Source organism: Halioxenophilus sp. WMMB6 (assembly GCF_033283405.1).
Lineage (GTDB): Bacteria > Pseudomonadota > Gammaproteobacteria > Pseudomonadales > Cellvibrionaceae > Halioxenophilus.
On the sequence record NZ_JAWMQR010000002.1, the window covers coordinates 519,044 to 576,714 of the forward strand.

47 protein-coding genes and 1 tRNA gene (2 of these 48 running past the window's edge) are annotated in these 57,671 nt (G+C 55.5%); 25 read left to right on the top strand and 23 right to left on the bottom strand.

Annotation, left to right across the window (positions count from 1 at the left end):
• A protein-coding gene (gene mrcB / locus SBL51_RS07960) for a penicillin-binding protein 1B (RefSeq protein WP_317930367.1) crosses the window boundary here: on the bottom strand, positions 1–1,048 show its start. It extends 1,289 nt beyond the left edge of the window; the window shows 1,048 of its 2,337 coding nt (coding positions 1–1,048); the start codon lies at positions 1,046–1,048; its stop codon lies beyond the left edge, outside the window.
• A gap of 174 nt (positions 1,049–1,222) precedes the next feature.
• Between mrcB and SBL51_RS07965 the strand changes: the two genes are divergently transcribed.
• From SBL51_RS07965 to SBL51_RS07975, 3 genes are all read left to right on the top strand, one after another.
• Positions 1,223–2,224: an adenosine kinase gene (locus SBL51_RS07965; protein ID WP_317930368.1), complete on the top strand. Its 1,002-nt coding sequence runs from the start codon at positions 1,223–1,225 to the stop codon at positions 2,222–2,224.
• 335 nt (positions 2,225–2,559) lie between these two features.
• On the top strand, positions 2,560–2,766 hold the full coding sequence (locus SBL51_RS07970; protein ID WP_317930369.1) for a cold-shock protein: 207 nt from the start codon (positions 2,560–2,562) through the stop codon (positions 2,764–2,766).
• 212 nt (positions 2,767–2,978) lie between these two features.
• The gene (locus tag SBL51_RS07975; RefSeq protein WP_317930370.1) at positions 2,979–3,791 is read left to right on the top strand and encodes a ParA family protein; all 813 of its coding nucleotides are present in this window, start codon (positions 2,979–2,981) and stop codon (positions 3,789–3,791) included.
• 9 nt (positions 3,792–3,800) lie between these two features.
• On the opposite strand, the gene hemB is transcribed toward SBL51_RS07975, so the two are convergent.
• The 7 genes from hemB to rpe all read right to left on the bottom strand — a co-directional run bounded on the left by hemB (position 3,801) and on the right by rpe (position 11,380).
• On the bottom strand, positions 3,801–4,796 hold the full coding sequence (gene hemB, locus SBL51_RS07980; RefSeq protein ID WP_317930371.1) for a porphobilinogen synthase: 996 nt from the start codon (positions 4,794–4,796) through the stop codon (positions 3,801–3,803).
• Positions 4,797–5,731: 935 nt separating this feature from the next.
• On the bottom strand, positions 5,732–6,529 hold the full coding sequence (gene trpC, locus SBL51_RS07985) for an indole-3-glycerol phosphate synthase TrpC (RefSeq protein WP_317930372.1): 798 nt from the start codon (positions 6,527–6,529) through the stop codon (positions 5,732–5,734).
• Positions 6,530–6,594: 65 nt separating this feature from the next.
• A complete protein-coding gene (gene trpD / locus SBL51_RS07990; RefSeq protein WP_317930373.1) occupies positions 6,595–7,629 on the bottom strand; it encodes an anthranilate phosphoribosyltransferase in 1,035 nt (344 codons plus the stop codon).
• A gap of 12 nt (positions 7,630–7,641) precedes the next feature.
• Positions 7,642–8,220, bottom strand: coding sequence for an aminodeoxychorismate/anthranilate synthase component II (locus SBL51_RS07995; protein ID WP_317930374.1), 579 nt, complete (start codon positions 8,218–8,220; stop codon positions 7,642–7,644).
• 13 nt (positions 8,221–8,233) lie between these two features.
• Positions 8,234–9,700 carry an anthranilate synthase component I gene (gene trpE / locus SBL51_RS08000; protein WP_317930375.1) on the bottom strand — a complete coding sequence of 489 codons (1,467 nt, stop codon included), beginning with the start codon at positions 9,698–9,700 and terminating at the stop codon, positions 8,234–8,236.
• A 313-nt stretch (positions 9,701–10,013) separates the two neighbouring features.
• Entirely contained in the window at positions 10,014–10,697 is a 684-nt protein-coding gene (gene gph / locus SBL51_RS08005) for a phosphoglycolate phosphatase (RefSeq protein WP_317930376.1), read from the bottom strand.
• The gene (gene rpe / locus SBL51_RS08010; RefSeq protein ID WP_317930377.1) at positions 10,697–11,380 is read right to left on the bottom strand and encodes a ribulose-phosphate 3-epimerase; all 684 of its coding nucleotides are present in this window, start codon (positions 11,378–11,380) and stop codon (positions 10,697–10,699) included. The genes gph and rpe overlap by 1 nt, the downstream gene beginning before the upstream one ends.
• Positions 11,381–11,407: 27 nt before the next feature.
• Here rpe and SBL51_RS08015 point away from each other — a divergent pair, with 27 nt between their 5' ends.
• Positions 11,408–12,592, top strand: coding sequence for a DUF3530 family protein (locus tag SBL51_RS08015; RefSeq protein ID WP_317930378.1), 1,185 nt, complete (start codon positions 11,408–11,410; stop codon positions 12,590–12,592).
• On the opposite strand, the gene murU is transcribed toward SBL51_RS08015, so the two are convergent.
• Positions 12,589–13,260: an N-acetylmuramate alpha-1-phosphate uridylyltransferase MurU gene (murU, locus tag SBL51_RS08020; protein ID WP_317930580.1), complete on the bottom strand. Its 672-nt coding sequence runs from the start codon at positions 13,258–13,260 to the stop codon at positions 12,589–12,591. The two genes, SBL51_RS08015 and murU, sit on opposite strands and share 4 nt — an antisense overlap.
• 5 nt (positions 13,261–13,265) lie before the next feature.
• Entirely contained in the window at positions 13,266–14,306 is a 1,041-nt protein-coding gene (locus SBL51_RS08025; RefSeq protein WP_317930379.1) for an aminoglycoside phosphotransferase family protein, read from the bottom strand.
• 216 nt (positions 14,307–14,522) lie between these two features.
• On the opposite strand from SBL51_RS08025, the gene SBL51_RS08030 reads away from it, so the two are divergent.
• From SBL51_RS08030 to SBL51_RS08055, 6 genes are all read left to right on the top strand, one after another.
• Positions 14,523–16,997 (top strand): LPS-assembly protein LptD, encoded by a 2,475-nt coding sequence (locus tag SBL51_RS08030; RefSeq protein ID WP_317930380.1) that lies wholly within the window; start codon positions 14,523–14,525, stop codon positions 16,995–16,997.
• Between the two features lie 14 nt (positions 16,998–17,011).
• Positions 17,012–18,355 carry a peptidylprolyl isomerase gene (locus SBL51_RS08035; protein WP_317930381.1) on the top strand — a complete coding sequence of 448 codons (1,344 nt, stop codon included), beginning with the start codon at positions 17,012–17,014 and terminating at the stop codon, positions 18,353–18,355.
• Positions 18,333–19,349: a 4-hydroxythreonine-4-phosphate dehydrogenase PdxA gene (gene pdxA / locus SBL51_RS08040; protein ID WP_317930382.1), complete on the top strand. Its 1,017-nt coding sequence runs from the start codon at positions 18,333–18,335 to the stop codon at positions 19,347–19,349. Before SBL51_RS08035 ends, pdxA begins: the two co-directional genes overlap by 23 nt.
• A 22-nt stretch (positions 19,350–19,371) precedes the next feature.
• Positions 19,372–20,160, top strand: a complete 789-nt coding sequence (gene rsmA / locus SBL51_RS08045) for a 16S rRNA (adenine(1518)-N(6)/adenine(1519)-N(6))-dimethyltransferase RsmA (protein ID WP_317930383.1) — start codon at positions 19,372–19,374, stop codon at positions 20,158–20,160.
• Positions 20,161–20,300: 140 nt separating this feature from the next.
• Positions 20,301–20,675, top strand: a complete 375-nt coding sequence (gene apaG / locus SBL51_RS08050) for a Co2+/Mg2+ efflux protein ApaG (RefSeq protein WP_317930384.1) — start codon at positions 20,301–20,303, stop codon at positions 20,673–20,675.
• Between the two features lie 9 nt (positions 20,676–20,684).
• Positions 20,685–21,500, top strand: coding sequence for a symmetrical bis(5'-nucleosyl)-tetraphosphatase (locus SBL51_RS08055; RefSeq protein ID WP_317930385.1), 816 nt, complete (start codon positions 20,685–20,687; stop codon positions 21,498–21,500).
• 28 nt (positions 21,501–21,528) lie between these two features.
• Here the strand turns inward: SBL51_RS08055 and galE are convergent, their stop codons facing one another.
• Positions 21,529–22,551: a UDP-glucose 4-epimerase GalE gene (gene galE / locus SBL51_RS08060; protein ID WP_317930386.1), complete on the bottom strand. Its 1,023-nt coding sequence runs from the start codon at positions 22,549–22,551 to the stop codon at positions 21,529–21,531.
• Between the two features lie 393 nt (positions 22,552–22,944).
• Between galE and SBL51_RS08065 the strand changes: the two genes are divergently transcribed.
• From SBL51_RS08065 to SBL51_RS08075, 3 genes are read left to right on the top strand one after another with little or no spacing between them, the layout of a single operon-like run.
• Entirely contained in the window at positions 22,945–24,867 is a 1,923-nt protein-coding gene (locus SBL51_RS08065; RefSeq protein WP_317930387.1) for a PrkA family serine protein kinase, read from the top strand.
• A gap of 32 nt (positions 24,868–24,899) precedes the next feature.
• On the top strand, positions 24,900–26,183 hold the full coding sequence (locus SBL51_RS08070; RefSeq protein WP_317930388.1) for a YeaH/YhbH family protein: 1,284 nt from the start codon (positions 24,900–24,902) through the stop codon (positions 26,181–26,183).
• Positions 26,180–27,688 (top strand): SpoVR family protein, encoded by a 1,509-nt coding sequence (locus SBL51_RS08075; protein ID WP_317930389.1) that lies wholly within the window; start codon positions 26,180–26,182, stop codon positions 27,686–27,688. The genes SBL51_RS08070 and SBL51_RS08075 overlap by 4 nt, the downstream gene beginning before the upstream one ends.
• A gap of 43 nt (positions 27,689–27,731) precedes the next feature.
• Here the strand turns inward: SBL51_RS08075 and SBL51_RS08080 are convergent, their stop codons facing one another.
• On the bottom strand, positions 27,732–28,295 hold the full coding sequence (locus tag SBL51_RS08080; protein WP_317930390.1) for a response regulator: 564 nt from the start codon (positions 28,293–28,295) through the stop codon (positions 27,732–27,734).
• Between the two features lie 473 nt (positions 28,296–28,768).
• On the opposite strand from SBL51_RS08080, the gene SBL51_RS08085 reads away from it, so the two are divergent.
• A complete protein-coding gene (locus SBL51_RS08085) occupies positions 28,769–30,070 on the top strand; it encodes a sensor histidine kinase (RefSeq protein ID WP_317930391.1) in 1,302 nt (433 codons plus the stop codon).
• Here SBL51_RS08085 and SBL51_RS08090 read toward each other — a convergent pair.
• The 3 genes from SBL51_RS08090 to tsaD form a co-directional block, all read right to left on the bottom strand.
• Complete coding sequence (locus tag SBL51_RS08090; RefSeq protein WP_317930392.1) at positions 30,053–30,979, bottom strand: DMT family transporter; 927 nt, start codon at positions 30,977–30,979, stop codon at positions 30,053–30,055. The two genes, SBL51_RS08085 and SBL51_RS08090, sit on opposite strands and share 18 nt — an antisense overlap.
• 354 nt (positions 30,980–31,333) lie before the next feature.
• On the bottom strand, positions 31,334–31,696 hold the full coding sequence (folB, locus tag SBL51_RS08095) for a dihydroneopterin aldolase (protein ID WP_317930393.1): 363 nt from the start codon (positions 31,694–31,696) through the stop codon (positions 31,334–31,336).
• 25 nt (positions 31,697–31,721) lie between these two features.
• Positions 31,722–32,759, bottom strand: coding sequence for a tRNA (adenosine(37)-N6)-threonylcarbamoyltransferase complex transferase subunit TsaD (gene tsaD, locus SBL51_RS08100; protein WP_317930394.1), 1,038 nt, complete (start codon positions 32,757–32,759; stop codon positions 31,722–31,724).
• Between the two features lie 310 nt (positions 32,760–33,069).
• Between tsaD and rpsU the strand changes: the two genes are divergently transcribed.
• From rpsU to SBL51_RS08130, 6 genes are all read left to right on the top strand, one after another.
• Positions 33,070–33,285 carry a 30S ribosomal protein S21 gene (gene rpsU / locus SBL51_RS08105; protein WP_317930395.1) on the top strand — a complete coding sequence of 72 codons (216 nt, stop codon included), beginning with the start codon at positions 33,070–33,072 and terminating at the stop codon, positions 33,283–33,285.
• A gap of 184 nt (positions 33,286–33,469) precedes the next feature.
• Positions 33,470–33,919, top strand: coding sequence for a GatB/YqeY domain-containing protein (locus tag SBL51_RS08110; protein ID WP_317930396.1), 450 nt, complete (start codon positions 33,470–33,472; stop codon positions 33,917–33,919).
• A 54-nt stretch (positions 33,920–33,973) separates the two neighbouring features.
• The gene (gene dnaG, locus SBL51_RS08115; RefSeq protein ID WP_317930397.1) at positions 33,974–35,881 is read left to right on the top strand and encodes a DNA primase; all 1,908 of its coding nucleotides are present in this window, start codon (positions 33,974–33,976) and stop codon (positions 35,879–35,881) included.
• Positions 35,882–36,121: 240 nt separating this feature from the next.
• Positions 36,122–38,053: an RNA polymerase sigma factor RpoD gene (gene rpoD / locus SBL51_RS08120; RefSeq protein WP_317930398.1), complete on the top strand. Its 1,932-nt coding sequence runs from the start codon at positions 36,122–36,124 to the stop codon at positions 38,051–38,053.
• Positions 38,054–38,263: 210 nt separating this feature from the next.
• Positions 38,264–38,340 (top strand) — tRNA-Ile (locus SBL51_RS08125).
• A gap of 413 nt (positions 38,341–38,753) precedes the next feature.
• Positions 38,754–39,128 (top strand): hypothetical protein, encoded by a 375-nt coding sequence (locus SBL51_RS08130; RefSeq protein ID WP_317930399.1) that lies wholly within the window; start codon positions 38,754–38,756, stop codon positions 39,126–39,128.
• Positions 39,129–40,027: 899 nt separating this feature from the next.
• Here the strand turns inward: SBL51_RS08130 and fahA are convergent.
• The 3 genes from fahA to SBL51_RS08145 form a co-directional block, all read right to left on the bottom strand.
• Complete coding sequence (gene fahA / locus SBL51_RS08135) at positions 40,028–41,389, bottom strand: fumarylacetoacetase (protein ID WP_317930581.1); 1,362 nt, start codon at positions 41,387–41,389, stop codon at positions 40,028–40,030.
• Between the two features lie 168 nt (positions 41,390–41,557).
• Complete coding sequence (locus SBL51_RS08140) at positions 41,558–43,132, bottom strand: bifunctional 3-(3-hydroxy-phenyl)propionate/3-hydroxycinnamic acid hydroxylase (RefSeq protein WP_317930400.1); 1,575 nt, start codon at positions 43,130–43,132, stop codon at positions 41,558–41,560.
• Between the two features lie 74 nt (positions 43,133–43,206).
• Entirely contained in the window at positions 43,207–43,818 is a 612-nt protein-coding gene (locus SBL51_RS08145) for a glutathione S-transferase family protein (protein ID WP_317930401.1), read from the bottom strand.
• A gap of 483 nt (positions 43,819–44,301) precedes the next feature.
• Between SBL51_RS08145 and SBL51_RS08150 the strand changes: the two genes are divergently transcribed.
• The gene (locus tag SBL51_RS08150) at positions 44,302–45,003 is read left to right on the top strand and encodes a GntR family transcriptional regulator (protein WP_317930402.1); all 702 of its coding nucleotides are present in this window, start codon (positions 44,302–44,304) and stop codon (positions 45,001–45,003) included.
• A 108-nt stretch (positions 45,004–45,111) separates the two neighbouring features.
• On the opposite strand, the gene SBL51_RS08155 is transcribed toward SBL51_RS08150, so the two are convergent.
• From SBL51_RS08155 to SBL51_RS08165, 3 genes are all read right to left on the bottom strand, one after another.
• Positions 45,112–46,416, bottom strand: a complete 1,305-nt coding sequence (locus SBL51_RS08155) for an MFS transporter (protein WP_317930403.1) — start codon at positions 46,414–46,416, stop codon at positions 45,112–45,114.
• Between the two features lie 213 nt (positions 46,417–46,629).
• On the bottom strand, positions 46,630–47,469 hold the full coding sequence (locus tag SBL51_RS08160) for a fumarylacetoacetate hydrolase family protein (protein ID WP_317930404.1): 840 nt from the start codon (positions 47,467–47,469) through the stop codon (positions 46,630–46,632).
• A 251-nt stretch (positions 47,470–47,720) separates the two neighbouring features.
• On the bottom strand, positions 47,721–49,934 hold the full coding sequence (locus SBL51_RS08165) for a TonB-dependent receptor (protein ID WP_317930405.1): 2,214 nt from the start codon (positions 49,932–49,934) through the stop codon (positions 47,721–47,723).
• Between the two features lie 316 nt (positions 49,935–50,250).
• Between SBL51_RS08165 and SBL51_RS08170 the strand changes: the two genes are divergently transcribed.
• On the top strand, positions 50,251–51,222 hold the full coding sequence (locus SBL51_RS08170; RefSeq protein WP_317930406.1) for a VOC family protein: 972 nt from the start codon (positions 50,251–50,253) through the stop codon (positions 51,220–51,222).
• A complete protein-coding gene (locus SBL51_RS08175) occupies positions 51,219–52,046 on the top strand; it encodes an acetoacetate decarboxylase family protein (protein ID WP_317930407.1) in 828 nt (275 codons plus the stop codon). The genes SBL51_RS08170 and SBL51_RS08175 overlap by 4 nt, the downstream gene beginning before the upstream one ends.
• A 74-nt stretch (positions 52,047–52,120) precedes the next feature.
• On the opposite strand, the gene SBL51_RS08180 is transcribed toward SBL51_RS08175, so the two are convergent.
• Together SBL51_RS08180 and SBL51_RS08185 are read right to left on the bottom strand one after the other, a co-directional pair.
• Positions 52,121–53,584: an NAD-dependent succinate-semialdehyde dehydrogenase gene (locus SBL51_RS08180; protein ID WP_317930408.1), complete on the bottom strand. Its 1,464-nt coding sequence runs from the start codon at positions 53,582–53,584 to the stop codon at positions 52,121–52,123.
• A gap of 479 nt (positions 53,585–54,063) precedes the next feature.
• Complete coding sequence (locus tag SBL51_RS08185) at positions 54,064–55,095, bottom strand: aromatic ring-hydroxylating dioxygenase subunit alpha (protein ID WP_317930409.1); 1,032 nt, start codon at positions 55,093–55,095, stop codon at positions 54,064–54,066.
• A gap of 105 nt (positions 55,096–55,200) precedes the next feature.
• Here SBL51_RS08185 and SBL51_RS08190 point away from each other — a divergent pair, with 105 nt between their 5' ends.
• The gene (locus SBL51_RS08190) at positions 55,201–56,163 is read left to right on the top strand and encodes an AraC family transcriptional regulator (protein WP_317930410.1); all 963 of its coding nucleotides are present in this window, start codon (positions 55,201–55,203) and stop codon (positions 56,161–56,163) included.
• Positions 56,164–57,257: 1,094 nt separating this feature from the next.
• A protein-coding gene (locus SBL51_RS08195; RefSeq protein WP_317930411.1) for an AMP-binding protein crosses the window boundary here: on the top strand, positions 57,258–57,671 show its start. 4,554 nt of this gene lie beyond the right edge of the window; only the first 414 of its 4,968 coding nucleotides appear in the window; its start codon is at positions 57,258–57,260; the stop codon falls past the right edge of the window.

Below are 57,671 nucleotides of genomic sequence, written 5' to 3' on the forward strand. Positions count from 1 at the left end.
TGAGACCGGTATCGCCCATCACCTGCAGCACTACGGTCCGCCGTGCCAGCGCCCGTTCCGGATGCTGCCAGGGGTTGTAAAAGGAGGCCCCCTTCACCAGACCCACCAGCAGGGCGATCTCCTGAGTGTTGAGATCAGCTACCGGCTTGTTGAAATAAAATTGTGCCGCCAGGGCAAAACCGTGAATGGCACGAGAGCCGCTCTGCCCCAAATAGACCTCGTTGAGGTAGGCCTCCAGTATTTCACTTTTGCTGTAGTGCCACTCCAGTGACAGGGTCATCGCAGCTTCGGTCAACTTGCGCGACAGACTGCGCTCGTTGCTCAGAAACATGTTCTTCACCAGCTGCTGAGTCAGGGTACTGCCCCCCTGCACCAGCCCGCCCGCCCGCAGATTGGCCCACATGGCCCGGGCAATGGCCTTCAGCGACACCCCGTTGTGGTGCATAAAGTTGCGGTCTTCCACCGCCAACAGGGTTTCACCCAGCAGCGGTGGAATCTCCTGCAGGCGGGTGAGAATACGATCCTCGCCACTGGCGGGATAGATGGCGCCAATCTCCTGTGGCTCCAACGTGAATATCGAATCGCGCGCGTAGAGATTGGCCACCACCGGCAACTCCCCCTCGGCCAGAGTAAGCTGAATGCGCTCGGCAGGATAACTCTGCTGGCCAATAGTGAAACTGCGGCGATAGAGATCGAGGGTATGGCCCTGCCAGCGCATCTCGCCGGGTGAGTGCACCTGCTTGACCGGACGATAGTTGAGCCCCTGCAGCTCCAGCTGCAGCATCTCGCGCGAAAGGGACGCGCCCTGATAGAGCTCCAGTGGCCGGGCATAGAGTCGGGCGGCCAGCTCCCAGCGGGCACCGTCAAAGCGGTTGCGCACCGAGTAGTCGAGCCAAGCCCACACACCCGCCACCAGCACCAGCGCCAGGCAGATTCCCCAAGCCAGAACACGCAGTAAGAGACCGCGCAGAGGCGAGGAGGACTTTTTTCGGGAGCGGGCGCGCGGTTTGGCTTTTTTACGACGGGAGGGAGATTTTTTAGCTACCATGGCGCGGGAGTTTAGCTACCTGCTTGAAAGAATGCACTGAATATTCACCCAACTCAGAAACCCGAAACAAAGCGTTTCACGACGCGGAGATTGCCAGCCTGGAGTGAAACTCTTAAGGTTAGCGCGCGGGGCTTACCGCCCTTGCGTGTGACCAACAGCCATTAGGAAAGTGCAGTGAAACAATACGATATTTACGCCATTGGCAATGCTCTGGTGGATACCGAAATCGAGGTGAGCGATGCCGATCTGGAACGTTTTGGCATCCAGAAAGGTTTTATGACCCTGGTCGATGAAGCGCGTCAAAACGAGCTGACCGACTTACTGCAGGATCACCTGGTGGCGTCGCGCCGCGCCAGTGGTGGCTCCGCCTGTAACACCGTGATCGCCGCCAGCTACTTCGGCGCCAAGACCTTCTACAGCTGCAAGCTGGCCGAGGACGACAACGGCCGCTTCTACTTGAACGATCTGGAACGCGCCGGCGTCGACTATCTGCCGGCCTTTGCCGAACACCCCGGCACCAGCGGCAAATGCCTGGTGCTAATCACCCCCGATGCCGAGCGCACCATGAATACCTTCCTCGGCATCAGCGCCACGGTCGGCGCCGAACAGCTGCACGCCCCCGCCATCAGCCAAGCGAAAATTATTTATATAGAGGGCTACCTGGCCGCCTCCGACTCCGCCACCGAGGCGGTTTGCCAACTCAAGCAGCAGGGCCAGGCCAACGGTGCTCAAATCGCGCTCACCTTTTCTGATCCGTCGATGGTCAACTACTGCCAGGATAATCTGCGCACCATGATTGGCGACGGCGTCGACCTGCTCTTCTGCAATGAGACCGAAGCCCTCGACTTTACCGGTAAAAGCACATTGGCCGAGGCCGTTGAAGCACTAAAGCCACTGTGCAAAAAATTTGCGCTCACCTTGGGAGCGAAAGGGGCACTGGTTTACGATGGCGAACAGAGTTACCAGATCGCAGCGCACGCTGTGCAACCGATCGATAGCAACGGCGCCGGCGATCTCTTTGCCGGTGCGTTTCTCTACGCCATCAGCCACGGCCACACTTTTCCGGAAGCCGGCGCCCTCGCCAGCCTCGCTTCTGCAACACTGGTGACGCAATTTGGTCCGCGCCTGGACCCAACCCAGTACGAAGCAATCCGCCAACAGGTGCTGGGGGCATAGAAGCCAGGCACCGTTAACACAAAAATAAATCCATCCGCCAACTTGGCAAAACCAAGTTGGCGAAATTTGGTGTCGGTCACTATTTTTCTCTTGCGTTTTAGAGGCCCGGTAGTAGCATTGAGGCGTTTAAACGTCGGTCATCTCTTGCAACTTGTCACAGCTACTTATCACGTCCACCTCTAGAGCGTTACTCCAACACCCCCAGCGGTGCCGCGTCTTGTGTACCAAGCATCAAACCGTCTTTAACGTTTTCGGAAACTCAAAGCATTCCGTTTTGGGTCTCTTTTTCAATCCAGTCTTCGGCTAGAGACACTTTAAAAAACAGGACAACAGTCATGGCTAAATCTATCGGTACCGTAAAATGGTTCAACGAGACCAAAGGTTTCGGTTTTATCTCTCAGGAATCAGGCCCGGATGTTTTCGTTCACTACAGCGCGATTGAGGGCGACGGTTTTAAATCCCTGAGCGAAGGGCAAAAAGTAGAAATGAACGTCACTGACGGCAAGAAAGGCCCACAAGCAGAAAACGTCGTCGCCATCTAAGTAGCACCCGTTTTCCATGCCGCGCTGGCCGTGGCGATTTATCCACAGCCAGCCGCAATCCTCCTACCAATCTCCTAACCAATCCCCCGCCCATCTCACCCGCCAAAAGGGTTGCTGCACCTGCACACTTGCTTCATTATGGCGTCTGCTCAGTTTTTCAAAAACGGCCACAGTTGAATCGCGGGGCCACCAGGCAGCGATAGGGGAAGGTTATGATACGAGCTGTATTTAATCGAAAAGGCGGTGTCGGCAAATCCACAATCACCTGCAACCTTGCTGCCGTCGCTAGCGCCCGCGGCAAAAGAACGCTGGTTATCGATATCGACCCGCAGGCCAACAGCACCAGCTATCTCGGCCAGGACGGCAACGACAATGTGGTCGGCATGCCGGAGTTTTTTGATTCCCAAATTAATTTCAGTTTTCGCGATTTCGGCGCCGACGATTTTGTCCGCCCCACCCGCTTTGAAAATCTTTTTTTAGTCTCTGCCAATCAGGATCTACTCGACCTGGAGTCGAAGCTGGCCGCCCGCCACAAAATTTATAAACTGCGCTCCTTTCTGGAAGAGCTCAGCAACCTATACGATGAAATTTATATCGACACACCACCGATATTAAATTTCTATTCACTGTCGGCTCTGATCGCCTGCGAGCGCTGCCTGATCCCTTTCGATTGCGATATCTTCAGCCGCGATGCGCTGTTTGAATTGGTAGGCAATATTCGCGAGGTGCGGGAAGATCACAACCCCAACCTGATGATTGAAGGGGTGATCATTAATCAATTCACGGCCCAGGCAAAATTACCCAGCCAAGCGGTGGAGGAGCTGAAAAAAGAGCAGCTGCCTATTCTGGAGCCGTTTATCTCCAGCTCTGTGAAAATTCGCGAGTCCCATCGCGAACACACGCCCATGGCTTTTTTAATGCCGAAGCATAAAGTCAGCCAGGAGTTTGCCGCCCTCTACGATACCCTCTCGGGCAATGCGACTGAGACGACGGAAATCGACAACAAAGCGTCGATGACCGCCTAACAAAAATACCTAACGCTCTTTTAACCAGGCGGCCACCTGCGGCGCAAAGTAGGTGAGAATGCCATCGGCACCAGCGCGCTTAAAGGCCAGCAGCGACTCCAAGGCCACCGCTTTCAGATCCAACCAACCCTTCTCACCCGCCGCACAGAGCATGGCGTACTCGCCGCTGACCTGATAGGCGTAGGTGGGCGCACCGGTGGTGGTTTTCACCCGGTGCACCACGTCCAAATAGGGCATACCCGGCTTCACCATCACCATATCGGCACCTTCGGCCAGGTCGAGACTCACTTCGTGCAACGCCTCATTGCCGTTGGCCGGGTCCATCTGATACGTGTATTTATTGCCGCCTTTAAGATTGCCTGCCGAGCCCACCGCGTCGCGGAAGGGGCCGTAAAAGGCCGAGGCGTACTTGGCGGAGTAGGCCATGATCAAGGTGTTCACAAAGCCGCTGGCCTCCAACTGCTCGCGAATAGCGCCGATACGGCCATCCATCATGTCAGAGGGGGCGACGATATCCGCCCCGGCTTCGGCGTGGGAGAGCGCCTGCTTTACCAGTGTGGCGACGGTCACATCATTCAGCACGTAACCACTCTCATCAATAATGCCGTCCTGGCCGTGGGTGGTGAACGGGTCCAACGCCACGTCGGTCATTACCCCCAACTCCGGGTAGGCCTGCTTGAGGGCGCGCACCGCCCGCTGGGCCAAACCGTTGGGGTTGTAGGCCTCTTCGGCCAGCTCCGTCTTCGCCGACAGGGGCGTTACCGGAAAGATGGCCACCGCCGGAATGCCCGCCGCCACCCAAGCCTCCGCCTCGGCCACCAGCAGGTCGATCGACAACCGCTCCACCCCCGGCATGGAGGCCACGGTCTCGCGCTTGCCCTCCCCCTCCAAGACAAACACCGGGTAGATAAGGTCGTCCACCGATAGCGTGTTCTCGCGCATCAGTCGTCGGGAAAAGTCCTGGGCACGCATGCGCCGCATGCGGGTGGCGGGAAAGGCTCTCATAAACAATACTCTTTAAGATCGGTTGCAATAAATTGTTCACAGGGAGGCGATGGGCTCTCGTCGTGAAACATCTATTTGCTAAGAAGTGCTAAGCAGCTTCTATTTTTTAGCTATTAGAAACTAATTTTAAATTACAAAACCAAATTAACTATCGGTTTCAGTGGGCTCTTAACCACTAACCCACAGATTTCGTGAATAGCACTGAATATAAACTGTGGATAATGAAGCCTAAAAGTCACAAATCGTCGACCCACCCTCAATGGCTACTTTTTAACCACTGTAAATTCTGCGTAACAACTGCCCACTTTCTGTTTCCTAAGTTAACAATCGGTCACTTATTTTTGACTGCTGGTAACACTCAACCCAATTAGCCTGCACTTATTGTGCACTGCAATATGGCTCATCGGGTCAACGACAGAGCACATGTTAAAGTTATTTCTAGCTTTTGTGGATAAACCTGGCGTGAAACATAAGCCATCCACCGCTAGCCGGGAGGCTCGGCTCTTGACTAATGGCGGCGCCGGTGACCCGAAAAACAGCTCAAATTCACCTGTCGAGCGGTAATTAGCACCGGTAGCCTGTTGGCTATGTAGGCCGACTGTATTAACCAAAAACAGGCCAACCCCAACGAGACGGCACCAGTTAAACCGATTTTTAACAACTGGCCCCTTCACCTGCCGGCAACCTAGGCAATGAGCCCCAGGTTAGCCACCATGAGATACGGGACGGCCACACCCAAATAGTAGGGCCAGGGGAGAAGCCCCATAAACAGCGTAGAAAATGACAGTACTACGGTCAGTGCCAGCAGCGACGGCAACAGCTAAAGTTTTTCGAGAGCCATGACATCTTGTGCTTAGCGACCTAGCAACGCCTGCCCGGGTAAAAAACTCCGATTACGCACCACAGAGGCTAAAGGTCTGCACAGAAGCACCCGCCTAGTTGAACATCTCCATTAAGCGCAGACCCGGGTCATCGGCGCGCATAAAGGCCTCGCCCACCAAAAAGGTGTTGACGTTATGGCCGCGCATGGCGGCGACATCATCAATGGTGTGAATACCGCTTTCGGTTACCACCAGGCGATCGGGGGGAATGAACTGCAACAGGTCGAAGGTGGTATCGAGGGAGACCTCAAAGGTGTGCAGATTGCGGTTATTGATACCAACAAGACGGTTGGGCAGCTGCAGGGCGAGCTCCAGCTCTTCGTGGTTGTGTACCTCCACCAATACGTCCATACCCAGCTCCAGAGCCAGGCTATTGAGCGCCTGCAGACGTTCCGGCGCCAGACAGGCGACAATCAGAAGAATGCAGTCGGCTCCAATGGCGCGCGCCTCCAACACCTGATACTCATCGACAATGAAATCCTTGCGGATAACCGGCAGGCTGGCCTCCAGACGCACCTGCTGCAGGTATTCATCCGCGCCCTGAAAAAAATCGACATCGGTTAACACCGACAAGCAGGCAGCGCCACCACGGGCATAACTACGGGCGATCTCGCCCGGGTAGAAATCTTCGCGAATCACACCTTTGCTGGGCGAGGCCTTTTTAATCTCGGCAATCACCGCCGCCTGGCCAAGCGCCAGTTTGTTTTCCAGCGCCTGCACAAAGCCGCGCGGTTGATCGCCATTGGCGGCGATTCTTTCCATCAGTTGCTCGCGACTGACACGCGCTTGGCGTTCGGCAATCTCTTCAAACTTTCGCGCGACAATTTTCTTTAATACGGTAGGCGTGTTCATTGAACTGTCTCTTCGGTAACTGCTGTAACTATGACCGGGCTAAAACGGGTTGTGTGGTAAAACGGCTAGGCCTTAAAGACGCCACTAAAGGCGACCAGCTCGGCCAGCTTCTCCCGCGCCAGGCCGCTGCCGATGGCATCCTGGGCCATGCTGACGCCGTCGGCCAGAGAGCCGGCGACACCGCTAACGTAGATCGCCGCGCCGGCGTTAAGGGCGATAATATCCAGCGCCTTCTGCGCCAATTCGCTCCTATCGTTGGCCAAGGCCTGGCGAATTAACACCAGGGACTCCTGGCAGCTGGCCACAGTCAAGCCATCGAGCGACTGCTGTTGCAGGCCAAAATCCCTGGGGTTGATGGTGTACTCGGTGATTTCACCCTGCTTGAGTTCGGCCACCTGGGTATCGGCGGCGATGGAGATCTCATCCAGGCCATCGCTGGCGTGCACCACCAACACGTGTTCACTGCCCAGGCGCGCCAGCACCTCGGCTAGCGGCCGGCACAACTCGGCGGAGAAGACACCCAGCACCTGACGCTTGACGCCGGCCGGGTTGGTGAGTGGCCCCAGCACATTAAAGACGGTGCGCAGGCCCAACTCCTTGCGCGGGCCGATGGCGTACTTCATGGCACTGTGATGGGCCGGGGCAAACATAAAGCCGACGCCAAGCTCGCTCACCGCCCGGGCGACCTGCTCGGGCGTCAGGTTGAGATTGACACCGGCGGCTTCCAGAAGGTCGGCACTGCCGGTGCTGGAGGAGACAGAGCGGTTGCCGTGCTTAGCGACATGGCCACCGGCCGCGGCCACCACAAAGGCAGCCGCAGTGGAGATATTAAACAGATTGGCACCGTCGCCACCGGTGCCACAGGTGTCGACCAGATGCTCGGCGTTGATCTCCACTCGGGTGGCCAGCTGGCGCATCACCTGGGCGGCGCCGGTAATCTCGTCGACGGTTTCACCCTTCATGCGCAAAGCCACCAGAAAGCCACCAATCTGAGCGTCGGTGGCCTGGCCGGTCATGATCTGGGTCATCACCGCGCTCATCGCCTCAGTGGTTAAATTGCGCCCGGCCACCACTTCATTTAAGGCTGTTTTGATATCCATAGCAGACTTCTCCTAAGCGCTGATGAAGTTGTGCAGCAGGGCGTGGCCGTGCTCCGAAAGGATCGACTCCGGGTGGAACTGCACCCCCTCGATGGCCAGATCCTTATGGCGAATACCCATGATCTCCTCCACCTCGCCAGACTCTGTTTGAGTCCAGGCGGTCACCTCCAGGCAATCGGGCACACTGGTTTTATCGAGCACCAGTGAGTGGTAACGGGTGGCGGTGTAGGGGCTCGGCAGGCCGCGAAACACACCCAGGCCAGCGTGGTGAATGAGTGAGGTTTTGCCGTGCATAATCTGGCCGGCACGAACAATGCGGCCGCCAAAGGCCTGGCCAATACTCTGGTGGCCAAGACAGATACCCAACAGAGGGATCTTACCGCCCAGCTCTTTAATCACCGCCAGCGAGACGCCGGCCTCATCCGGGTTGCCGGGCCCGGGCGAGATAACAATTTTTTTCGGCGCCAGCTCGGTGATCTCGGCCACACTCAGTTCGTCGTTGCGGATCACCTTCACCTCGGCCTTCAGTTCGGCCAGGTACTGCACCACGTTGTAGGTAAATGAATCGTAGTTATCAATCATTAAAATCATCTTGGCCGCTCCCCTATAACACCATGTCCACTGCCCGGAACATCGCCCGCGCCTTATTCATGGTCTCCTTCCACTCCAACGCGGGTTGGGAGTCCGCCACAATACCGGCCCCGGACTGCACATAGAGGGTGCCGTCTTTGATAACCGCGGTGCGAATGGCAATGGCGGTATCCATATTGCCGTTCCAGCCGATGTAACCCACCGCACCGCCGTAGATACCGCGCTTCTCCTGCTCCAGCTCGTCGATGATCGCCATCGCCCGAATCTTGGGGGCACCGCTGAGGGTGCCGGCCGGCAGACTGGCCTTGAGCACATCCATCGCCGACAGCCCCGGGCGAATCTGGCCGGTGACATTGGAGGTGATGTGCATGACGTGGGAGTAGCGCTCCACCACCATTTTGTCGGTCAGTTTGACGCTGCCGGTCTGCGCCACGCGACCGACATCGTTGCGCCCCAGGTCGATCAGCATCAGGTGCTCGGCAATCTCTTTCGGGTCGGCCAGCATCTCCTGCTCCAGGGCCAGATCCTCCTCCTCGGTGCGGCCCCGGCGACGGGTGCCGGCAATCGGGCGCAAGGTAACCTCGCCGTGCTCCAGGCGCGCCAGAATCTCTGGGCTGGAGCCCACCACCTGGTGATCGCCCAGGTCGATAAAGTAGAGGTAGGGCGAAGGGTTGAGGTTGCGCAGCGCCCGGTAGAGGTTGAGCGGCGAGGCACTGAACGGAATGGAGAGGCGCTGGGAGAGCACCACCTGCATGGTATCCCCGGCCAGCACATGGTGTTTGATCGACTCAATGGCGGCGTGGAAATTCTGCTCGCCAAAGCTGGAGGTGAACTCCGCTTCACGGGCGTGCTCACCGGTGAGTTTAATAGTGTCGGTCGCGGGTGCCGGCTGCCCCAGGCGGGCTTGCAGTTCGTCCAGGCGCGCTTGCGCCTGTTGATAGGCATCGGCCTGGCTGGCATCGGCCACCACAATCAAAATGATTTTGCCGGCCAGGTTATCGAACACCAGCACCTCTTCCGAGACCATCAGCAGAATGTCGGGGGTGCCGATCACATCCTCATTGACGCTGGCCTTCAGCTTGGGCTCGACATAGCGCACGCAGTCGTAGCCGAAGTAGCCCACCAGGCCGCCGTTGAACACCGGCAGGCCGGGCAGCACCGGCACGTGGTAGCGGCTGCGGAACTCTTCGACGAAGGCCAACGGGTCGGCCAGTTGATAGGACTCCACCAGCTCCCCCCGGCAGCGCACCTCCACCTGTTCACCACGGGCGGTGAGCACAGTTTGCGCGGGCAGGCCAATGATGGAGTAACGCCCCCACTTTTCACCCCCCTGCACCGATTCAAACAGATAGGAGTGTGGCCCCTGGGCCAATTTCAGATAGGTGGAGACCGGAGTATCCAGGTCGGCCAGCACCTCCCGGTAGACGGGAATGCGGTTATAGCCTTCTTGCTGTAGTTGTTCGAACTGTTGCGGCGTCATCTCTCTGTTCCTGAGCAACGGCCGGTCGATGAGTTGCACTGTGCAGTGGTAAAGACCAGCCAATCTTTGAGTTTGGTTGCAAACCGGAGCGGGTCCGGCGATGCCCCGCAAAAATCAACAGCAGCTATCGACAACTGGGGGCAGGAGATCAGGTTAGCGACGCCATCGCCAAGCGTGATGGAGGACATTGGCCATCAGGGGGAGGGAAAACTGTGTAGTTTGGCTCTGTAACATTACGGTTCCAGCTCGGCAATTACGCAGGGCGGTAAGAAAGAGGCGCTAGTTTAGCCAGCCTCGGCTTGCCCGTCCAGCCTCAAGCGGGCGCAAGCAGCTCGGCCAGATTGTCACCCAGCCAGAGCGGGCCGAATTGACTCAGATCCTCCCCCCGCGCGTAACCATAGCTAACCGCCAGGCAGGGCACGCCCGCCCCTTTAGCGGCGAGCAGGTCGTTGCTGGAGTCGCCCACCATCAGCGCTTGCTCGGGCGCCACGCCATATTCAGCCAAAAGTGTGGTTAGTGGCAGCGGGTGTGGCTTGCGCTGGGCCAGGCACTCGCCGCCCAGTAGACGCGAGAAGTAGTGATCAACCCCCAGGCTCTGCAACATGGCCGGCACAAATTCGATGGGCTTGTTGGTCACCACCGCCTGTGCCACGCCGCGTTCGGCCATAAAATCCAACAGTGCGCGCACCCCGTCAAACAGGCGCAGGTCGCACTCGGCGGTATCGGCATAGTGGCGGCGAAAGCCAGCCAGGGCGCGGTCGAACAGTGCCTGGCCCAGGTTGGCATAATCGAGCGCCTGCTCCACCAACAACCGTTGCCCGCCACCCACCCAGGTGCGCACCCGGGCCTCACCGGCCGGTGCCACACCCAGCTCGGTCAACAGCCGGTCCACCGCCAGAGCGATGCCGGGCACACTGTCGACCAGGGTGCCGTCGAGATCGTACATCACCAGCTGCGGCAAGCCGCCCAGAAGTACCTGTAAACGGTTGCCGCTCATCAGCACCCCTTCAGTTGCGACTGGGCCAGCTGTTCGCGCAGGGCGGCAATGGCCAGAGCGTAGTTGGCCTTACCAAAGATCGCCGAGCCGGCAACAAAGGTATCGGCACCGGCGGCGGCGATGTTGGCAATGTTATCGGCGGTCACACCGCCATCGACCTGCAGGCGAATGGCTTTACCGGTGGCATCGATGGCGGCGCGCGCCTGGCGCACCTTATCGACCACGTAGGGGATAAATTTCTGGCCACCGAAGCCCGGGTTAACCGACATCAACAGCAGCATATCCAGCTGCGGCAGCAGGGTTTTAATGCTGTCGACCTCGGTCCCCGGGTTGAGCACCAGGCCCGCCTTGCAGCCGGCATCTTTGATCAGCTGTAGGGAGCGGTCGACGTGGCGGGAAGCCTCCGGGTGAAAGGTGATATAGTCCACCCCCACCGCCGCAAACTGGCTGATCATCTCATCCACCGGCTCCACCATCAGGTGGACATCAATGGGGGCGGTGATACCAAAGTTGCGCAGCGCCTTGGCGACCATGGGGCCCACCGTCAGGTTGGGCACATAGTGGTTATCCATTACGTCGAAATGGATCATGTCGGCGCCGGCGGCCAGCACGGCGGTGACCTCCTCCCCGAGGCGGGCGAAATCAGCCGCTAAAATAGAGGGAGCGATTACAAAATCAGTCATAGCATTCACCTTAACGACAGCCCCTCCATGGCCAGAAACTTGATTGAAGTGAGAAAACAGAGCAACCCCCTGACGCGCATTGCCCGGGGGGCGCGCATTGTACTCAAATCTGCCGCGCTTGAGCAAAAAACACGCACCCTGGCGGCCAGCCTGGTGTTGATTGCCGGTGCGACGCTGCCCCAAACCAGTTTTAGCCAAGCGGCCAGCAGCAGCGAAAATAGCAGCGCAGCCAGTGCCGACAAACCCGGTGACAACACCACCACCCAAGCCACCCAAGCCACCCAAGCCACCCAAGCCAACGATACCGCCAGCAACAGCGTGACGGCGACCGCAAACCGGGTGGGTAGCCCGCCGGACCACGCCCTGGAGTGGCTGGCGGCAACGCTGCGTACAAAAGACCCAACCACCCAGGCGCACTGGCTACCGGTGGCCGAACAGGAGTTTCTGGCACTGCTGCGCCCGGCGCAGCAGCCCACCAGTCGCGGCCTGGTGATTTTACTACCGGGGCGAGAGCAGCACCCCGACTGGCCCGACCTGATCCACCCGCTCAGGGTAGAGCTGTCCGATAACGGCTGGACCACCCTGGCCCTGGAACTGCCCAGCGCCCAGCTGCCCGTCACCCCACCCCGGCCACAGCCGGCGGAGGTAGACGAGCCACTACCCACCGATGCCACCGACTCCGACCAGCTGCAAGCCAATGACGCCCCAGCCCCCGACGCGACCTCAGCCGCCAACCCGCCTGCCACACCGGCTCAGCCGGCTACGCCAGACGTCATAACCACCCCCCCGATCCCGGTGGACGCCCAGGTGGAGCAGCTATTGGAGGCGGCCCTGGCTCTGGCCAGAGCTGAAAACCGCCACATCACCCTGGTTGGGGTCGGTGAAGGGGCCTACTGGGCCACGCTGTTGGTAAGCCGGCTGACACTGATGGAGGAGGAAAACGACGAAACTAACAGGAGTGTGGTGCTCAAACTGGTGTTGCTGGATGCGCGGGATCTGCCCAAGGCCAGTGATCCACGCTTGGACCAGCTGCTAACACGGCCACTGCCGGTGCTCGACCTGACCGACGACCTCAACAGCCAGCCGACCCGGGAGCGGCGCCGCGCCGCCAACCGGGTGGGTTACCCCGACTACACCCAGCAGGAGCTGATGCGCGGCAGCCCCGAGCAGGAGCGGCTGGTCAACCGGGTACAGGGCTTTTTGACGCGCTAGCCGGCCAGCCGCCGGCGCAGCGTCGCCAGCCGCTCGGGAGTACCCACATCCAACCAATAGCCGTCGTAAACCTGGCCGCTTAGGCGGCTCTGGGCGATGGCCCAATCAAACACCTCTTTCAGACCGAAACAGTCCCGCCGCTCGGGGTAGTCCGCCACCAGCTCCGGGCGCAGCAGGGCGATACCGCTGTAGGTGTAGGCTGGCGCGCCGACCAAGCGCTGGCCTACCCGGTTGGCCGCACAGCTGAAGTCGCCGCTGGGGTTGTGCTCGGGGTTGGCTACCAGAATCAGATGCCCGAGCGTCTCGGACGGCAGTGTCAGTGCGGCCAGCTCCGCCAGGGGTAGGTCGCACCAGACATCGCCATTGACCAGCAGAAATGGCTCGGCGCCCAGCAGGGCCAGGGCGCGATTAATACCGCCGGCGGTCTCCAACGGCTCCGCTTCGCGGGAGAAGGTAACCACCAGACCGTAATCACTGCCATCGCCGATGGCATCGACAATCTGCTGGCCCAGATAAGCGGTGTTGATCACCACCTGCTCAATACCCGCCGCCCGCAGACGGCGCAGATGGTGGCCGATCAGGGTATCATCGGCCACCTGCAACAGGGGCTTGGGGGTAGTGGCCGTTAACGGTAGCATGCGGGTGCCTTTGCCCGCCGCCAGCAGCATCGCCTTCACTCGCTTACCTCGGTTACAGGACGATACCAGGGCTGCTGCTCAATGACAGGCATCAGCTGCGCCAACAGTTCGCTGAGGGCGGCCAGCTCCGGGTAGCGGCCGGCGGTCTCCTGCACATAGTGCAGCACCAGCGGCAGATCCTGCAGATAACCCTGCTTGCCATCGCGCAGCGCCAGGCGAGCGAAAATACCCAGTACTTTAAGATGCCGCTGCAGGCCAGTGAGATCAAACCAGCGCAGGAACTGGGCTGGGTCAACCGCCGGCAAGAGACCGGCGTCGCTGGCCAGCTGCGCGTAGCAGAGCGCCCAGCGCTCCACCCGGGCGCGTGGCCACTGGCAATAGCAATCCTTCAACAGCGACACCACATCGTAGGTGAGCGGCCCCCACACGGCACCCTGAAAGTCGATGACCGCCAGTGGCTGGCCGGGCTGCTCCAGCAGGTTGCGGGAGTGGTAGTCGCGGTGCACCAACACCTGCGGCTGAGCCAGGGCATTGGCCACCAGCTCAAAAAAGATCGGCTCCAGCACTGCTGGCTCCAATTCAACACCGAGCAGCTGGCCGGCAAACCACTCCGGCATCAGCGCCATCTCTGTCAGGAGCATGGCTGGGCTATAGCTGGGCAGGGCGATGCGATAGGGGCGCAGCTGCTGCAAAGTCATGAGCTCCATCAATGCCTGGGCGTAGAGACAGTCGCTGTTTTCCGGCTGCTCCTGCAGACTCTGCCACAACAGCTGGTCGCCAAAGTCCTCCACCAGCAACCAGCCCCGGCTCAACTCCTGGGCATAGATCACTGGGGTATGAACACCACCGCGACGCAGGCTATCGGCCAACTCTATAAAGAGGGCGCTGTTCTCGGTGGCCGGCGGCGCATCTACCGCCAGCACCGGCGGCACCAGGCCGGCCACGCGGAAGTAGCGGCGAAAGCCGGCGTCGCCACTGAGTGGCTGTAGTTGCAGGGTTGTTGTGGTTGGCCAACCCAAGCGGTCGGCGCTGGTCTGTACCCAGTCGAGCAGGGCTGTATCGGTTGTCGTTGTCATACAATTTTACGGTTCCACCCCAAGGTTCGTGTAAGCCTACCACAGGCCAGGCCCCTGCCAAGCCAGGCCTGCCTGGAAAAGTTTGGTCACGGCAATTCACTTTTTAGTGTGTGATTGACTTCAACTGTGACCACCCTTTCCGTAGAATCTGCGCCTGTTTGCCGAAGTCACCCTGTTTAGGCGCCCCCTAACCAAGCCCAATAAAGAGGAAAACCCTTGTCGAAAGCCAACCACCGGCGGCTCTCCCTCTCGCCCCTGCCCCTGTGTGTGGCACTGGCGTCCATTGCGTTATGCGCCCAAGCCGAGGACGACAAGGCACTGGTTGACTGGGTCTCCCCCTCACCAGCATCGGCTGATACCAATCCCGCCTGCCCCGGCTATTTTGTCGCCCCCGCAGCCAGCACCCCCGACGCCGAACAAGACCCCGGCACCTCAGCCCTGCGCGCCAGCGCCGACCGCTCCCGGGTGGAGCAGGATACGGTCATTCTCGAAGGCGATGTCCAGGCCAGCCAGGGCGGGCAGTCACTGTCGGCCAGCAAGTTGATCTTCGACCGCACCACCGGCACCGCCGAGGTGAGCGGCGACGTGATCATTCGCGACGAGAAGAGCCGCATCGCCGCCGACCGGGGTTATATCAACAACAGCCAGGGCACCGCCGAGCTGAACGGAATCGACCTGGTGGACTACACCACCCAGATGCGCACCAGCGCCGAACGGCTCAGCAAACATCGCGACACCACTCTGCACCTTACCGGTGGCAGCCTGACGACCTGCCCACCGGGCCAAGAGTCGTGGCGCATCGAGGCCGAGTCGATCGATATTGGCGAGCAGAGCATCTGGGGGGTGGCCAAAAACCCGGTGTTCCGCTTCAAGGATATTCCCGTCTTTTGGCTGCCGTTTATGACCTTTCCGGCCAGCCAGGAGCGCCTCTCGGGCTTTCTCTACCCCACCGTCGGCTTCAGCGATAACGGCGGCCTGGACCTGGCCCTGCCCTACTATTTCAACCTGGCCCCCAATTACGACCTGCTGCTCAGCCCGCGCTATATCAACGATCGCGGCGCGGCCCTGGAGGGGCAGTTCCGCCACCTGAGCCACCACTTTGAGTCCACCGTTGACTTTGCCGGCCTGAAGAGCGACCGCGGTATCGACGACCGCAACGATCAATACCTGGTCGATGCCGGCATTATTGAACCCGGCGAGAGCAACCCCTTTATCAACCAGGATCGCTGGTTGTTATCCATTGACCAGGAAGGGGGCGCCAGCCGGGGTGAAGACACCTTTTGGTTCAGCACCATCGACTTCACCCGGGTGAGCGACCAAAACTACTTCCGCGACATCAACAACACCGCCATTGATGTCTCCTCGCGCACCCATGTATTGCGCTACGGCGATGTCGGCCTTACCAGCGACCACTGGCTGGCCAAGGCCAGCACCAGCAGTTACCAGACCCTCGACTACCTCACTCTGGAGCCCTACCAGGAGCTGCCCAAGTTCAATCTCAACGGCCACTACTACTGGTCGGGCATCAGCGCCGACTTCAACCACGAGTGGGTAAGATTCGATCAACACAACGACTTCGACCGCTACGACCGCGCCGTCATTCGCGGCAATCGCACCCGGCTGGCCTACGATCTGACGCGCCCCATGGAGTCGGTGTGGGGCTTCTTCACCCCCGGCCTGCACCTGAAACACCTCGCCTACACCCTTGATGACCAGAATCTGCTGGCCGATGCCGACACCGAGCAGAGCTTTAGCGCCCTGCAGGGTAGTCTTGATGCAGGCCTCTTCTTTGAGCGGGAAAGCAGCGGGTTTAAGGGCGACTACACGCAGACCTTTGAGCCGCGCCTCTACTATTTTTACAGCGACTACGTCGACCAGAGCGGGCTGTTTAACATCACCGCCGATGGCGGCGATGTCGATTTCGACACCTCCGACATCACCTTCAGTTACAACCAGCTGTTTCGCAACAGCCGCTTCGCCGGCGGCGACCGCATCGACGATGACAACCGCCTGTCGGTGGGGCTGACCAGCCGCTTTATCGATAACGCCACCGGCCGCCAATGGTTGAGCGCCAGCCTCGGCCAGATATTCTACTTTGCCGACCGCCGCACCTTCGTCCACAACGAATCGCCCAGCGAGCAGAACCGCTCGTTTATTGCCGGCGAGCTGACCACCAGCTTCAACTCCCGCTTTAATTGGGCGACCAGCCTGATCTACGACGAAGATGAGCAGGTGATGAGCGAGGGGCGAACCGCCCTGCGCTACCTGGACGACCGGCACCGGCTGCTCAATATCGGCTACACCTACCGCCGCCGCGGCACCACCACACTCAACGAAACCATCGTCAATAACGATGTCCGGCAGAGTGATATTTCGTTTATTCTGCCGCTCTCCGAGCAGGTCAATTTCATTGGCCGCAACCTCCACGATTTTACTTTTGACCGGGAACTGGATACCTTCTCTGGCCTCGAATACAACAGCTGCTGCTACCGGGCTCGGTTGGTATGGCGCCGCTGGATAAGCAATGACCTGTCCCGCGTGGTGGCGGACGATGACCTGAACTACAAACGCGGCATCTTCTTCGATATCCAATTCAAAGGTTTTGGCGGCAGCACCGGCAAATACTACAAACTCATGTCGGACACCATTCCCGGTTTCACCGAGCGGGAGCAGGCTGTTTTCCCCGATTAATGTTAGATGTTTATATGATTTCACTTCGCAAGCTTCTCCCCACCCTGTTGCCAAGCCGCCAGGTGTCGACCCGCTCACGCCGGCTGTTGGCCGCCTTGTCCCTGGCCGGCCTAATTGGCGCGCCGTTGGTTGGCCAGGCCAAAATTGAAGACCTCGACCACGTGGTTGCGGTGGTGGACGAAGATGTGGTGATGGCCAGCGAGTTGGATCACCAACTGGCTCAGGTACGCAACCAGATTAAATCCCGTGGCTCACTGCCACCCGACGATGTCCTGCGTGAGCAGGTGCTTGAACACCTGATTGTGCAACGTCTGCAGCTGTCCCTGGCCGAGCGCATGGGCATGGATGTGACCGATGCCGAAATTGACCAGACCGTGGAACGCATGCGCGCCTCGAACAAGCTCGGCCCGGATCAATTCCTCGCCAAGCTGGCCGAAGATGGCCTCACTCTCGATGCTCTGCGCCAACAGCTGCGCGATGAACTGCTGGTACAGAAGGTGCAGCAGGCACGTGTCTATTACCGCATTCAGATTACCGACCAGGAGGTGGACAACTTCCTCAACTCTGAGGAGGGCAAATTCTGGCTCTCCCCCGAGTACGATCTGGGCCACATCCTGGTCGCCTTCTCGGGCAACGGCCGCGGCGAAGATTTAACCAACACCCAGGCCAGGGCCCAAACCATCTATCGCGAACTGCAAAAGGGTGGCGACTTCCAGGCCTTGGCGGTGAGCCACTCCAGCGGCCAAAACGCCCTGCAGGGCGGTGCCCTCGGTTGGCGCAAGGCGGTGGAGCTGCCCACACTGTTCAGCGAGCAGCTTGACGGCAAGGGTGTCGGCGACGTCACCGAGCCGTTCAAAAGTGGGGCCGGCTTCCATATTTTGAAGATCTACAATCGCCGCGGTGCCGAACAGACGGTAGTACCACAGGCCAAGGTGCGTCACATTCTGATTAAGCCTTCAGAGATTCTCAGCGACGAACAGGCCTACAACAAACTGATCGACCTGCGTCAGCAGGTATTGGATGGCGCCGACTTCTCAGCGCTGGCCAAGGAGAACTCCGAGGATATCGGCTCCATGCTGGCCGGTGGCGACCTGGGTTGGTCTCTGCCCGGTAAATTTGTGCCTGAATTTGAGCAGGTGCTGGAACAGACCAAGGTGGGCGAGGTGAGCCAACCCTTCCGCAGCCAGTTTGGCTGGCACATCCTGACGGTGGATGATCGCCGCAACGAAAACATGACCGACACCGTCATTCGCAACCAGGCGATCAACCTGCTGCGCAGCCGGCGCTTCAATGAAGAGCTGGATATCTGGCTACAAGAACTGCGCTCCCAGGCCTATGTCGAAACCAAGCTCCGCTAACCCGCTCCGACCCCGCCTGGCGCTAACGCCGGGCGAACCCGCCGGCATCGGCCCCGACCTGGTTGTGCAGCTGGCGCAACAGACACAAGTCGCCGACCTGGTGGTCATCAGCAACCACCAGCTGCTTGAAGAGCGCGCCCAAAGCCTGGGGCTACCCATCCGCCTGCGCGCCTTCGACGCCCTCGACACCACTCCCTGCGCTACCGGCGAGCTGCTGCTGATCGACCAGCCATTGGCCGCGCCCGCCTGCGCCGGCCAGCTGAATGCCGCCAATGCCCGCTTTGTACTCAGCTGTCTGGATGTGGCTATTGACCACTGTCTGGCCGGCCGCCTACAGGGGCTGGTTACCGGCCCGGTGCACAAGGGTATTATCAACGACGCCGGAATCCCATTCAGTGGCCATACCGAATACCTGGCCACCAAAACCAGCACTGAGCGGGTGGTGATGATGCTCGCCACCGCCGGCCTGCGGGTGGCCCTGGCCACCACCCACCTGCCGCTGCGGGAGGTGTCCGACGCCATCACCCCCGACGCCCTGCACCAGACCCTAACCATTCTGCACGCCGACCTGGAACAGAAATTTGGCCTGAAATCGCCCCGCATTCTGGTGTGTGGCCTCAACCCCCACGCCGGCGAGGGGGGCCACCTCGGTCGCGAAGAGCTGGAGGTGATCAGCCCGGTAGTCGAGCAGTTGCAACAACAGGGCATGTTGCTGCAAGGGCCATTGCCGGCCGATACCGCCTTTACCCCCAGCCACCTGGCCCAGGCCGATGCTGTGCTCGCCATGTATCACGACCAGGGTCTGCCGGTATTGAAATACAAAGGTTTTCACCGCTCAGTTAACATCACCCTGGGGCTGCCCATTGTGCGCACCTCGGTCGACCATGGTACCGCCCTGGAGCTCGCCGGCAGCGGCCGCGCCAACACTGGCAGCCTGGCCGAAGCCATTGACCAGGCCCTCGCCATGGTTAATATGGGCGCCGTTAACGCCTGATCACCCCGCTCCTGGAATCCACATGCACAAAGCCCGTAAACGCTTCGGCCAGAATTTTTTGCACGACCCGAGCGTCATCGCCCACATCGTCGACTCTATAGCGGTTCGGGAAGAGGACAACCTGGTGGAGATTGGCCCGGGCAAGGGGGCTATCACAGCGCTGCTGCTGCAGAGGGCGAAAACCCTCAATGTGGTGGAGCTGGACCGGGACCTGATCCCCATTCTGCTGGCTCAGTTTGCCAACTACGCCGGCTTTAAAATTCACCAGGCCGACGCTCTTAAATTTGATTTCGCCAGCCTCTGGTCGGCCGGCCACCCCCTGCGCATCGTCGGCAACCTGCCCTACAACATCTCCACACCCCTGATTTTCCATCTGCTGGCGCTGGGTGACCGAGTGCAGGATATGCACTTCATGCTGCAAAAGGAGGTGGTTGAACGGATGGCGGCGGAACCCGGCAATAAAAGCTACGGTCGGCTGAGCATCATGACTCAATACCACTGCCGGGTGGACCAGTTGTTTAATGTGCCACCGGAGTGTTTTGTGCCCCGCCCCAAGGTCGATTCCGCGATTGTTCGGCTCACCCCGCGCCCGGCACCGGAGCTACCCGCCACGGATGTCCGCGAGCTCGACAAGCTGGTAACCACTGCCTTCCAACAACGGCGCAAAACCCTGCGCAACGCCCTGCGCAGCTGGCTTTCGGAAGCAGAATTTGAGCAGCTGGGTATCAACCCGGGGGCGCGCCCGGAGACCATCTGCGGTATCGACTATGTGCGGATGAGCAATTACTGCCAGAGCCGGCCAGCCGCCTAAACCCGGCGTTGTAAAATCGGGTATTGGCGAGTGATGACTCCCCACAAAGTTAGCAGTACACTGGAGCGATCAAACCTGGACCTAGACGGCATCAGACTGGTTTGCCAGTGGCTGCCCGCTGTAATTGAGAAGAGTTATCCATGCCAGCCAATCCCATAGACGTTCTCGTTAAGACCCACTATATAGCCGAGCAGAGTGATCCAGCGGACCACCGCTTTGTCTACGCCTACACCGTCACTATTCGCAACCAGAGTGATATCCCCACACAACTGATCAGCCGCCACTGGCGCATCACCAACGGTGATAACAGCGTACAGGAGGTGCGCGGCGATGGCGTTGTCGGCGAACAACCACACCTGGACCCAGGCGAAGAGTTCACCTACACCAGCGGCGTCGTCCTGGAAACCGAGTACGGCACCATGGAGGGTAGCTATCAGATGGTGACCGATGACGGCGCCACCTTCGATGCACCGGTCCCCACCTTTGCCCTGGTACCACCGCACGCACTGCACTAGTATCGGCCCATGCCTACCTACGCCGTGGGCGACCTACAAGGTTGCCTGGACCCACTGCTTTGCCTGCTGCAAGAGGTAAAATTTGATCCCACCAGGGATCGACTATGGCTGGTGGGTGACTTGGTTAATCGCGGGCCGAAATCGGCCGAAACCCTGGCCTACCTCTACGACCTACGCGACTGCGTAGTGTGTGTGCTGGGTAATCACGACCTGCACCTGCTGGCCTACGCCTTCGGCCACCGCAAGGCTTCCCGCAGTGACACGCTGCACACCATTCTGGAACACCCCGAACACCACCAGTGGCTGGCGTGGTTACGCCAAATGCCCTTAGTCCACTGGGACGAATCGCTCGGTTACGCGCTGGTGCATGCCGGCATCCCCCCACAGTGGAGCATTGCTGCTGCCCTGGCGCGCAGCGCTGAAGTGGAAGAGGTACTGCGTGACGACAGCCAGTTTGAAAACTTCCTGGCCAATATGTATGGCAACAAGCCACTGATCTGGAGTGATGAATTACAAGGCTTTGAGCGTTTGCGAGTAATCACCAACTACTTCACCCGCATGCGCTTTTGTAAAGCCGATGGCGAATTGGAATTAACCTCAAAAGAGGAGCCCGGGCACGCCCCGGTGGGCTATCAACCCTGGTTTCAACACTACCTGGCCAAACCCGACAATCCACCGGTAATCTTTGGCCACTGGGCAGCACTGAATGGCGAAACCCACAGCCACAAGGCCATTGGCCTGGATACCGGTTGCGTGTGGGGCAACCGGCTCACCCTGCTCTGCCTGGAAGACGGCCGTCGCTGGCAGTGCCGTTGCCCTTCATAGGCCGCCCCAGAGTTCGACCCCAGCGAAGCTAGTCACCATAGCCATTGGGATTGTTCGATTGCCAACGCCAGGTATCGGCGACCATTGCCTCCAAGCCCAGCTCAACCTCCCACTCCAGTTCCAACTTCGCCTTGCTGGCATCGGCATAGAACTCTGCCAAGTCGCCAGCCCGGCGCGGTAGCACCTGGTAGGGAATAGGCTTGCCACACGCCTGCTCATAGGCGGCGACCATCTCCAGCACACTCAGCCCACGGCCGGCACCTAGGTTATACACCTGCCAACCGGCGCTAGCGGCAAACAGCTTGTTGAGGGCCGCCAGATGCCCCCGCGCCAGGTCCACCACATGAATATAATCGCGCACCCCTGTGCCATCGCGAGTGGGGTAGTCGTCACCAAACACCCCCAGATAGTCCCGCTTACCAACACTTACCTGCGCGATGTAAGGCAGCAGATTATTGGGTATGCCGTTGGGATCTTCACCGATCAAACCGCTCGGGTGGGCACCAATGGGATTGAAATAACGCAGCAGAGAGACCCGCCAGGGGGAATCGGGCTTGGCGCAAACGTCTTTGAGGATCTCCTCCACCATCAACTTGGTGCGGCCATAAACATTGCTGGCCGCTGTTGGCAGAGTTTCCACATAGGGAATTGGCGCTTTTTCGCCATACACAGTTGCCGAGGAACTGAAGACAATATTGGTACAGCCAAAGGCTTCCATCACCTCGGCCAAGGTTACCGTTCCTGCCACATTATTGTCATAGTAGCGCAGCGGCTGCTCGGCGGACTCACCCACCGCCTTAAGACCGGCAAAGTGGATCACACCGGCAATGCTATTTTCACTGAACAGCGCTTCCAATGCCCCCCGATCACGAATATCAGCGCGGACAAACTGCAACGTTTTGCCAGTGATTCTTTCCACCCGCTGCAGTGCTTCAAGCTTACTGTTTTCAAGGTTGTCGAGGACAATCAGTTCGTAGCCGGCCTGCAGCAGCTCAACGCAGGTATGACTGCCGATATAGCCCGCGCCCCCGGTAACCAAAATCTTTCCCATGTTTAATTTATTCCGCATCCGATTAATTTTTTTTCCGATCTTTTTATTGCAGTTTCTATTGCAATGATCAAATAATAAATGTATTCATGAAGTCATTACAGTCCGGCTACCGCCTCCCGGTCAACCGTTCATAGGTGAACAACGTACTCTTGTCCGTTACCTGAACTAAACGCACCAGACGTTGTTATAAGTTGCATGTGAGGAGAAAGCCCACGCGGAACAAAATTCGCTACCAGCGACGGCACAGGTTAGTGGTGCATCAATCGCGCGGTGAACTCAAAGGTTTCCGCTATGATTAAAACAGGGTCCTGTTTTGGTCAGCACCGCCCTCCGACCCTATGACGGGTCTCTAACCGCCCGCCGCTCCCATCAAATCGCAAGAGGATGCATTAGATGAGTATTTTTAGTCATTATCAGGAGCGCTACACTGCCACCCAGGAAGAGGAGCTCACCATCCAAGAGTACCTCGACCTCTGCAAATCGGACCCAAGTGTATACGCCACCGCCGCCGAACGCATGCTGATGGCCATCGGTGATCCGGAACTGGTCGACACCTCCCTAGATACCCGCCTCTCCCGCATCTTCTCCAACAAAATTATCAAGCGATACAAAGCCTTCGAAGAGTTTTATGGCATGGAGGAGGCCATCGAGCAGATTGTCTCTTTCTTTAAACACGCCGCTCAAGGCTTGGAAGAGAAGAAACAGATTCTCTATCTGTTGGGGCCAGTAGGTGGTGGTAAATCCTCACTCGCAGAAAAATTGAAATCGCTGATGGAGCGCCAGCCCATCTATTGCATCAAAGACTCTCCGGTTTTTGAGAGCCCGCTGGGCCTGTTTGACCCAGATGAAGATGGTGAAATTCTTAGAGAGGATTATGGTATTCCTTCTCGTTATATAAAAACCATTATGTCGCCTTGGGCGGTAAAAAGGCTGCACGATTACAATGGCGATATCAGCAAATTCAAGGTGGTAAAACTCTACCCCTCCATGCTGGATCAGGTGGCCATTTCCAAAACCGAACCTGGCGACGAAAATAACCAGGACATCTCCTCGCTGGTGGGCAAGGTCGACATCCGCAAGTTGGAAGAGTTCCCGCAAAATGACCCCGATGCCTACAGTTTCTCCGGCGGCCTCTGCCGAGCCAACCAAGGCATCATGGAGTTCGTGGAGATGTTCAAGGCGCCCATCAAGGTGTTGCACCCACTGCTCACCGCCACCCAGGAGGGCAACTACAACAGCACCGAAGGGCTGGGAGCGATCCCCTTCGACGGCGTTATTCTTGCCCACTCCAACGAAAGTGAATGGCAGGCATTTAAAACCAACAAAAACAACGAAGCCTTTATCGACCGGGTTTACATCGTTAAAGTCCCCTACTGCTTACGCGTCTCGGAAGAGATTAAAATCTACGAGAAGCTACTGGAAAACTCCTCTTTGGCTTATGCCCCATGCGCACCAGACACCTTGAGTATGCTCGCTCAATTCAGCGTACTGTCGCGCATTAAAGTACCGGAGAACTCCAACGTCTATTCCAAAATGCGGGTCTATAACGGCGAGAATCTCAAAGATACCGACCCCAAAGCCAAGTCGTTGCAGGAGTACAAAGATAACGCCGGCGTCGATGAAGGCATGTCAGGTTTATCCACCCGTTTTGCCTTCAAAATTTTGTCCAAGGTATTCAACTTCGACCCAACCGAAGTCGCCGCCAACCCGGTACACTTGCTTTATGTGCTTGAACAGCAAATCGAACAAGAGCAGTACCAACAGGAGATACAAGATCGCTACGTCGGCTATTTAAAAGAGTTCCTAGCACCCAAATATGTAGAGTTTATTGGCAAGGAAATTCAAACCGCGTACCTGGAGTCCTACGCTGAGTACGGCCAAAATATTTTTGATCGCTACGTTACCTATGCCGACTTCTGGATTCAGGATCAAGAGTATCGCGACCCTGAAACCGGCGAAATTTTAGATCGCGCCTCACTTAACGAGGAGTTGGAAAAAATTGAAAAACCAGCCGGCATCAGTAACCCCAAAGATTTCCGCAATGAAGTGGTTAACTTTGTCTTGCGCGCCCGCGCCAACAACAACGGTAAAAATCCAGCTTGGAACAGCTACGAAAAATTGCGTACGGTTATTGAGAAGAAAATGTTCTCCAATACCGAAGATTTACTGCCGGTTATCTCCTTTAATGCCAAGGCATCCAACGACGACAAGAAAAAACACCAGGATTTTGTGCATCGCATGACCGAACGTGGCTACACAGAGAAACAGGTGCGCCTGTTATCTGAGTGGTATCTGCGGGTGAGAAAATCACAGTAGTAACTATTGATCAATCACCCTGAGGAGATTTGATGAGTTACATCATAGACCGAAGACTGAACGCCAAAAATAAGTCCATGGTGAATCGGCAGCGGTTTTTGCGTCGCTATCGTAGCCACATCAAGAAAGCGGTGTCCGAAGCCGTTACCCGCCGCTCGATTACCGATATGGAAAACGGGGAGCAGATCAGCATCCCCACCAAGGACATCACCGAACCCGTGTTTCACCACGGCCCCGGCGGTCATCAGGAGCGGGTACTGCCCGGTAACGACCAGTTTGTCTCCGGTGACAGAATCCCCCGACCACCGGGTGGCGGAGGCGGTGGTGGCGGCTCGGGTGATGGCAGCGCCAGCAACCAGGGTGAGGGGATGGACGACTTCGTCTTCCAGATTACCCAGGATGAGTTCCTCGATTTTATGTTCGAAGATCTGGAGCTACCTAACCTAGTCAAGCGCCAGCTCTCGGGCAATGAAGAGTTCAAAACCCGCCGCGCCGGCGTCTCCAACCAGGGGTCTCCCGGCCAGATTAATATCGTTCGTTCCCTGCGCTCTGCCAACGCCCGTCGCATTGCCTTAACCAGTGGTAAACGCAAAAAGATCAAAGCCCTGGAAGAGGAGCTGGCAGCACTCGAGGCGATGGACCCAGCCCTGCGCGACCACAAACGCATCGAAGCCGTTTTGGAAGAGATTGCCCACCTGCGCGCAGCGGTACAACGGGTACCCTGGCTGGACGACTTCGACATCAAATACAACTTGCAGGTTAAATACCCGGTCCCCCACAGCAAGGCCGTGATGTTCTGCATCATGGATGTCTCCGGCTCCATGAGCCAAGCCACCAAAGATATGGCCAAGCGCTTTTTTATCCTCCTGTACCTCTTTCTACAGCGCAATTACGAACGCACCGATGTGGTCTTTATCCGCCACCACACCAGTGCCAAAGAGGTCGAGGAGGAGGAGTTTTTCTACTCCCGGGAGACCGGTGGCACCATTGTCTCCAGTGCGCTCTACCTGATGAAAGATATCCTTGAAGAGCGCTACCCAGCCAGTGAGTGGAACGTCTACGGCGCCCAGGCGTCCGATGGCGACAACTGGAACGACGACTCCAGCACCTGCTCAACACTGTTAATCAACGACATACTGCCCAAACTGCAGTACTACTCCTACATAGAGATCACCCCGCGCCAACATCAGGCGCTGTGGGAAGAGTATGAAACGGTCGCCGCCGCTTATCCGGATTGCTTCGCCATGCAGCAAATCATCGACATGGGCGATATCTATCCGGTATTCAGAGAATTGTTTCAAAAGAAAACTGCATGATGAATCAGCCTATATCGACCAGCTCGGAATGGACCTTCGAACTCATCGAAACTTACGATCGGGAAATTGGTGCCATCGCCAAGGAGTATGGCCTCGACACCTACCCCAACCAGATCGAAATTATCAGCTCTGAGCAGATGATGGATGCCTACTCCTCGGTGGGCATGCCCATTGGCTACAGCCACTGGTCTTACGGTAAGCAGTTTCTCAATACCGAGCGCTCCTACAAGCGCGGCCAGATGGGCCTCGCCTACGAAATCGTGATCAACTCCTCGCCCTGCATCGCCTATTTGATGGAGGAGAACACCATGACCATGCAGGCGCTGGTAATTGCCCACGCCTGCTATGGCCACAACTCGTTCTTCAAGGGCAATTACCTGTTCCGCGCCTGGACAGACGCCGAGTCCATTATCGACTACCTGGTGTTTGCCAAGAACTACGTCGCCAAATGCGAAGAACGGCACGGCATTGATGCCGTCGAGCAGCTACTCGACTCCTGCCACGCCCTGATGAACTATGGCGTCGACCGCTACCAGCGCCCCTACCCCATCTCCAATGCCGAAGAGCAGTTCCGTCAGAAAGAGCGGGAGGAGTACCTGCAACGACAGGTGAATGATTTGTGGCGCACAATTCCAGTGGCCGAGGCCAACCAAAGCCGCAAAGCCGAGTTCAAGTACCCCTCTGAACCACAAGAGAACCTGCTCTACTTCTTTGAGAAGAACGCCCCACTGCTGGAGCCCTGGCAGCGAGAGATAGTACGAATCGTGCGCAAGGTCGCGCAGTACTTCTATCCACAGCGGCAGACCCAGGTAATGAACGAAGGCTGGGCCACCTTTTGGCACTACACCCTGCTTAATACACTCTACGAGCGCGGCAAATTATCCGATGGCTTTATGCTGGAGTTTTTGCAATCCCACACCAGCGTGGTCTATCAACCGCCCTACAACAGCCGCTACTTTTCCGGCATAAACCCCTACACCCTGGGCTTTAGCATCTTTTCCGACATCCGCCGTATTTGCGAAAACCCAACCGCCGAGGATCGCGACTGGTTCCCGGAGATCGCCGGCAAGGATTGGGTGGAGACCCTGCACTTTGCCATGCGCAACTTTAAAGACGAGAGTTTTATTCTGCAGTACCTGTCACCCAAGGTGATGCGCGACCTGAAACTGTTCACCATTGTCGATGACAACCTGGAGAACGACATCATTGTCGATGCCATTCACGATGGCGATGGCTACCAAAAAATCCGTGAATCCCTGGCCGGGCAGTACAACCTGGGTAACCGCGAACCCAATATTCAGGTAACCCGGGTCAATGTCCGCGGTGATCGCTCAATCACACTGGAACACACCCGCCACAACCGGGTGCCTCTGGCCGATGCTACCGAAGAGGTATTGCGCCACGTGCATCGAATCTGGGGGTTCGATGTCCATCTGCACTCACTAGATGATGGTGTTATCTGCGAAAGCTACCACTGCCCGCCCCATGCCGAGGCCAACGAGTAGAATTTGAATGTGGTGATTGTCTAGGTGGCAGTTTGGCCTGGCACTAAACCAGCAACTGATTGATGGCGCCCACCAGGGCGTCGTTTTCGAAAGGTTTTCGCAACACAGCATTGGCACCCTCGTCCAGGGCTTGATTCAAGCCATCTTCGGTTTCAGCAGAGACCACTAACACCTTCAGATGCTTCAGCTCCTCCTGGGAACGGATATAACGCAGCACGCCATAGCCATCCAGGCCAGGCATTTTCAAATCCAGGGTAATCACGGCCGGTTTAAGCGTTGCCAATTGCGCACCGGCACTGAAGCCATCGTGCGCCACATCCACCGTAAACCCCTCCCGGCGCAGCACACGGCTAATGGCCGAAGCCATCTCTTTGTTGTCTTCAACCACTAGAACTGAGCGGGGCGCACCGTCGAACTCCTCTGGCACAGGCAGGTCATTCTCGCGCAGGAAAGCCACGAAATCCTCTTCACGAATGCGATGATCACCCCGGCCGGGGAGCTTGTAGGCGCGCAGCTTGCCGCGCTCGATCCAGCGGATAATGGTACGAAAGTTCACACCGCAATACTTGGCCGCCTCACCGGTGGTCAGAACCCGAATCTCAGCCATTACTTACAACATCCTCAATAGTTCAGGGTCAGCCTGTCTTCTGCCTCTTTTTATTTTGGTGATCGGAGCGCCCTCCTCTCCGAGCTGTGCAGCGGCGATCACTATAACCTGCCTTACATGACAAATGTACATATTTTGACAAATCTTTATACATTTATTTTACATTAGACAACATTGACAGCTTAGTCAGGTAATGTACAATGGACACATCTCTTAGCGGTTAACAGGTTAATCGCACCAACGAACACCCTAAGACCCTTTCCCCTCAGCTGTATCGAGGGGTTTTTTTCTTCCCTGGCGCCTGTTTGCAACAAGCGCCGAAATCGATTGACATGGTTTATAGCCCCCAAGCTGTTTATGGGGGCTTTTTTTTACGTGTATACTCTGGCCGGTCAACCTCCCTGGGCCTGCCTAGCAGGGGGTTAATCAATAACCACGAAACCCGGCCTTGCCAACCACAATAAGTCAATCGCATGAATCCTCCTCAGGCACAGAGTCCGAGAATTCTGGTCACCGATGATAGCCCGGTGAACCAACTGCTAATTCAATCCATACTTAGCCCAATCTACAGCCAGGTGATTCAAGCCGAAAATGGTGCCAGCTGCCTGGCCACCATGTCGGAACAGAACATCGACCTATTGCTGCTGGATATGAATATGCCGGAGATCTCCGGTATGGATGTGCTGAAACAGATTCCCAAATTACCGCGCAACCGTCAGCCTCGGGTATTGGTGGTCTCCTCCGACAACCGCCCCGACACCGTGGCCGCCGCTTTTCAGCAGGGTGCCGACGACTATCTCACCACCCCGTTCAGCCGCGAGGAGTTGTTGGCCCGGGTACAAACGCAATTGGCTCTGCGCCGCCGTGCGCAATACCTGGAGGAGCTGGTAACCAGCCGCACCCGGGAGTTGAGTGAAACCAACCAGCGCCTGAAACAGACGCACCATCAGTTGATGCAGGCGGAAAAAATGGCCTCACTCGGCCAGCTCTCGGCCGGCATCGCCCACGAAATCAACAACCCAATCGCCTACATCAACTCCAACCTGCAAACCTTGGCGCTCTACTGCAGCGACTTCGCCCAGCTGTTCTCCGCCTTCGTGCAGCTCCCTGACGATCTGGCCGACAGTAAAGCCTGGTTGGATGCTCGCCAACAGTTGCAAAAGCAGGATTACAATTTTTTAGTGGACGATGCCAAACAGCTGGTGGCCGAATCCCTTACCGGTGTCGAGCGGGTCACGCAGATCATTAACGACTTAAAAGTATTTTCGCACCCCGAACAAAACGCCTGGCAGCCGGGCGACATTAACGCCTGCATTGTTTCGGCCCTGAATATCGCCGGCAACCAGCTAAAATACAAAGCGCGGGTAACCAAAAATTTCAGCATGCTGCCCATGGTCGAGTGCGTCATGCCGCAAATTAATCAGGTTTTGGTCAACCTGTTGGTTAATGCCGCTCAGGCAATTGAAGAGTACGGTGACATCACCATTACCACCGAGCAGACCAACGCGAATGAAATCACCATAACCATTACCGACTCCGGAAGTGGCATTCCGAAATCGGTACTGGATCGAATCTACGACCCGTTTTTTACCACCAAACCGGTGGGCGAAGGTACCGGTCTGGGGCTGGCCGTCTCCTACGGCATAATACAAAATCATCAGGGCACCATTACCGCCAACAGCAAGAAGGGCGAAGGCACCACCTTTACCATAACCCTGCCCATTCATCACCTGCAACCCAGCGATGCTGATCGCCTGTCACTTCGCCCGGAGTGATTGGCCGGTAAACTTATTGGCCGCTGAATTTTTCCCTAGTCGCACTTTAAACAGCATCGTCAAGTCGGAATAAATCAACAGACCAAACAGTAAAATTAACGCACCAAAAAGGAAGGCCGCGTTAATCTGCTCGCCTTTAAAAATCACACCCAGCACAATCGCTAACACCGGCGAGATCATACTCACCAACGAAACCGAGCTGGCCGATAGATGCTTCAATAAATAGTAGTAAGCACTAAAGCCTAACACCGATGCCACCACGGCCAGATAGACCAGCGCCATGGTTGGCTGCCAATGAACAGTTGCCGGCAGCTCACCGCCGGTGAACCACCAACTCAACCATAGCCCCGGCAGCGCACAAAACATCGAGCCACCACTCTGCTGCACCGGTGGCACCTGTGAGTTTTGCTTTTTCATCATTACCGCCGATATCGCAAATAGAGAGGTAGCCAGCAACATGGCGAGAATACCCAATACCGAATCAATGCCAATCCGCATCTGATCAATAAACACCACCACCAGGCCGACAAACGCTACCGCAATACCGGCACTGCGTTTCATACCCATGGTTTCGCGCAACACGATTTTCGATAGCAGCCCAACAAAAAATGGGGCCGATGAGAACAGCAGAGACACCAACCCGGTGGGAATATGCCCGGTCGACCAATAGACCAAAGGCATGCTGGGAAAAACGCCGATAGAGGCGATAGCGCTGGTTAGCCAAAAGCGCCGTTCGGCCACCACCGCCGCGCCAATAAATGGCAGCGTGAGCACCACCAGAACCACACCCAACAGCATGCGCACACTCAACGACAATAAAAACCCCAAATCCTGTGTACTAAAAAAGATAGCCAACGGCGTCGTTGCCCAAACGACCACAACAAAAATATAGGCAGCTGCAATTTTCACACTAAGCTCCAAATCAGCAGGCAAAAAAAAAGCCGCAGTGTTGGCTGCGGCTTTCGAGTTTCTTGATTGTTACAATCAGAGGTTATTCAACCAAACTCCAGGCCAACAGCACATAATGCGCAACACGCGACACCAGCGAACTGGGCGAGCAGCAGCAAAAGTCGGTTTGGAACGGAGTAGTGTCATCATGGGTGAATAATCAGATAAAAAAACAGATAAATTAGTGCCAGAAGTGGCCAATGAATTCGCTGGAGTCTGGTGGCATTCAATCGGCAGGTCAAGTTATTTTTCGGCCGCTTCAGGCTTAACCCGGCTTTTTGGCGCGCATAAAATATTTTCGCTAGCGGTAACCATTTACTTGGCGGCGCTGCGCTCTATCTCCACACCCACTTGGCTGGCCCGCGGCACCGTCGATTTTTTTGCCACACGGATACGCACCCAGGGCAAGCCAAAACGATTAATTAAACGCGCCGCCAAATCCTCAACAAACGACTCCAGCAACAGATGGGTATGCTCGTTGGCGTACAGTTGAATATATTCAGCCACCTCCGCGTAATTAAGTGTACGGGCAATATCGTCGCTCTCCGCCGCCTGGCGAATATCCCAGCCCATGGCAAGGCTGACCGACAGCATCTGCTTGACCTGTTGCTCCCAGGGATAGATTCCAATTACGGTTTCCACCCCAAGATCGTCAATAAATACCTTATCCACAGACATCACACTCAACAAAAAACGGCGTCGGTCAGGACTGCCCCAACGGCGGCAGGCTGGTCATATCCCAGCGGGGAAAGACATTAACGGCCAACGCCTGAGACTGCCCCAATTGCAAACGGGTGGCCCCGGCATAGGCGATCATGGCACCGTTGTCGGTACAGAATTCGTGGCGAGCGTAAAAGACCCGCCCGCCCACCTTGGCCAGTTGCTCCTGCAGCACTTGCCGCAACCGGACATTGGCCGAAACGCCACCGGCCATCACCAGAGTTTTATAACCGGTCTGCTCTATGGCCCGCCGGCATTTAATGGCCAGAGTCTGCACCACCGCCTCCTGAAACGCGTAGGCGATATCAGCACAGGTTTGGTCATCGGGCAGACCATCCGCCTGTCTGTGTTGGGCGATGGTGTTCAAGGTGAAGGTTTTTAAACCACTGAAGCTGAAATCGAGGCCCGGGCGATCCACCATCGGCCGCGGAAATTCAAAGCGCCCCGCCACGCCCCGTTCGGCCAAGCGCGCCACATGGGGGCCACCGGGGTAGTCGAGGTCGAGCATCTTGGCGGTTTTATCAAACGCCTCACCGGCAGCATCATCCAACGATTCACCTAAAATCTGGTAGTTGCCGGGGCCCGCGACATCCACCAGTTGAGTGTGGCCACCGGAGACCAGCAACGCCACAAACGGAAACTCCGGCGGCTCGGCCTCCAGCATGGGTGCCAGCAGGTGCCCCTCCATATGGTGCACACCCAAAGCGGGCACGCCCCAGGCATAGGCCAGGGAGCGGGCAAAACAGGCACCCACCAACAGTGCGCCAATCAACCCCGGGCCGGCGGTGTAGGCCACCGCATCGACCTGTTGCTGGGTGGTATTGGCGGCAGCCAGGGTTTCTCGCACCAGAGGCAGCAGTTTGCGCACGTGGTCGCGGGAGGCCAGCTCCGGCACCACCCCACCATACTCGGCATGAACGTCGGCCTGGCTGAACAGCGTGTGCGCCAACAGACCGAGATCGGTGTCGTAGATAGCGACACCAGTCTCATCGCAGGAGGTCTCAATACCGAGTACGCGCATGGATAGCAGTGATTACCAATCGAAAGTGAGGCGGTTGTTTTCTAACCAGCCGAATTTTAAAGGGGCGTCATAATAAGTCGCAACGCACCGCTTCGCCAGCGGTTTGTCCCGCCCATGGGTAAAAATCAATCAGATAAGACTTGCAAGCAATCGGGCAAGGGTTTAGACTCTGCGCCCCTTAAATTGGTCATTTAATTGAGTATTTTTATTCCGCAGGCGCCTATTAGTGAACACCCCGAACGGGCTCTGAACACCACTAGTGCACTGAAAGATAAGCGACCAAAGCGTCTAACCGAATATAGGTAGCTCTATGCCATCAGTAAAGATCAAAGAAAACGAGCCGTTCGACATTGCCCTGCGCCGCTTCAAGCGCTCGTGTGAAAAGGCCGGCGTCCTGGCTGAAGTTCGTCGTCGCGAGCACTACGAAAAGCCAACGACTGTACGCAAGCGCCAAGCCGCTGCTGCCGTTAAGCGCCACGCGAAAAAAGTGCAACGCGAAAGCCGCAAGTTTCAGCGTCTTTACTAAGCCGTACGCAAGCTACCGTCAGCTGGGATTCGCGCTAACTGCCCACATCCCCTGATCCACCAAGCCTCAGCCGTCACCACATCAGGGCCCGCCCTGGTTTGCCCAACGGCCGGGGCTTTGGTATCTCTGGGCCATGCACGCGGCCCAGGCCCAAACGTGAGCCAACACCAAACGGAGTCCAGGTATGACTGCAGAACTCTACAGCCGCGTCAAAGAAGCCGTCAAAGAGGCCATGCGCAGCAAAGCAAAAGAGCGTTTGGCCACCCTGCGCATGATCCAAGCCGAATTCAAACGCATTGAGGTCGATGAACGTATCGAGCTCGATGATGCCCGCATATTGGTTGTTCTCGATAAAATGACCAAGCAACGGCGCGACTCCCTCAAGCAATATCAGGACGCCGGTCGTACCGACCTGGCCGACATTGAGCAGGGCGAGATAGACGTCATTGCCGACTTCCTGCCACAAGCCCTGACACCGGCCGAAATAGACACCATCGTCAGCCAGGCTATCGCCGACAGCGGCGCCCAATCGCCACAGGAGATGGGTAAAGTCATGGGCCTGGTTAAGCCCCAGGTGCAAGGCCGGGCCGATATGGGCGAGGTCAGCAAGCTGGTAAAACAAAAACTGGGGTAACACCTAAACCTGGGGCAGCTGTTGCCGCCCCGTCGGGCCAGAGTCTTAGGCGCCATGAGTGGACGAATACCGCAAGCGTTTATCGATGACCTGATGGACCGGTTAGATATCGTCGATATTGTCGACAGCCGGGTCAAACTCAAACGTTCGGGGAAAAACTACTCAGCCTGCTGCCCATTTCACGACGAAAAAACACCCTCGTTTACCGTCAGCCCGGAAAAGCAGTTCTACTACTGCTTTGGTTGCGGCGCCAGTGGTAACGCCCTGGGTTTTGTCATGGATTATGAGCGCCTGAGCTTTCGCGATGCCATCGAAAGCCTGGCCAAAATCGCCGGCGTCACCGTTCCCGAAGAGACGGAACGCAGCCCAGCGGCTGAGGCCGCCGAAAAACGGCGCAAACAGATTTACCAGGTTTTGGAACAGACCAGCGTCTTCTTCCAAAGCCAGCTAAGACGGCACCCGGCCCGGGCCGAAGCAGCCGGCTACCTGCGCAAGCGCGGGCTCAGTGCCGAAGTCGTCAAAGAATTTAATTTAGGCCTGGCACCACCCGGCTGGGACGGGCTGCTCAAATACCTGGCCGAACAGCATCCGGGGTTGAGCCCGGCACAGGTGTTTAAGCTGGCCCAGGATGCCGGTCTGGCGATAGCCAACCCGGATAACGGTCGCCAATACGACCGCTTCCGCCACCGCATCATGTTCCCAATCCAGAACACGCGCGGGCGGGTGATTGGCTTTGGTGGCCGCATGCTCGAGCAGACCGCCGCCACCAAGTCGCAGCCCAAGTACCTCAACTCTCCGGAAACCGACGTGTTTCACAAGGGCCGGGAGCTGTACGGATTGTGGGCCGCCAAGCAAAAGCTGCCAAAACTCGAGCGGCTGTTGGTAGTGGAAGGCTATATGGACGTGGTGGCACTGGCCCAGTTTGGCATCCATTACGCGGTAGCCACCCTTGGTACCGCCTGTGGTGAAGAGCACCTGAATCTCGCCTTCAAGCACACCTCGGAAGTGGTGTTCTGCTTCGATGGCGACAAGGCCGGGCGCTCAGCGGCCCGCCGGGCACTGGAAAACAGCCTGCCGGCCATGAGTGATGGCCGGGCAGTGAAGTTTCTGTTCCTGCCCGAGGGTGAAGACCCAGACACCCTGGTACGCCAGATAGGCCAGGAGCGGTTCGAAACACTGGTAAACGGCGCCATTCCTCTCGAGGAGTTCCTGTTTGACTCGGTCTCTACCGACCTCAACATCAACTCCATGGAGGGGCGGGCGAAGATGAGTAAACGGGCAGCGCCGCTGATCAACCGGCTGCCACCCGGCGTCTACCGGGAGCTGATGTTTGGCCTGCTGGCCAAGCGCACCGACCTGAGCGCGGAAACCATTAAAGAGCTGACCGCGCTGGCACCCGAGCCCGTGCCTATAGTCAGAGAACCCGCTGCCCCCAGCCAACCGGAGGCGGCAGCCCCGGCACCCAGACGTCACCTGCGGCCGGCGGCGGAAACACACAAGAGCTTATTTAGATTGACACCGGAAAAACGACTGAGCGCACTGCTATTGCAACACCCGGCCCTGGCGCAACAAGCCGTCAACTGGAAGAGCATTAGCGCCACCGACAACCAGGATCTGGAGCGCTTTCGCGCCATCTTCGAGCTGTTGCAAGCCCGGCCTCACTACTCCATCAACCGTATTCTGGGGTATTGGCGCGCCACCCGCGGCGCCCAGGAGACCGAAGAGCTCGCCTCCCTGGTAGCCGAGGATATGCTGGCCAGCGCCGGTGATCGGGTTGCCTACGACGCCAATGGCGAGTTCGCTGCCTGCCTGCAGCAGGTGAGCAAGCGGCAACAGGCACTGCGCCGCCAGGAGAATCTGGAAAAGCTGCAATCGAGCATGGTCAAAGAGCTCAGCCGGGAAGAGCGACGTCAGCTGGTAGAACAAATTCTACGCGACAAACTCCAAGGCCATGGAGAGTAATAAACCGGCACTTTTTGGTAGAAACGTGCGCCACTCGGCAAAATACAGCACCTAAATCGAGTTTCGCTCGTCTAAGGTTTACGGCGACGGCAACGCCGCCAAATATGAGGGTTACACCATGCAACCAGCCGCCGCCATCAAACTGCCGCCCGGCTTGATTTCATAGCACCTGGCGCCATATAGAAGTTATAATTGAGCGTTTACGCTCTTCGCAATCACTGGTTTTTGACAAGGTTAAGAATGACCGAAGATACCCAGCAACAGTCTCGCATTAAAGAACTCATCTCTCGCGGAAAAGAACAGGGTTTCCTGACCTACTCAGAGGTAAACGACCACCTTCCCGACGATATTTCTGATCCAGACCAGGTCGAAGAGATTATTCAAATGATCAACGACATGGGCATTCAGGTGTTTGAAACAGCACCCGATGCCGACCAGTTGATCATGTCCGATGGCGACTCCTCCACCGACGAAATCGCCGCCGCTGAAGCCGCCGCTGCCCTGGCAGCGGTAGAGACCGAAGCTGGCCGCACCACCGACCCGGTGCGCATGTACATGCGCGAGATGGGTACCGTCGAGCTGCTCACCCGTGAAGGCGAAATCGCCATCGCCAAACGCATTGAAGAGGGCGTGCGCGAACTGATGCACGCCCTCGCCTTCTGGCCTGGCACCGTCTCCCATGTGGTGGACGAATACGCCCTGGTCAGTAAAGAGGAGCGTCGCCTGGCCGATGTTATCTCCGGCTGGCTCGATCCAACCGAAGACGTCCCCGCTGCCGAAGTGGTGACCGAGCAAAGCGCAGACGATAGCGACGACGAAGAAGAAGACGCGGAAGCTGCCAAAGCCAGCGGCGACAAAGCCACTGGCGATAAAGCCGGTGCCGCCAAAGCGGAGTCCGACAGCGACGACGAAGAGGAAGACGAAGAGGACTCCTCCGACGACGACGACGATGGCATCTCTGGCGTAGACCCAGAAGAGGCCGCTGCCCGCTTCGGTTCACTCAAAGATCAGCTGCACAAAGCCAGCACCGCCCTCGACAAACATGGCCGCGGTAGCAAACAAGCCACCCAGGCTCTGGAAGAGCTCGGCGACATATTCAAATTCTTCAAGCTGCCACCACGCCAGTTCGACCCGCTCTACAACTACGTACGCAACGTACTAGAACGCGTGCGCAAAGAAGAGCGCAACATCATGAACCTGTGTGTGCGCAAGGGCAAAATGCCGCGCAAAACCTTCATGAAAGAGTTCCCCGGCAACGAAACCGAAGAGAGCTGGATTCCCGAAATCGTCAGCAAAAAACGCGACTACTCGGAAACCCTGCGCCCGCTGCAGACCGACATCATGCGCTCCCAGCGCAAACTGGGCCAGATTGAAGCCGAAACCGGCCTGACGCTGCCCACCATTAAAGAGATCAACCGCCGCATGTCCATCGGTGAGGCACGTGCGCGCCGGGCGAAGAAAGAGATGGTCGAGGCCAACCTGCGCCTGGTGATCTCTATCGCCAAAAAGTACACCAACCGCGGTCTGCAGTTCCTGGATCTGATCCAAGAGGGCAACATCGGCCTGATGAAAGCGGTCGACAAGTTTGAATACCGTCGCGGCTACAAGTTCTCCACCTACGCCACCTGGTGGATTCGTCAGGCGATTACCCGCTCCATCGCCGACCAGGCACGCACCATCCGTATTCCGGTGCACATGATTGAGACCATCAACAAACTCAATCGTATCTCCCGGCAAATGCTGCAGGAGATGGGCCGCGAACCTACCCCGGAAGAGCTGGGTGAACGCATGGATATGCCCGAGGACAAAATCCGCAAAGTGCTGAAGATCGCCAAAGAGCCTATCTCCATGGAGACGCCTATCGGCGACGACGAAGATTCGCATCTGGGCGACTTTATCGAAGACACCACCGTGCATTCGCCTGTCGACACCGCCACCGGCCAGGGCCTGACCGAAGCCACCCGCGAAGTGCTCGCCGGCCTCACTGCCCGGGAAGCGAAAGTACTGCGCATGCGCTTTGGTATCGATATGAACACCGACCACACCCTGGAAGAGGTGGGCAAACAGTTCGACGTAACCCGTGAACGTATTCGTCAAATCGAAGCCAAGGCGTTGCGTAAACTGCGCCACCCCTCCCGCTCCGATCACCTGCGCAGCTTCCTGGACGAATAAGGAAAGAGACGAATAAGGAATTTGCTAAAAAACGGGGCCGCACTATAATGCGGCCCTCAGTCGGCAGCAGTCAGCCGGCGCCGGTTTAAAACGCAGTAGCTTTAGTGATCGGCAAGGAGCCGCGCAGTGGCGTGAAGGCGTGTACATACAAGTACATGACTGAGCGAAACGAGCATACGACCCAGCCAAACACTAAAAGATCAAGTTTTCGGGCCTATAGCTCAGTTGGTTAGAGCATCCGACTCATAATCGGCAGGTCGCAGGTTCAAGTCCTGCTGGGCCCACCAAGCAAAAAACAGCCTCCCGAAATGGGGGGCTTTTTTTTGCTTGGTGGGTTTTGCGGGACTTGTTCGTTAAAGCGCCCAGGTTCCAGTGAATGCGACAGCATTCACCAACAAGCCGCACAGCGGCGCAGCCCGCTAGGGTCGAAGCAGCCCTTAGGCTGATTCGATTAACTCCTGCTGGGCCGAACAGCCCTTAGGCTGATTCGATTAACTCCTGCTGGGCCCACCACATCTTCACCACCTCTCTCCGCACACCATATATTAACGTTGATTAAGTAACACCTGACTTAGGTTAGAACTGTCTAATCTCGGATCAGTTATTAGATGCTCCCCCCCAAAAGTAAGCATAAAATCGACGCAAGCGTTAAGAAGTAATAGCGCGAGGCTTCTTTTTTATTGAAAAAAGGAGAAGGAAAATGGCTTTCAGCAATGCAATAGGTGAGTTTTCGTTAAACATCAACAGTGCCACTTTCTCTGAATCACTTGAGGAAGGCACAAAGATAAATGTCGAGGGCCAAGCACCTAACCTGGGCGAAGTTGTGGGCACTATGACCCTTCGCGCTTTTGGACCCGGCTCTGAGGGAGGAAAGGCCGATTGGGTAGGTGTGACAATGAACCAAGAAGGAAAATCCACTCCCACCACCGGCAGAGGATACTATCATCAAAGTGGCCCCAAGACCTGGCGACTGCATCTGATTAGTCAGGGCGCCAACGGTGAAGTTGTTTTAGTCGAGGGTGAAATGGGGCGGGAACCACGACGCTATAATGGCGTGGTCTATAAATGGAAGTAGGAAAATCTTAACAAGAAGTTAGTGAGGGCCGGCTCATCTGATGGATAAGGATGAATCGCAGTGAGGACACCCCACCAACCCGCGACTCGGCGCACTCCCCACCAGATCGCCGGGAAAGATTTAGTACTGCGAAAGCAGCTTTTCGTCGCGTACAGGAGGTACGCGACAACCCGGCCGAAACAACCCTCAGGCAGGTTCAATTAACTTGCGAGGTGAGCATAGCGGTCGTTGCCAAATACGTTCGCGCCACCCTGCCGGGCCATCACGAGGAGACCTTTAAGGCTAACACCTTAAAGGCCATTCTATTTTTTGAATTTGCCCCCAGATTTTCGAATATCCACAGAGTGGTACACTTAGATGTTTGAGGGTAATAATTTCCGCGTCTCTTGGCATGTACACTCACTGCTGGCCAGCGGCTCCAGAAAGTTTTCTGAAGCGTGGTGCTAACATCGATTTTGGTTTAGGCAATTAGTATTTTTTGCTAACGCCCTGCGGCCAGGTGGAAAAATAGTTCCATTTTTATTCGGCATAAAACCATGTTAAAAAAGTTTACCTAGCTAAGGATCGAGAGTACTGCCCAGAGATTTTCGAGGCGGCAGGCTTTTTAATTCGTGGGCAGCCAAAAGGCTTGGCCTTCGGTCAATGAGCTAGAGCGCTTCGCTGGTAACCTGGTCTATTGCATAACGCTTTATATCGAGGAGTCACGCCCGGACTAGGCGCCCCTCATTTACCAGGAGTAAACCTGAGTCCCTCAGTTCCTATTGGCAGGAGAGATCCACCATCGCCGCCAGGTCGTAACAATCGATTATGTGCCCAGAGGGACTAATCATGTTGACCACGGCAACCGGCGCCCCCACATAGCAATAAAGGCAAATATGTTGATTTATTAGCAACAGCAGTCAGACCAGTGCCGGCAAGACAGTACTACTCACTTCCCCCAAACCAATCCGAATACCGCTGTCATTGATACAATAGCCACGTAGAATCAGTGTGTCGCCATCCTCTATAAAAGTGCGTTTTTCGCCATTTTTCAGCGTAATTAGTCGCTTGCCACTATTGGATAATTCCAGCATTGAACCAGCCTCTTCCAATTCGGGCCCGGACTGAGTGCCACTACCGAAAAGATCACCCGGTCTTAAATTGCAGCCATTAACAGTATGGTGCGCAACCAGTTGTGCAACCGTCCAATAAGAGTGAACGAAATTCGTCATAGCAATTTGTTCTGGCGGCGATCCTGCAACACGCATTGTCTCGGTTTGCAGTAACACTTGAAGCTTAATGTCGATACAGCCCAGGGCACTGTTCTTCTCGGAGGTAAGGTACGGCAGCGGCTGCGGATCGCTCGACGGCCGGCTGAACTCAGCCCGGTAAGGTGCCAGAGCCTCCATGGTTACCAACCACGGGGAAATAGTGGATGCGAAGTTCTTTGCGAGAAAAGGTCCAAGTGGCTGGTATTCCCAGCTCTGTATATCGCGGGCAGACCAATCGTTAAACAGGCAGACACCAAACAAGTGATCTTCTGCACTCTCAATAGGGATAGGCGAACCTAACTTGTTGCCAACACCAATAAAAAAACCGAGCTCAAGCTCATGATCCAGACGTTTACAAGGCCCAAATATCGGAGCTTCTGAAGCTGAATCCCACAGCTGTCCTTTGGGGCGATGAAAAGTTTGCCCTGAGACACCAATGGATGACGCTCGCCCGTGATAGCCAATCGGCACCCATTTGTAATTCGGCAGTAACGGGTTATCTGGCCGAAACAGGCTTCCTACATTGCTTGCGTGGTGTAGCGATGTGTAAAAATCCGTGTAATCACCAATATCACAAGGCAGACTGTATTCGGCTTCACTCTGAGGGACCAGACAACCTGCTACTGCATCTTGATCCGGCGCTGCTTCAGCCAAGGCACGTGACAACACTTGTCTCAGCGCTGAGCAGGCAGTCTGCCCCATGGCCATAAACTGATTGAGCGTGGGTTGAGCAGCGGCTGCCAATGCCTGTTGCACCAATCCCTGTTGATCCAATCCCTTTTGATCCAACCCCTTTTGATCCAACCCCTGAAAAAGGCCAGAGTGATTGAGGGCGGCGAGATCCACAATTTGATCGCCAATGGCCACCCCGCCCCGAAACGACTCCTTCGAACCCGCACGACGGAACTCCGCAAAAGGCAAATTTTGAATCGGAAAATCACATTCCGCCAGGTTTGCCGTCGCCAGCCAGCTCTTTAGTTGAGGATTGTGAGTTTCATTTATAGTACTCATTACACCGTCGAAACCCGCTTTGATTGCATTACACATGCGCATTCGCCTGGCGGCGATCCCACCCACGAAATCAGCCTTTCCATTTATGATGGAGGCGAGTGAGTAAACCAGTTCCATCCGAATAGGCTTCTTCGGATCAATTGCCGCCACCAGAAACGCATGATCTACCTAAGCAAACAATGCTTTATATAAACGCAGCCCCTCAACCAGTTCCTCGGGCGCAAACGCAGCGGCACAGTAACGATCCGGGCGGATGAGCAACACCTGGTCGCGATGAGTCCGTAGCAGTTTGACCCGGGTATCGCTGCAGTGCGCTGCTGGTAATGGGCCTTTGGCATCACGGTATGGAATAAAAACACGCTCCAGAGAAAGTCCGAGAAGTTCAGTTTCCTCAAACGCAGCGAGTGCTTCTGCACCAATAGCGTCTTGCGCAATCAGCGCAAAGCCTGGCCCCAGTAAACTGTCGAGCTTGCGGGACTCCCCTTCAAAAAGGAGATCCGGCTGCGGGATCATTTCTCCTACCAGCGAAGCTTCCAGATCACCATCATCAAGCCCTACAAACAACCCTGTGTTGAATCGTGGGCGCGGCTTAAACTTCATATTCAGCAGGTAATCCTGCACAGCGGGGAATGGTGCCAGCGCGTTTAAAAGCTGCTTTCTGAAAGCCAGCTGGCCCTGGTCGATGGGCATTACAATATCGCCCATCACAACAGCTAACTGAATCATCGCCCAAGCCGGTTGGCGGCGTTCATCGTCATAGCTGTCGAGAATGGCCGATGAAGTGTTCCCACGGATTACCGAAGCTAACTTCCAACTGAGATTCAACGCATCGCGCAGCCCGGCATTCATACCCTGGCCAGCAAACGGTGGCGTCAGGTGGGCAGCATCTCCTGCCAGCAAAATTCTCCCTTCTCGCCAGCGTTCGGCGATTCGGGCATGGAACGTATAAATAGTTTTGCGCACGATATCTGCCTGCGATATCTCACGGAATGGAGCCAAAAGGCGAGCCACAAACTCGTCTTCCAGTGCATCGTCATGGGTCTCTCCCGGCAGCAACATAAACTCATAACGTCGGCCGCCATGAGGAGCGGGAATTGACACGTGAGGCCGCTCATTGGAACAGTAGAAATGGGAGTAATTTGTTTCGTCGGGATCGTTTAACGTATCAATTACGATCCAATCCTGCTCGTAGGTCGAGCCAATAACCTTAATACCTAACCGATCACGTGTTGGACTGCGTCCGCCATCCGCCGCGACAACGTATTGCGCTTGAATATTGTGCAGTTCCCCTTGAGGGTTGGTGTAAGACACCGCAATGTGATCAGAGTGCTCACTTAACTCCGTCACTTCGCGAGAGAAATAGAGTTCGCAGAGTGGGCTCTCTGCTATTTTGTCACGCAGTGCGGTTTCCATTTCAGGTTGATTGATAAAAAAACGTTTGGCAAAGCCGTAAGTCTCAGGCCCGGTACCAACACGACCAAACTGAACGCCATCGTCACCAATGTACTCTGCACCATCACCAACCAGCGTCTGCGCAACGTAACTTTGATCCGCATCGAATACCTGAAGAGTCCGAGCACCCTCATCATCAAGTACGATGGCTCGAGGCATATCAAGTGGTACGTCGCTTCGCTCAAGGATAACCGACGACACACCATAACGCGCCAGCAGCAGGCCTGTAGTTAAGCCCGTGGGGCCCGCACCAATGATTACGACAGGAATACTCTCTGGAATTTCTAACATATTTTTATCTCCTCCCCGGCGAATGCTACCGGTCGACCAACATGCAGCAGCTGAAAGCTCTGCACACTCTTATTTTATGTATTACCAATGCTCTTATTATTTCTTGCTCGACGTTTTTCAATGCGGGCATACAGTTGCATCAGGTTTTCAGGTAGATCCATTTCGTCGGCTATCGCCCAACGCAGCACATACCAGGCTGCAGCGTCGGCAATCGTGAACGCGCCCAATAGGTAGTCCTGCACACCCAAGTGCTCAGAGAGCAATGTAAGCCCTGCGGACGCTGCAGCCCTGCCATGGGCTGCAATTGCAGACTGCACGTCAGGCGTGGGGGAAAACTTGTGTGGGACTTTGAAAAACGTAAAGCCTCGCATGTGTATGCTAGCGACAATAAAATCCACCAACTCCAAAGTGCGAGCCTGAGCCTCCAGACTACTGCCCATCAACTCAGCTTCAGGAAACCTACGAGCCAGCCAGAAGGCAATAGCGGTAAATTCGGTCAAAACCGAGCCATCCTCACGCTGCAACGCCGGCACCTTACCCTTAGGGTTGACCTGTCGGAACTGCACGGAGTTTTGAGCACCGCTTTTAAGGTCGATTAACTCCACTTCGAATGGGGCGTCAACCTCCTCCAGCAGCAACAATATTCCCTCCGAGCAGGCGCCAGGACTATGCATCAATCGCATCATTTCGTTAGTCTCGTAGCGGTAAAAATAGAGCGACCAAACTCGACCGGCCAATCAAGTTCAGTGGCTCTAAAAACTAACCCCAACAAGAACCCCCAGCCAGGGGTCAAACGCGACCGATAACCTAACGATGCAAAAGAATTCAAATGAATACCCCTTGGCGGTTCATCAAAATCGTATTGCTGCAGTATCCTCAAAATAATATATTTTTACAACTATAATTTATTATATTGCCCTTTATGATATCTTTGCCAAATGAAAATTACCGCTGTAATTGGGTATCACTATATCTATATTCCAGGATCGAACACCTCATTCCGCCGCTATCAGCAAGCAACATGCACTTATAGAATTGAAAATTTTGGTATATATACTGACAGGAATAATATATATTTGTAGACTAAATATACTATCAAGAGAGACCGCGGCGGTCAGATGAATTTGAAACGCACAGACTGCACGGTTGATATGGGATAACCACTCAGAATGTCTTACGCAACCATTTCAAGCAATGCTTCAACACCAACGCAAACTGATCGCGTCTATCAGCAACTGCGTTCAGACATCATCTACTGCAAATTGATGCCCGGCGTTAAACTGAAAATTAACGAACTGTGTATCGCCTATGGTGCAAGCCTCGGAACGGTTAGAGAAGCGTTAGCCAAACTCTCTGCTGAGCATCTTGTGGTCCCACAATCACGGCGCGGCTATTCAGTCGCACCGGTCTCTAAAAGTGATTTGATCGATCTAACCGAAGCCAGAATAGAGATTGAATCTATCACTCTGCGCCGCTCTATCGCCCTGGGTGATATCGAGTGGGAGTCCCGCGTCATCAGTGCAATGCATGTACTGCTCAATCTCGACCTACCCAAGCTAGCCGACTCAGATCATGAGAAAAACGAGCACTGGCGTAATGCCCACAACAAATTTCACAACGCCATTGCATCGGCCTGCAATAGCTCGCGCCTGCTTGAACTCCGACACATGCTCGATGAACAATCAAGCCGCTACCGCAGACTCTCCTATGTCATCTCTTACGGTAATCGTGACGTTAACGCTGAACATAAAGCTATTGGCGAAGCAACGCTTCAGCGAGATGCTGACAAAGCTGTCAAGGAACTAACCAACCACTTAAGGAGCACAACAGAATTCATTCTACCTACGCTTGAAGATGTACCCAGCGTTTAAGATTGCTTGCTGCACACCCAATCAACTCCCCTTTTGAATCCCACCGCAAGCATTAACGCAGGCCATTTACCTAGACACACATTGAACCGGTGAGCTGGAAGCTCAACTTCAACACTCACCGCTCTGTTGTTGTCGCTCCATATCTTTTCCCGACTTAATCAACGCCAATGAGAAGAAAACCGAGCTCAAAATCCCTACCGCAGAAGTCAGCAACAGACCATGACGTAAACTCTCGCCCCCCCTACTGGCCGCAGTCAAGTCGCTAATAAACCCGGCGAAAAGCGGCCCAAAACCTAAGCCGATCACACTCGACATAAACAGCAGTAGTGCGGAAACCGTCGCTCGCATCCGTGAGGGCACAAGAAAATGGCCAGCGGCAAACATCACACCTAGATATGACGCACCGAAAAGCGTACCAGCACTAACAAATACCAGGGCCAGGGTAGCGTTACTAGAAACTATCGCCAGCATCAACATAGGAATAGTCAGTAGCGAGGAACAGAGACAAACACCAAAATACCAGCGCTTATCCCGATGGCCGAGACGATCCGCAACCACACCTCCCAGTAGCGTACCTACGGCGCCAGAGATACCGACAACAACCGAGAGAACCGCACCGGCCTCGGCAACATCCATAGAGTGCGAGCGGATCAGAAAGGAGGGCAAGAAATTACCCACCCCATAATAGGTAAACGATAGAAACCCGGCACCGAAACCTAAAAACCAGAAGGAAGGCCGCTGCTTTAGAATGCCAATGGTTTGAGATAATGTTGGACTGGAGGATTGAGCGGCATCGCCCCTACTGGGTTCTTTTATGGTAGTTTTCAGCAGCAGGGCAAGAAAAATTCCTGGAATACCAACCACAATAAAAGTGCCCCGCCAACCTATCTTCTCGGCCAGCATGCCACCACACAGGTACCCCAGAAAAACACCCAAATTTACACCCATAGTATAAATTCCGAGCGCTTTTGCGCGATGCTTGACCGGGAAATAATCACTTAATATAGAATGCGATGGCGGGCTGCCGCCGGCTTCGCCAAGGGCCACCCCAACACGGGCCATAAGCAAATGAATAAAATTTTGCGCCATGCCCGATAGCGCAGTAAAGCCACTCCAGGCACACAACGAAAGTGAGACTATATTCGTTCGATTCCTGCGGTCCGCCAGGTAAGCGATGGGAATCCCCGCACTCACATACATCATTGCAAAGGCAAAGCCACTCAACATTCCCAACTGGGTATCCGACAGCCGCAGATCGGATTTAATCGACTCCTGCAGTATTACCAACATTTGACGATCGAGAAAATTAAATGCGTAAATCGCCGTCAGAACTATGAGTACATAATTTCTATAGGCATTGGTAGACTGCCCATCTTGAATCGCCTTTTCCTGCATAGTCACCTTCTGTAACATAGTCATCGTTTTCCACGCACCCAATATGTTAGTCAGACAACCGCTACGAAGCAGAGCAACATGGCCAAATGCCAAGGTTATTTAAGTAGCGATAGACGAAGCCGTCAGAATTTTTCACCTTCAGCACCCCGAAAGACCCCCTGGCAATTCAGGGGATCTCCCATCACTATTCGAATAACGGTCATACTACACGCTGAAGCTTCCGGGAAAAAATTATTCATCCACAATGCTATTTGACAAAGTGCCAATGCCGGTAACTTCAACGTCGGCGGTCATACCAGGCTCAAGATAGAGCTGCGGTTCACGGAAGCGACCAACGCCGCCGGGAGTACCGGTTGCAATAACATCACCAGGTGACAGGGTAATAACGGTCGAGATATAAGCGATCATCTCAGGAATGGTAATCGCCAGATCATTGATCTTTGCCTGCTGTTCAACATTGCCGTTGATATAAGTGGTTAACGTTTCCAGGCCAATATCAGCTACTTCATCGCGAGTCACCAGCCATGGTCCCATAGAACCTGAAGCCTCGAAACTTTTACCTGGCCAAAACTGAGAGGTATGAATTTGGTAATCCCGAATGGAACCATCATTAAAGCAGGTGTACCCCGCAATCACGTCGAATGCTTCAGATTCTGGCACATGCCGACATGTCTTACCAATGATCACCGCCAACTCGCCCTCGTAATCAAATTTATCGCTCGCCTTAGGGCGAACCAAGGGCACACCATGACCAACAATTGAAGATGGATAACGAGTAAAAATCGATGGGAATTTCGGCTTGTCTCGTCCCGTCTCTTTGATATGACTCATGTAGTTCATGCCAATGCAGAGAATTTTATCAGGGTTGGGGATAGGTGGCAGAAGAGTAACATCAGTCAACGAAAACGTCGGCGCCTCTCCTTTCATTTTTTCCACGGCCCCACCAGCGATAACGGCGCGAAGATCTTTGAATTCATGACCCAACTCTGCCCCAAAGTCATGGATAGTTGTTCCGTCTGTAGTACCGTATGAGGCAGACCCATCGGGACGTAAAAAAGACACGAGATACATGGTTTGACACCTATTTAGTTTGATTGCCTGAGTGATTCGTCTGTACAGCTTTCAATGGTTGGGCATACGCCCTCACTATTCGCGAGAGGCGCATTGATTGACATTCATTTCGAGCCAAAAACCTATTCATAAAAAACTGTTCGCTACAAAGCGTTCCTGCAAAAACTGAAAGCCCTTAGCTATACATCGCAACGTTTACAAGCTTTCTTTAATCGTTAGAAATCACTTTGCGACGAAATCTTTCTACAAAATTAGTTAGATATTTTTAACTCTAAACCGAAAACGCGGCCTTCGTTGATTGGCGCAAATACACCACCGGTCGGCAGATTCGATGCGGCACCTTCGGTCACCTCATCCAATAGATTCCTGCCGAACAGCGAGAGCTGTGTGCGGCCATCATTGAAAGAGAGACTAACGCTGCCGCTAAGCATGTCAGCACCATGCAGTTCGCCAGTATTATTCTCATTAAATTCAGTCGCATCGCGGTGCGCGAAGTTAGAGGCAATGGACAACTCGGTACTGCTGAACAGATATGTTGTATAGACGGCGCCCACACCGTATGACCAGGGAGCCAAGCGCGGTAAATCGAGACCAAGATCGGTAGAATCAATAACGCCGTCACCGGTCATGTCAGCGTGCACCGCGTCATAACTGCCATCGACATAGCCAAGAAAACCAGTGAGAACCAGGCTGTCAGAGGCAACCAAAACCACATCGAGATCAAAGCCCATGATGGTTGCGTCTGCGGGGTTACCGATGGTTTGGATCGTACCCACAGCGGTGTCAGGAATATTTACGGAACGCTGAAGGTCCTTAACTGCGTTATGGAAAAGCGCACCGTTGACCGTAAGATGCCTGTCACTGGTTTGCCACTTGGTCCCAAGTTCAAAGGAGTCCATAGTCTCCTGGTCGAAAGGGCCTGGTGGGTTCGTCAGGACGTTAGCGCCACGGACGTTATAACCACCGGAACGAAAACCTTTGGTGTAAAAACCATAAACATTAAGCTCTTCCGAGGCGGCCCAACCAAAACCAATTTTGGGCGTTACGCTATCCCACGTATGGCTATCAGAAAAATCAAAGTCGCAGCTTTTTGCGGAGCCAGAGTCGAAATCACAAAGATGACCAGGGCTCGCGACATCGGCAGATTTTTTGTCTTTGGTGTAGCGCACCCCAAGGTTGAGGGTTACGTAATCGGTAATCGCGATGTCGCCTTGAGAGAACACCGCATAGGTATCCACATCAACCACACCACCAAAGTTGTGGTCGTCTATTGCACCCCCACCGATTATGCGGCGCCCCAGGCTATCGATTTCCTGGGTAAAGTAGTAGGCACCAACAGTAAGGTCCAACCAATTAAAAAAGCTGCCTTCGTAGCGTAATTCATTACTAAACTGCTCCTGGTTAATAACGGTGAAGAAATCCAGGAATGGCGTTGCGGTAGCATCGACATCATTTCTATTATCAACATCCAGAGCACGCCAACCGGCGATATTGGTAATGGTGCCGTCACCAAAGCCGACATCAACGTTTGCTTCGACAGTGAATTGATCCCATTCAACCTTGTTGTAGCCAACCTCATCATATCTCACCTTAAACCCAGTAAGTGACGGATCGCTTTGGTCCTGAGGAACAGCGCCGTCGCCATCTACGTCACCGTGCTCATAACGCAGCAGAACATCGGACGAGTCAGTGGGCATCCACTCAAGGGCCGGACGCACCACAAGCGTTTCCGATGCACCGACATCACTGCCGTCGTACTCATTCTGGAACCAACCGGAGTCATCGGAATAATAGACAGACAATTTGCCATTCAAACGGCCCTCAACCAGCGGGCCGGAAACCCGGCTTGCTACCGTGTACTGGTTGCCCGATTCATAGGAAGTTTTACCTGACCAGGTGAACTCATCAGTGGGGTGCGAGGTAGTGATCAACACCGCACCACCGGTGACGTTCCTACCGAAGAGAAGGCCCTGCGGCCCGCGTAGAACCTCAACCCCCTCGAGGTCGTAGAAGTCAGTGATAACCCCCTGACTAACCCCCAGATATATGCCATCGATAAAAGTACCGACTGTTGGCTCGATGGATGGAATGGAAGAGTTAACCCCCATACCGCGAATAGAGAAATTGGCTGTACCTTTAAAGGTACCGATATCCTCCAAAATCACATTGGGCGCGGTGAAGCCAAGCTGCTTTAGATCCAGAATCTGGCGCGCCTCAATCTGGTCACCCGTCATCGCGCTGACCGACAACGGGGCATCCTGAAGCGCCTGGCCGTCAGACTTTTTGGTCGCCTGAACGACCACCTCTTCAAGGAAGGCATTCGCCGCTCGTGAACTGGTGGCGGCTGGCTCTGCCTGTGCGACACCGGCCATTACGGCACTCGCAACACTAAGAGCAAGCAGTGAGCAGGTGACGCGCGTCGCACGCACCGGGTTGTTTTCTGGATAGCTTATTTGGGCAGTCACTTTTTTCTCCCGATCTTATTATTTGTAAATTTCACATGAGCACCCTTGGCAATGCTCAATTTAAGCTTCCCGGGCATTCTTGAAGAAAAATATATTATTGTCAAGATTATATATTTTATGGAAAACTATCAAACGTCACGCTACTATGCGCAATCATCACCCAACCGTCGAAGTGGCTCCTATTCAGCGAGTTATTAATAAGCTGATACAGCTCGGTAGATTGCCAGCCGGGGGGCTGAAAAATGCTATTGAGAACACCAGCAACGCCTTAGCTTCACCTTCGACTTGAGGCAAAGTTATAAATGGGGAATTAGACGTGGAAATTAGTTCGCTTGGATACATAGGTATCAATTCGGCTCGGATCGACGAATGGTCAAGCTATGCGACCAAACTCTTGGGCATGCAACAGATAGATAGCGGTGCCTCGACGCGAGCGTTCAGGATGGACGACCGCAAGCAGCGCCTCGTTGTTACCGGCGCAGAGAATGACGGTTTGGGATTCATGGGTTGGGAAGTCCCCAATGCAATGGCACTCGGTGCATTGGCTTCCAGGCTGGAGAACGCGGGAGTCGCGGTAGAAGTGGCACCACAGGCGCTGGCAGATGAGCGCTTCGTCACCCAGTTGATTCGCTTTCGAGACCCTGAAAACAACCTAATCGAAGTTTTCTACGGCCCTCAGATCACAACTGATCCGTTCCTGCCCGGCCGCACAATGAGCGGCTTCAAAACCGGTGCCATGGGCATGGGCCATGCCGTGCTGAATTCCGCCAATGTGGACGCGCTCATTCCGTTTTACACCGAGTTACTAGGCTTCAAAGTTTCAGACTATATACGCACCCCCTTTCCCATCTACTTCTTCCACTGCAATGCCCGTCACCACTCTTTCGCCATGGCCGGCATAGGCTCGCAAGGCTTCCACCACTTTATGGTTGAATACAACTTGCTCGATGACATGGGCCAGGGTTATGACATAGCGGCGACCGAGGCAGGACGCCTCGCCTTCACCCTCGGCCGCCACACCAACGATTACATGCAGAGTTTTTACACCCACTCCCCTTCCAACTTCTTTGTGGAGAGCGGCTTTGGCGGGCTGGTTATCGATCCCGACACCTGGCAGCCCCATGAAATGTTCGATGGGCCGAGCTTATGGGGGCACGACCGACTCTACATGGCACCCGACGATGACCGGCGCAAAAACCTTTTCAATCAGCGGCTGGACCTTGCCCAGCGCGGGGTACAAGCTCCCAACTGTCCCTGGCTGCATGAGGTAAAGGAGTCCATGAAATGAGCTTTAAGTTCGATTCCGCATCCCGCTATCGCATGCCCGTCATGTTTGGCCCCTCGGTGTCCCCCCGCCAAGGCCCAAACGGAGAGCAATTTGATGGCAGCAACGCCCCTTTCACGGTTACCTCTGTGCAATTCCTTTCCGATGCCGCTCAACTGATGTCACTGCTGCCGGAGGGGTTTACACTCAATGGCGAGCCGGTGGTAACAGTGGAGCACACAATTTTGCACGACCTCGCCTGGTTAGCAGGTCGCTCCTATTCGATGCTGGGGGTCAAGCTACCGGTAATCTTCGAGGGTGGTGATGAAGTTCTGCACGGCCCCCTGCTTACCGTGCTCTGGGAAAATCGGCCCGAGCCGATACTCAGTGGGCGCGAAGAGTTGGGCTTTAACAAACTCTACTGCGAGTTACCCGAGCCAATGACTGTGGGCAACAGCCGAATCTGCCGCGCAAGCTGGGACGGCCACGAATTCTTCCGCTTAAAGCTCTCCGAGCTTACCGATGCCACCCCGGCCAAGCTGCCAAAATCCGACGGCGTTTTGCACTACTACTATATGCCACCCTTGGAGCCAGGTACGCCGCACGAAGAACGCGCACGGGTCATGCTAAGCCCAACTCCGACCCTGCCGGTAAAAGTCGACCTCTATCAAACCGGCTCGGCGGAGTTCGCCTTCAATGAAGCAAGTTTTGAGCAAATGCCGACCATGTTCCAGATAGTCAACGTCCTGTCGGCACTACCGGTATTTGAAATACGCGGCGCATCCCTTCTCAAAGCTCGCGGCAAAGGCGACCTGAGCAACCAGCGTATGGTGGGCCAGAAGCGGTAAAACCGGCTCACCCATTTGTTTACCCAGCCCCCCAACGAGGGGGCTAACAAATCAACGCAGAACGAGACTGCGAATCATCTATCCAATCCCCCCATACAGAGGTATTTGATCTCCAGATAGTCTTCTATTCCGTATTTCGATCCCTCTCGGCCCGAGCCCGACTCCTTCACGCCGCCAAAGGGCGCCATCTCATTCGATATTAGCCCTTCGTTAATACCGACGATACCGTACTCCAACCCCTCACTCACACGCCACACCCGGCCAAGATCGCGAGCGTAGATATAAGAGGCCAGCCCAAAATCAGTATCATTTGCCAGAGCAATAGCCTCTTCCTCAGTGGAGAACTTAACCAACGATGCCACCGGGCCGAATATCTCCTCCTTAAAGATCCGCATGTCGCGAGTGACCTGGGATAGTACGGTTGGCTCGTAAAAACAGGCACCGAAATCGCCCGGGTGGCCACCCAACAGCACTTCTGCCCCCAGGGCTATGGCATCTTGAACCAGACTTTGCACGTTGCGCACCGCCTTGGAGCTCACCAGCGGACCAATGGTTACACCGTTAACAAAGCCATCACCAACCCTGAGCGCTCTTACTGCGGCGGTCAGCTTTTCAGCGAAGGTATCGTAGACACCCTCCTGAACGAGCATACGGTTGGTACAAACGCAGGTTTGCCCGGCGTTGCGGTATTTTGAGGCCATCGCCCCCGCCACCGCCTTATCCAAATCAGCATCATCGAACACAATAAAAGGCGCATTACCGCCCAACTCCATGGAGGTTTTTTTCACCGTCGCAGCGCACTGTTCCAGCAACACCTTGCCAACCGGGGTGGACCCGGTGAAGGTGAGCTTTTTAACCACCGGGTTGCCGGTCATCTCGGCGCCGATTTCGCGCGCGTTCTCACCCACCACCACATTGAACACGCCCTTGGGTATACCCGCCTCTTCCGCCAACACCGCAATCGCCAAGGCAGACAGTGGCGTCTCCGCGGCGGGCTTACAGACAAACGTACAGCCAGCCGCCAGTGCTGGAGCGGCCTTGCGCGTGATCATCGCATTGGGAAAATTCCAGGGAGTAATGGCGGCCACCACCCCCACGGGCTGTTTAATCACCAAAAGGCGGCGGTCTGCTGCGGGGGCAGGAATGATGTCGCCATAAACGCGCTTGGCCTCTTCGGCAAACCACTCTATATAGGCGGCGCCATAGGCAATTTCTGATTTCGCCTCGGCCAGTGGTTTGCCCTGTTCGGCTGTGATGATCACTGCCAAGTCGTCCTGATGCGCCATCATCAGGTTGTACCAATTGCGCAGTAATTTAGCCCGCTCCTTGGCCGGGCGGCCCCGCCAATCGGACATCGCCCGCTCGGCCGCGTCAATGGCGCGCCGGGTCTCTTCGGCGCCGAGGCTGGCAACCTCTGCCAGGCTTTGCCCCGTTGCCGGGTTGCTGACCAACAGCGTGCTGCCAGCGACCGAGGATACCCACTCCCCGTCAATATACGACTCACTGCGCAACAGATCCGGTCGATTCAAATTCAGCATCTCAATTTACGCCTTCAGCAAAGAGCATTTTTACAACCCATGCCGTACCTGGCGGGCACTCACAACCAGAGCATTCCTCCAGCAACAGCAACTTATCGAACGCGGTCTTTCACCTGGCCATACACCAATCTCGCAGACGCTATAGCGCTTACGTTCAACGCTGGTGACATTCTCCACAAATATATATTTTTATCAATATAATATATTTTATGCGGACGGATCACTTCACCTCGGGGGAACATCGATGCGCACAGAAGTCTGTTACAGAAGTGGAGATAGTTATGGGAGATTGGAATACCGGGTGCATCAAGCAAGCGATAGCAGCCCTGGGCCAGCAGGGTGCCACTAACACCCTCCCTCCCGATGCCTTACTTCTTTTCTATCGCTACGCGGCGTAGCCCGCGGGGCCGAATCAGCCCTAAACCCTATATTTTTGACGATCCACGAGAATGGAGGTTGGACAGGCGAAAACAGGAAGCCTAGGTCGCGTTCTCCTGCTCAAGCTTCCGGAGGATTACTCTTCTGGCCGCCGCCCCGGCACCATCCACAGAGAGAATGATGGGTTTTAATTCACTCAGGTCCCGCTCACCAATCCTGGCCTGCTGAGCTTCAATTAGTGGTTTGTCTTCCTGCTCGAAAGGCTGATAAAGAGACTGCACCTGCTGGTCGGCCATCTCTTGGCCCTGGGAGCCTAATGCCCGAGGCACTGCTACCGCAAAGTAGTAGCGAGTTGTTATTTCGGTTTCCGGTGTAAACCAGTGCACCTGATGCGATACCCGGCATTGTTCACGGGGTGTACCCGCAACGCCGCCACCGGCGGTCAGATTCATATACGACGGGGCCTGCCAGTAGACATGCAACCATCGATCAACCGGCCCCTCCGGCACATCAAAAACATGCCGGATAAACTCTGGTGGCGTCTCATCGTTGTGAATATCTCTGCGCGACCAGACCGCATCACCGTCAACCTCATGGCTAACCTCACCTTTGCTGACGGCCGGCGATGAAAAAAACGGGTGCACAAACTCGATGTGTGACAAGTCCAGAATATTGTCGTTTTCAAGTTGGTAGTTACCCTGCACAACCATCTGCCCATAGCCAACGTAGCTGACCGTGGGATCCATATGCTCGGAGACAGGTATCAGGCTGGCGTCCGCCCTGGCGGCATCCCCCATCCACACCCAAACGGCGCCATAGCGCTCCTCTACGGGATAGTTCGTTACCTGCGCACGTGCCGGAATATGGCCATCGCCATGGGGGTTGGCAACACAGTGTCCACTGCCATCAAACTGCAGGCCGTGATAGGGGCATTGGAGCTTGCCGGCGCACACCTTGCCCTTGGAAAGGGGGGCAAAGCGATGGGGACACATATCGCTCAACACCACCACCCGATTGTCCTCATCGCGGTAAAGCACCAGGAAATCACCAATGACCTGACGAGCCAAAGGTTCCTCCCCGCTGACCTCATCAGACAAGGCAGCCACATACCAGGCATTTCGAATAAATCTCATTATTAGAATTCTCTTGATTGAATCGAACCTCTATTATACTGAGCCACCAAGAGCTAAATACGCCGGAAATAATCATAAATCGGACGGTTTTTATCAACGATAGCCATGGATCTCATCAGCCACCTTTTAGCGCATCTGCAGATTGAGTCGGGGATCATTTCTCGCTGGACACTGGCGGGCGACTGGGGAATCAACGTGTGCGATTTTTCTCCCGGCTATTGTCTGCATTTGACGTCAGGTCAATGCCTGCTCAAATCGGAAAGTTCCGGAGTTCTGGAATTGCAGCAAGGGCAAACGCTGTTGGCGCTGCAAGGCGGGCAGTGTGAACTGCTCGCGCGCGACGGCGCCGCCTCAACAGCACTGGCCGATCTACCCTGGGCGGGCCACCAGTATCGTGAAGAGATAGGCCTCGCTGCCCCCGCTCAAGCCTCTCGCTTAACCGTCGAAGGAGATGGGCCAACCACATCGATTCTGGGCCTGGCATTTACGGTCTCTCACAGCCGGTCTAATCCGTTGCTGTCGCAATTGCCGGAGTTCATTGTTCTGGACGCAGACAACGAAGGAATGCTGACCATCATTGAACCGGCTCTCGAGTTTCTCGCCAGCGATGACAGCCCGGGATACGCCGCCGTGGCGAGCCGATTGGCGGAATTGACGGTCATCGGCATGCTGCGCGCGTTCCTTATTCGCAGCGCTTCCCGCCCCATGAGCGCCCCACTGGGCATCCATGACCCACGCGTGCGCAAGGTGCTGACTGCAATTTACGCCCGCCCCACCCGCAACTGGCAGTTACAAGAGATGGCCGCTATCGCGACCATGGCGCGCTCCACCTTCAGCCGGGTATTTTCAGCGCTGGTGGGCAGCTCCCCCATTGACTACGTTCACCAGTGTCGTATTCATATTGCTACGCGTGTACTCACCGAGACCTCACGAAGTATCGGCCGTATCAGCGAAGAGCTTGGCTACCACTCAGAACGACGCTTCAGAGATGCATTCAATCGCCTAATGGGGTGCTCACCGACTCAATATCGGGCCAATCATCGCGGGCACGTGGGTCGCCTTCTGTAGTCAAAGCGCTTTACGCCACGGATCAGCAACAACATCAACACTGGAAATATCGGATAGTTCGTTGACTGCCAATTCAAAAAGACTGGGTGCGCTACTGCGCTCAGGTTTGTAACAGAAAGCACTTACCAATAAATCTTGGAGGCAGATCGACCGCAGCGATTTGGTATTACGAATGCAGCCTTAAATTGCGCACACGAATTGAAACTGGCCTTAGGCTGTTTGATTAACTTCTGCGGAGCACACCACCGCCACCTGTATTCTTACCTCTGATTACACAATTCCAGGGGAGATCTACAATCGCGACTGGGTTTACTGCATATTGAACGCCCGCTCACATTGTGATCTTTTCAGCCTGTTGATAGTGGCCTGCCTCAGCACAGCGATACACGCAACCAGCCAATTCTGGCGCATCAAAACTCAACCTGGAGTTAATATGCGCCCTTATGGCGCTGCTCCAATTACAAACTCCGATGCGCCGTCCGGCCGTTATTAGCATCCCAATGGCTCACAAAAATGGAACCGATAGTTTTTTTGTATGGCTATTTGTCAACTGACCATTCAAGCCAACACCCTGTTTCTCTACTCTCTTTGCAACAATTCAGTCATCGTAGTTGTTACATTCCCACACCGTCCAAAGCCGCCCCGCAAGCAGAGTGGCTCTGACCGGGGCGGCTAAACCGTATGTCTCCTAATGCCCATCGGGGACAGATTTACACGAGGATGCCAACATCGTCTCACCTCCCACAATTAATTGCCCAAGGAGGTATTCGCGATGGTACAAACAAGGTACCCTTTAATGTCATCTTGCACATTGATAATCTGGGCAACTGCCTGAATGGCAATGTAATCAAGGGGTTAGAAGCTAATTAGAGAAGTGGTAGTATCGCGGCGAAGAGTTATAAGGCCCAATATTGGCAGCCCCCATTTAAGGTTTGAAACACCTACGCCTCAATGCCGCCTAACCACCACGCTCGGCCCTAAGCTTGCTTGGGCAACTGTGTTCACCTCAACATTCACCAATCTTAGACAGTAGTCCAACAGCCAAGGCCTGATTCTGTTGGTTTATAGGAAGTAGCTCACAAAGGGATAATGCAATGGAACTTAGATATGCCAAAGAGCAAGGCACATCTTTGCCGCAGTTTGATAACACGCTCCTGAATCGCAAGTTGATTCAAGCCTGTGAGCTCACCATTAATGAGCCCACTAAGAGTTTTGTGCGCGTTCGATTTGTTGTCGCGCGTCAAACCTTGTTCGAGGAAGAACTCAATCAGCTCGCCGAAGATGTCGACCACGTTTGCCAAGTCACCGCTCTACCACTCACGGCGGGAGGGCAAGTTGACGAGGACAAATTACGCGCCCTCTATACCAGCAACACGCTCTGCTCGCACAATATTGCGCAGTCCGCGATGCGGGCGCTGGCACCAGAGAACCACAACCGGGAAGATTACTATTTCTTTCTGGGCAAGGCAGATAACCACCCGGGTTATCTGCACAAACACTCACTATTA

Excerpts from the sequence above, each read along its gene's own strand:
- SBL51_RS07970 (WP_317930369.1), top strand. The coding sequence starts at position 2,560 with ATGGCTAAATCTATCGGTACCGTAAAATGGTTCAACGAGACCAAAGGT.
- SBL51_RS07975 (WP_317930370.1), top strand. The coding sequence starts at position 2,979 with ATGATACGAGCTGTATTTAATCGAAAAGGCGGTGTCGGCAAATCCACA.
- hemB (WP_317930371.1), bottom strand. The coding sequence starts at position 4,796 with ATGAGAGCCTTTCCCGCCACCCGCATGCGGCGCATGCGTGCCCAGGAC.
- trpC (WP_317930372.1), bottom strand. The coding sequence starts at position 6,529 with ATGAACACGCCTACCGTATTAAAGAAAATTGTCGCGCGAAAGTTTGAA.
- trpD (WP_317930373.1), bottom strand. The coding sequence starts at position 7,629 with ATGGATATCAAAACAGCCTTAAATGAAGTGGTGGCCGGGCGCAATTTA.
- SBL51_RS07995 (WP_317930374.1), bottom strand. The coding sequence starts at position 8,220 with ATGATTTTAATGATTGATAACTACGATTCATTTACCTACAACGTGGTG.
- trpE (WP_317930375.1), bottom strand. The coding sequence starts at position 9,700 with ATGACGCCGCAACAGTTCGAACAACTACAGCAAGAAGGCTATAACCGC.
- gph (WP_317930376.1), bottom strand. The coding sequence starts at position 10,697 with ATGAGCGGCAACCGTTTACAGGTACTTCTGGGCGGCTTGCCGCAGCTG.
- rpe (WP_317930377.1), bottom strand. The coding sequence starts at position 11,380 with ATGACTGATTTTGTAATCGCTCCCTCTATTTTAGCGGCTGATTTCGCC.
- SBL51_RS08015 (WP_317930378.1), top strand. The coding sequence starts at position 11,408 with ATGGCCAGAAACTTGATTGAAGTGAGAAAACAGAGCAACCCCCTGACG.
- murU (WP_317930580.1), bottom strand. The coding sequence starts at position 13,260 with ATGCTGCTGGCGGCGGGCAAAGGCACCCGCATGCTACCGTTAACGGCC.
- SBL51_RS08025 (WP_317930379.1), bottom strand. The coding sequence starts at position 14,306 with ATGACAACGACAACCGATACAGCCCTGCTCGACTGGGTACAGACCAGC.
- SBL51_RS08035 (WP_317930381.1), top strand. The coding sequence starts at position 17,012 with ATGATTTCACTTCGCAAGCTTCTCCCCACCCTGTTGCCAAGCCGCCAG.
- pdxA (WP_317930382.1), top strand. The coding sequence starts at position 18,333 with ATGTCGAAACCAAGCTCCGCTAACCCGCTCCGACCCCGCCTGGCGCTA.
- rsmA (WP_317930383.1), top strand. The coding sequence starts at position 19,372 with ATGCACAAAGCCCGTAAACGCTTCGGCCAGAATTTTTTGCACGACCCG.
- apaG (WP_317930384.1), top strand. The coding sequence starts at position 20,301 with ATGCCAGCCAATCCCATAGACGTTCTCGTTAAGACCCACTATATAGCC.
- SBL51_RS08055 (WP_317930385.1), top strand. The coding sequence starts at position 20,685 with ATGCCTACCTACGCCGTGGGCGACCTACAAGGTTGCCTGGACCCACTG.
- galE (WP_317930386.1), bottom strand. The coding sequence starts at position 22,551 with ATGGGAAAGATTTTGGTTACCGGGGGCGCGGGCTATATCGGCAGTCAT.
- SBL51_RS08065 (WP_317930387.1), top strand. The coding sequence starts at position 22,945 with ATGAGTATTTTTAGTCATTATCAGGAGCGCTACACTGCCACCCAGGAA.
- SBL51_RS08070 (WP_317930388.1), top strand. The coding sequence starts at position 24,900 with ATGAGTTACATCATAGACCGAAGACTGAACGCCAAAAATAAGTCCATG.
- SBL51_RS08075 (WP_317930389.1), top strand. The coding sequence starts at position 26,180 with ATGATGAATCAGCCTATATCGACCAGCTCGGAATGGACCTTCGAACTC.
- SBL51_RS08080 (WP_317930390.1), bottom strand. The coding sequence starts at position 28,295 with ATGGCTGAGATTCGGGTTCTGACCACCGGTGAGGCGGCCAAGTATTGC.
- SBL51_RS08085 (WP_317930391.1), top strand. The coding sequence starts at position 28,769 with ATGAATCCTCCTCAGGCACAGAGTCCGAGAATTCTGGTCACCGATGAT.
- folB (WP_317930393.1), bottom strand. The coding sequence starts at position 31,696 with ATGTCTGTGGATAAGGTATTTATTGACGATCTTGGGGTGGAAACCGTA.
- tsaD (WP_317930394.1), bottom strand. The coding sequence starts at position 32,759 with ATGCGCGTACTCGGTATTGAGACCTCCTGCGATGAGACTGGTGTCGCT.
- rpsU (WP_317930395.1), top strand. The coding sequence starts at position 33,070 with ATGCCATCAGTAAAGATCAAAGAAAACGAGCCGTTCGACATTGCCCTG.
- SBL51_RS08110 (WP_317930396.1), top strand. The coding sequence starts at position 33,470 with ATGACTGCAGAACTCTACAGCCGCGTCAAAGAAGCCGTCAAAGAGGCC.
- dnaG (WP_317930397.1), top strand. The coding sequence starts at position 33,974 with ATGAGTGGACGAATACCGCAAGCGTTTATCGATGACCTGATGGACCGG.
- rpoD (WP_317930398.1), top strand. The coding sequence starts at position 36,122 with ATGACCGAAGATACCCAGCAACAGTCTCGCATTAAAGAACTCATCTCT.
- SBL51_RS08130 (WP_317930399.1), top strand. The coding sequence starts at position 38,754 with ATGGCTTTCAGCAATGCAATAGGTGAGTTTTCGTTAAACATCAACAGT.
- fahA (WP_317930581.1), bottom strand. The coding sequence starts at position 41,389 with ATGAGTACTATAAATGAAACTCACAATCCTCAACTAAAGAGCTGGCTG.
- SBL51_RS08140 (WP_317930400.1), bottom strand. The coding sequence starts at position 43,132 with ATGTTAGAAATTCCAGAGAGTATTCCTGTCGTAATCATTGGTGCGGGC.
- SBL51_RS08145 (WP_317930401.1), bottom strand. The coding sequence starts at position 43,818 with ATGATGCGATTGATGCATAGTCCTGGCGCCTGCTCGGAGGGAATATTG.
- SBL51_RS08150 (WP_317930402.1), top strand. The coding sequence starts at position 44,302 with ATGTCTTACGCAACCATTTCAAGCAATGCTTCAACACCAACGCAAACT.
- SBL51_RS08155 (WP_317930403.1), bottom strand. The coding sequence starts at position 46,416 with ATGTTACAGAAGGTGACTATGCAGGAAAAGGCGATTCAAGATGGGCAG.
- SBL51_RS08160 (WP_317930404.1), bottom strand. The coding sequence starts at position 47,469 with ATGTATCTCGTGTCTTTTTTACGTCCCGATGGGTCTGCCTCATACGGT.
- SBL51_RS08175 (WP_317930407.1), top strand. The coding sequence starts at position 51,219 with ATGAGCTTTAAGTTCGATTCCGCATCCCGCTATCGCATGCCCGTCATG.
- SBL51_RS08180 (WP_317930408.1), bottom strand. The coding sequence starts at position 53,584 with ATGCTGAATTTGAATCGACCGGATCTGTTGCGCAGTGAGTCGTATATT.
- SBL51_RS08185 (WP_317930409.1), bottom strand. The coding sequence starts at position 55,095 with ATGAGATTTATTCGAAATGCCTGGTATGTGGCTGCCTTGTCTGATGAG.
- SBL51_RS08190 (WP_317930410.1), top strand. The coding sequence starts at position 55,201 with ATGGATCTCATCAGCCACCTTTTAGCGCATCTGCAGATTGAGTCGGGG.